This window comes from Mucilaginibacter sp. P4_C11 (genome assembly GCF_056402115.1).
In genome coordinates, this window is sequence record NZ_JBFUIA010000012.1 from 1 (window position 1) to 57671 (window position 57671).

The 57671-nt window shown below is 42.5% G+C and carries 48 protein-coding genes (1 of these 48 running past the window's edge); 28 read left to right on the forward strand and 20 right to left on the reverse strand.

What is annotated here, in order from left to right; translation table 11 throughout:
* Window positions 1-104: transposase (locus tag AC1DU2_RS12650; RefSeq protein ID WP_477384900.1), on the forward strand; the 104-nt coding region annotated here is incomplete at its 5' end.
* 163 nt (window positions 105-267) lie between these two features.
* On the opposite strand, the gene AC1DU2_RS12655 is transcribed toward AC1DU2_RS12650, so the two are convergent.
* Window positions 268-600 carry a DUF3276 family protein gene (locus tag AC1DU2_RS12655; RefSeq protein WP_147057824.1) on the reverse strand — a complete coding sequence of 111 codons (333 nt, stop codon included), beginning with the start codon at window positions 598-600 and terminating at the stop codon, window positions 268-270.
* 166 nt (window positions 601-766) lie between these two features.
* The gene (locus AC1DU2_RS12660; protein WP_477384794.1) at window positions 767-2554 is read right to left on the reverse strand and encodes an ABC transporter ATP-binding protein; all 1788 of its coding nucleotides are present in this window, start codon (window positions 2552-2554) and stop codon (window positions 767-769) included.
* A 139-nt stretch (window positions 2555-2693) separates the two neighbouring features.
* Here AC1DU2_RS12660 and AC1DU2_RS12665 point away from each other — a divergent pair, with 139 nt between their 5' ends.
* Complete coding sequence (locus AC1DU2_RS12665; RefSeq protein WP_477357241.1) at window positions 2694-2918, forward strand: DUF6965 family protein; 225 nt, start codon at window positions 2694-2696, stop codon at window positions 2916-2918.
* Window positions 2919-2973: 55 nt separating this feature from the next.
* Here the strand turns inward: AC1DU2_RS12665 and AC1DU2_RS12670 are convergent, their stop codons facing one another.
* Window positions 2974-3468 (reverse strand): nuclear transport factor 2 family protein, encoded by a 495-nt coding sequence (locus AC1DU2_RS12670; protein WP_477384795.1) that lies wholly within the window; start codon window positions 3466-3468, stop codon window positions 2974-2976.
* Window positions 3469-4304: 836 nt separating this feature from the next.
* Between AC1DU2_RS12670 and AC1DU2_RS12675 the strand changes: the two genes are divergently transcribed.
* Window positions 4305-4523: a DUF5071 domain-containing protein gene (locus AC1DU2_RS12675; RefSeq protein ID WP_477357244.1), complete on the forward strand. Its 219-nt coding sequence runs from the start codon at window positions 4305-4307 to the stop codon at window positions 4521-4523.
* Between the two features lie 524 nt (window positions 4524-5047).
* On the opposite strand, the gene AC1DU2_RS12680 is transcribed toward AC1DU2_RS12675, so the two are convergent.
* The gene (locus AC1DU2_RS12680) at window positions 5048-7426 is read right to left on the reverse strand and encodes a carboxypeptidase regulatory-like domain-containing protein (RefSeq protein ID WP_477384796.1); all 2379 of its coding nucleotides are present in this window, start codon (window positions 7424-7426) and stop codon (window positions 5048-5050) included.
* A gap of 209 nt (window positions 7427-7635) precedes the next feature.
* Window positions 7636-7839, reverse strand: a complete 204-nt coding sequence (locus tag AC1DU2_RS12685; RefSeq protein WP_147058944.1) for a hypothetical protein — start codon at window positions 7837-7839, stop codon at window positions 7636-7638.
* A 289-nt stretch (window positions 7840-8128) separates the two neighbouring features.
* Here AC1DU2_RS12685 and AC1DU2_RS12690 point away from each other — a divergent pair, with 289 nt between their 5' ends.
* Entirely contained in the window at window positions 8129-8758 is a 630-nt protein-coding gene (locus AC1DU2_RS12690; protein WP_274208577.1) for a DUF47 domain-containing protein, read from the forward strand.
* Window positions 8759-8972: 214 nt separating this feature from the next.
* On the opposite strand, the gene AC1DU2_RS12695 is transcribed toward AC1DU2_RS12690, so the two are convergent.
* Window positions 8973-11444 carry a TonB-dependent receptor gene (locus AC1DU2_RS12695; protein WP_477384797.1) on the reverse strand — a complete coding sequence of 824 codons (2472 nt, stop codon included), beginning with the start codon at window positions 11442-11444 and terminating at the stop codon, window positions 8973-8975.
* Window positions 11445-11638: 194 nt separating this feature from the next.
* Window positions 11639-12052: an EamA family transporter gene (locus AC1DU2_RS12700; protein WP_477357661.1), complete on the reverse strand. Its 414-nt coding sequence runs from the start codon at window positions 12050-12052 to the stop codon at window positions 11639-11641.
* A gap of 237 nt (window positions 12053-12289) precedes the next feature.
* Between AC1DU2_RS12700 and AC1DU2_RS12705 the strand changes: the two genes are divergently transcribed.
* The 12 genes from AC1DU2_RS12705 to AC1DU2_RS12760 all read left to right on the forward strand — a co-directional run bounded on the left by AC1DU2_RS12705 (window position 12290) and on the right by AC1DU2_RS12760 (window position 26361).
* Window positions 12290-12967, forward strand: a complete 678-nt coding sequence (locus tag AC1DU2_RS12705; protein ID WP_477357664.1) for a response regulator transcription factor — start codon at window positions 12290-12292, stop codon at window positions 12965-12967.
* On the forward strand, window positions 12964-14211 hold the full coding sequence (locus tag AC1DU2_RS12710; RefSeq protein WP_477384798.1) for a sensor histidine kinase: 1248 nt from the start codon (window positions 12964-12966) through the stop codon (window positions 14209-14211). Before AC1DU2_RS12705 ends, AC1DU2_RS12710 begins: the two co-directional genes overlap by 4 nt.
* Before the next feature lie 81 nt (window positions 14212-14292).
* Entirely contained in the window at window positions 14293-15528 is a 1236-nt protein-coding gene (locus AC1DU2_RS12715) for a TolC family protein (protein WP_477384799.1), read from the forward strand.
* 1 nt (window position 15529) lies between these two features.
* On the forward strand, window positions 15530-16483 hold the full coding sequence (locus tag AC1DU2_RS12720) for an efflux RND transporter periplasmic adaptor subunit (RefSeq protein ID WP_477357673.1): 954 nt from the start codon (window positions 15530-15532) through the stop codon (window positions 16481-16483).
* Window positions 16483-19584, forward strand: a complete 3102-nt coding sequence (locus AC1DU2_RS12725; protein ID WP_477384800.1) for an efflux RND transporter permease subunit — start codon at window positions 16483-16485, stop codon at window positions 19582-19584. The genes AC1DU2_RS12720 and AC1DU2_RS12725 overlap by 1 nt, the downstream gene beginning before the upstream one ends.
* 56 nt (window positions 19585-19640) lie before the next feature.
* The gene (locus AC1DU2_RS12730; protein ID WP_477384801.1) at window positions 19641-20642 is read left to right on the forward strand and encodes a YncE family protein; all 1002 of its coding nucleotides are present in this window, start codon (window positions 19641-19643) and stop codon (window positions 20640-20642) included.
* Between the two features lie 120 nt (window positions 20643-20762).
* Window positions 20763-21773, forward strand: a complete 1011-nt coding sequence (locus AC1DU2_RS12735; protein WP_477384802.1) for a fatty acid desaturase — start codon at window positions 20763-20765, stop codon at window positions 21771-21773.
* 196 nt (window positions 21774-21969) lie between these two features.
* Window positions 21970-22803, forward strand: a complete 834-nt coding sequence (locus AC1DU2_RS12740; protein WP_477384803.1) for a sterol desaturase family protein — start codon at window positions 21970-21972, stop codon at window positions 22801-22803.
* Window positions 22804-22959: 156 nt separating this feature from the next.
* Window positions 22960-23865: a hypothetical protein gene (locus tag AC1DU2_RS12745; RefSeq protein ID WP_477384804.1), complete on the forward strand. Its 906-nt coding sequence runs from the start codon at window positions 22960-22962 to the stop codon at window positions 23863-23865.
* Between the two features lie 379 nt (window positions 23866-24244).
* Window positions 24245-24835, forward strand: coding sequence for a TetR/AcrR family transcriptional regulator (locus AC1DU2_RS12750; protein ID WP_477357690.1), 591 nt, complete (start codon window positions 24245-24247; stop codon window positions 24833-24835).
* Window positions 24836-24839: 4 nt separating this feature from the next.
* Entirely contained in the window at window positions 24840-25073 is a 234-nt protein-coding gene (locus AC1DU2_RS12755; RefSeq protein WP_477384805.1) for a hypothetical protein, read from the forward strand.
* A gap of 10 nt (window positions 25074-25083) precedes the next feature.
* Complete coding sequence (locus tag AC1DU2_RS12760; protein WP_477384806.1) at window positions 25084-26361, forward strand: MFS transporter; 1278 nt, start codon at window positions 25084-25086, stop codon at window positions 26359-26361.
* Between the two features lie 431 nt (window positions 26362-26792).
* On the opposite strand, the gene AC1DU2_RS12765 is transcribed toward AC1DU2_RS12760, so the two are convergent.
* Both AC1DU2_RS12765 and AC1DU2_RS12770 read right to left on the reverse strand, forming a co-directional pair.
* The gene (locus AC1DU2_RS12765) at window positions 26793-29021 is read right to left on the reverse strand and encodes a putative Ig domain-containing protein (RefSeq protein WP_477384807.1); all 2229 of its coding nucleotides are present in this window, start codon (window positions 29019-29021) and stop codon (window positions 26793-26795) included.
* A gap of 652 nt (window positions 29022-29673) precedes the next feature.
* Window positions 29674-31686, reverse strand: a complete 2013-nt coding sequence (locus tag AC1DU2_RS12770) for a glycoside hydrolase family 127 protein (protein ID WP_477357701.1) — start codon at window positions 31684-31686, stop codon at window positions 29674-29676.
* Window positions 31687-31965: 279 nt separating this feature from the next.
* Between AC1DU2_RS12770 and AC1DU2_RS12775 the strand changes: the two genes are divergently transcribed.
* The 6 genes from AC1DU2_RS12775 to AC1DU2_RS12800 all read left to right on the forward strand — a co-directional run bounded on the left by AC1DU2_RS12775 (window position 31966) and on the right by AC1DU2_RS12800 (window position 39530).
* The gene (locus AC1DU2_RS12775; protein WP_477384808.1) at window positions 31966-32400 is read left to right on the forward strand and encodes a hypothetical protein; all 435 of its coding nucleotides are present in this window, start codon (window positions 31966-31968) and stop codon (window positions 32398-32400) included.
* A gap of 962 nt (window positions 32401-33362) precedes the next feature.
* A complete protein-coding gene (locus AC1DU2_RS12780) occupies window positions 33363-33716 on the forward strand; it encodes a hypothetical protein (protein WP_477384809.1) in 354 nt (117 codons plus the stop codon).
* 599 nt (window positions 33717-34315) lie between these two features.
* The gene (locus tag AC1DU2_RS12785; RefSeq protein ID WP_477384810.1) at window positions 34316-36439 is read left to right on the forward strand and encodes an ATP-binding response regulator; all 2124 of its coding nucleotides are present in this window, start codon (window positions 34316-34318) and stop codon (window positions 36437-36439) included.
* Window positions 36440-36921: 482 nt separating this feature from the next.
* Window positions 36922-37806: a tetratricopeptide repeat protein gene (locus AC1DU2_RS12790; protein WP_477384811.1), complete on the forward strand. Its 885-nt coding sequence runs from the start codon at window positions 36922-36924 to the stop codon at window positions 37804-37806.
* A 272-nt stretch (window positions 37807-38078) separates the two neighbouring features.
* Window positions 38079-38762, forward strand: coding sequence for a DUF6624 domain-containing protein (locus AC1DU2_RS12795; RefSeq protein ID WP_477384812.1), 684 nt, complete (start codon window positions 38079-38081; stop codon window positions 38760-38762).
* A 147-nt stretch (window positions 38763-38909) separates the two neighbouring features.
* A complete protein-coding gene (locus tag AC1DU2_RS12800; RefSeq protein WP_477384813.1) occupies window positions 38910-39530 on the forward strand; it encodes an L-threonylcarbamoyladenylate synthase in 621 nt (206 codons plus the stop codon).
* A 283-nt stretch (window positions 39531-39813) separates the two neighbouring features.
* Here AC1DU2_RS12800 and trpA read toward each other — a convergent pair whose 3' ends face one another.
* Genes trpA through trpD form a run of 5 tightly spaced genes read right to left on the reverse strand, consistent with a single transcriptional unit; the run spans window position 39814 to window position 43878 of the window.
* Entirely contained in the window at window positions 39814-40584 is a 771-nt protein-coding gene (gene trpA, locus AC1DU2_RS12805; protein WP_477384814.1) for a tryptophan synthase subunit alpha, read from the reverse strand.
* Between the two features lie 39 nt (window positions 40585-40623).
* On the reverse strand, window positions 40624-41073 hold the full coding sequence (locus tag AC1DU2_RS12810; RefSeq protein WP_477384815.1) for a hypothetical protein: 450 nt from the start codon (window positions 41071-41073) through the stop codon (window positions 40624-40626).
* 3 nt (window positions 41074-41076) lie between these two features.
* Window positions 41077-42258, reverse strand: a complete 1182-nt coding sequence (gene trpB / locus AC1DU2_RS12815) for a tryptophan synthase subunit beta (protein WP_477384816.1) — start codon at window positions 42256-42258, stop codon at window positions 41077-41079.
* Window positions 42242-42886, reverse strand: a complete 645-nt coding sequence (locus tag AC1DU2_RS12820) for a phosphoribosylanthranilate isomerase (RefSeq protein ID WP_477384817.1) — start codon at window positions 42884-42886, stop codon at window positions 42242-42244. Before AC1DU2_RS12820 ends, trpB begins: the two co-directional genes overlap by 17 nt.
* A 2-nt stretch (window positions 42887-42888) precedes the next feature.
* A complete protein-coding gene (gene trpD, locus AC1DU2_RS12825) occupies window positions 42889-43878 on the reverse strand; it encodes an anthranilate phosphoribosyltransferase (protein WP_477384818.1) in 990 nt (329 codons plus the stop codon).
* Between the two features lie 455 nt (window positions 43879-44333).
* On the opposite strand from trpD, the gene AC1DU2_RS12830 reads away from it, so the two are divergent.
* On the forward strand, window positions 44334-45278 hold the full coding sequence (locus tag AC1DU2_RS12830) for an ion channel (protein WP_477357743.1): 945 nt from the start codon (window positions 44334-44336) through the stop codon (window positions 45276-45278).
* 150 nt (window positions 45279-45428) lie between these two features.
* Here the strand turns inward: AC1DU2_RS12830 and AC1DU2_RS12835 are convergent, their stop codons facing one another.
* From AC1DU2_RS12835 to recR, 3 genes are read right to left on the reverse strand one after another with little or no spacing between them, the layout of a single operon-like run.
* Window positions 45429-46244 (reverse strand): SDR family oxidoreductase, encoded by an 816-nt coding sequence (locus tag AC1DU2_RS12835; protein WP_477357746.1) that lies wholly within the window; start codon window positions 46242-46244, stop codon window positions 45429-45431.
* Window positions 46231-47064: a glycosyltransferase family 2 protein gene (locus tag AC1DU2_RS12840; protein WP_477384819.1), complete on the reverse strand. Its 834-nt coding sequence runs from the start codon at window positions 47062-47064 to the stop codon at window positions 46231-46233. The genes AC1DU2_RS12835 and AC1DU2_RS12840 overlap by 14 nt, the downstream gene beginning before the upstream one ends.
* Before the next feature lie 3 nt (window positions 47065-47067).
* Entirely contained in the window at window positions 47068-47685 is a 618-nt protein-coding gene (gene recR, locus AC1DU2_RS12845) for a recombination mediator RecR (protein ID WP_090649569.1), read from the reverse strand.
* Between the two features lie 303 nt (window positions 47686-47988).
* Here recR and AC1DU2_RS12850 point away from each other — a divergent pair, with 303 nt between their 5' ends.
* Both AC1DU2_RS12850 and AC1DU2_RS12855 read left to right on the forward strand, forming a co-directional pair.
* Window positions 47989-49491 carry a sodium:solute symporter gene (locus AC1DU2_RS12850; protein ID WP_477384820.1) on the forward strand — a complete coding sequence of 501 codons (1503 nt, stop codon included), beginning with the start codon at window positions 47989-47991 and terminating at the stop codon, window positions 49489-49491.
* Between the two features lie 148 nt (window positions 49492-49639).
* Window positions 49640-50347, forward strand: coding sequence for an LOG family protein (locus AC1DU2_RS12855; protein ID WP_090649563.1), 708 nt, complete (start codon window positions 49640-49642; stop codon window positions 50345-50347).
* A gap of 169 nt (window positions 50348-50516) precedes the next feature.
* On the opposite strand, the gene AC1DU2_RS12860 is transcribed toward AC1DU2_RS12855, so the two are convergent.
* Window positions 50517-52469, reverse strand: a complete 1953-nt coding sequence (locus tag AC1DU2_RS12860) for a redoxin domain-containing protein (RefSeq protein WP_477384821.1) — start codon at window positions 52467-52469, stop codon at window positions 50517-50519.
* Window positions 52470-52585: 116 nt separating this feature from the next.
* The gene (locus AC1DU2_RS12865) at window positions 52586-53770 is read right to left on the reverse strand and encodes an acetyltransferase domain-containing protein (RefSeq protein WP_477384822.1); all 1185 of its coding nucleotides are present in this window, start codon (window positions 53768-53770) and stop codon (window positions 52586-52588) included.
* Between the two features lie 194 nt (window positions 53771-53964).
* Here AC1DU2_RS12865 and AC1DU2_RS12870 point away from each other — a divergent pair, with 194 nt between their 5' ends.
* The 3 genes from AC1DU2_RS12870 to AC1DU2_RS12880 all read left to right on the forward strand — a co-directional run bounded on the left by AC1DU2_RS12870 (window position 53965) and on the right by AC1DU2_RS12880 (window position 57160).
* Entirely contained in the window at window positions 53965-55185 is a 1221-nt protein-coding gene (locus tag AC1DU2_RS12870) for a TCR/Tet family MFS transporter (protein WP_477357761.1), read from the forward strand.
* A gap of 127 nt (window positions 55186-55312) precedes the next feature.
* Window positions 55313-55831, forward strand: a complete 519-nt coding sequence (locus tag AC1DU2_RS12875; RefSeq protein WP_477384823.1) for a 3'-5' exoribonuclease domain-containing protein — start codon at window positions 55313-55315, stop codon at window positions 55829-55831.
* An 81-nt stretch (window positions 55832-55912) separates the two neighbouring features.
* On the forward strand, window positions 55913-57160 hold the full coding sequence (locus tag AC1DU2_RS12880; RefSeq protein WP_477357767.1) for a TCR/Tet family MFS transporter: 1248 nt from the start codon (window positions 55913-55915) through the stop codon (window positions 57158-57160).
* Between the two features lie 314 nt (window positions 57161-57474).
* On the opposite strand, the gene AC1DU2_RS12885 is transcribed toward AC1DU2_RS12880, so the two are convergent.
* Window positions 57475-57671, reverse strand: the final stretch of a protein-coding gene (locus tag AC1DU2_RS12885) for a DUF502 domain-containing protein (protein ID WP_477357770.1). Its footprint extends 397 nt past the window's final position; 197 of the gene's 594 nt are visible here — the last part of the coding sequence; its start codon lies off the right edge, out of view; it ends in the stop codon at window positions 57475-57477.

Consider the following 57671-nt stretch of genomic DNA (forward strand, 5'->3'; position numbering starts at 1 on the left):
ACCACCACGGGTTCCGACGCTTCATGCTCCGTGGGAAAGAAAAAGTAGCGATAGAATGGGGCTTACTTTCAATCGCACAAAACCTAAGAAAAAAAGCTGCCTAAAGGCCTTCTTTTCACTCGTTCTTAATCAATAATATTCGTTAGTTCGAAATCAACATCAAAAAACTACTTGAAATCGATTTATCCGCCGTAAAATAAAAAGACCGCATCATTTGATTTATGATACGGCCTCTTAATTATATCATTGTAGCCTGGTATTACGCTGTTAAATCTCAAATGAAAAATCCTCATCTGCCGATGCTTTGGCAACTTCCGGATTTTCGCCGTATTCATAGCGTTTTTCAACTACATCCTGGTTAGCCCTGATGTAATCAACTGTGTCTTTCAAACCTTCGGCAAATTTTTCAAAATCCTCTTTGTATAAAAAAATCTTGTGCTTAATAAACACACCATCCTCCAAACGCTTTTTGCTCTCTGTTATCGTAACATAGTAATCGTTTGAGCGGGTTGCTTTTACATCAAAAAAATACGTTCTCTTCCCGGCTCTCACCTTTTTAGAAAATACCTCTTCACGTTCTCTATTGTCAAAATCTCCCATAAATATCCCTGAAATTAGTTTTGGTTGGCATAAATATAAATAAAAATTCAAAGTGCAAGTATTTTATTCATTTTTATTGCAACTTTTAAAACAAAACAGCGTTTTTTTTGTGCGCAAGTTAAATTTATTATCGCTGCGAAACCTGGATATTAGTCGACCAGAGGAGTTAGGCGTTCTGTTCTTCTTCTAACAACTGCTTTTCATACAGTTCAAAATAGGTTCCTTTAAGCTGCATCAGGTATTCATGGTTGCCATGTTCCACAATTTCGCCATTATCCATCACCAGTATCTTATCGGCATTTTTTATGGTTGATATACGGTGCGCTATAATGATGCTGGTTTTACCCTGCATAACACGGCCAAGATTATTCAATATTTCCTCTTCGGTACGGGTATCAACAGCCGAAAGACAATCGTCAAATATCAATATCTGCGGGTGTTTAAATATGGCCCTGGCGATAGACACACGCTGTTTTTGCCCACCCGATAGGGTTACGCCACGTTCGCCAATTAAAGTGGAAAAGCCCTGCTCCAACTCGATAATGTTATTATAAACAGCGGCATCGCGGGCGGCTTGTTCTACCACCGGCAAATCAAGCACATCGGCACTAAAGGCTATATTATTGGCAATAGTATCGCTAAACAGGAAAACCTCCTGCGGCACAAAGCCAATTTGCGACCGATAGCCCTCCAGGTTAAGCTGTTGCAGGGGTATGTCGTCTGCCAAAACTTCGCCGCCGGTAGTATCGTACATGCGCATAACCAGGTTGGCAATGGTTGATTTGCCCGAGCCTGTGCGCCCAATAATGGCAACCATTTGCCCCGGATCAACTTTGAACGACACATTTTTTAAAGCCTGGATGCCGGTATCAGGATAAGTGAACGATACCTTATCAAATTCAAGTGCGCCTTTAATGGTATGTACCGGGGCTTTTGATGAAATGATCTCGGGCTGCTGATGCAAAAATTCATTGATCCGCTTTTGCGACGCGGCCGCCCGCTGCACCAGCGAAGTTACCCAACCCAGGGCAATCACCGGAAAATTGAGCATATTCAGGTATACAATAAACTCTGCTATATTGCCCGATGTAATGTTGCCTTTCATTACCTCTACCCCACCCACATACATGGTAATTACGTTACTCAGGCCAACCAGCAACAACATAATGGGGTAAAACATCGCCTGCACTTTGGCCAGTGCCATCGAGTGCATTTTATAATTTTCACTTTCGGCGGCAAACTTTTCCCGTACAAAAGCTTCTCTAACGTAGGATTTGATTACCCTGATACCCGAAAAATTCTCCTGCACAAAACTTGATAAACCCGACAGCCGTTCCTGGATCTGTTCGCTCCGGTAGTTAATTACGTTATTCACATAGTAAATGATCCCTGCTAATACAGGCAGCGGCAATACCGACCATACTGCCAGCCGCACATTTACAGTGAGCATAGCGTATATTACCATTACAAACAGCACCACAGTGTTGATGGTATACATAATGCCCGGCCCAAGGTACATACGCACCCGACTCACATCTTCGGTAACGCGGTTCATCAGGTCGCCGGTGTTGTGCCGGCGGTAGAAAGCCAGCGACAGGCGCTGATAGTGGCTATAAATTTCGTTCTTTAAATCATACTCGATATGCCTGGACATCAGGATGATGGTTTGGCGCATAAAAAAAAGGAATAAGCCCCTCAACAAGGCCAAGACCAGTACCAGCACGCCGAACAGCATCAGGCTGCTGCCAAAAATATCATATATCATGCCTTGGCGGTTAAAGCCGGCAAAAAGGTGGTAAGCGCCAATATTTTCGGTAACCAGGTCAAATGCTACACGGATAACCTGGGCCGGCAGTACACCAAAAATGTTGGATATAATTACAAACAACACGCCCGGGATTAGCCGCCAGCGGTATTTGTAAAAAAACTTATTGAGGTATGCGAGGTCTTTCATTTATGCTGACCAAAAGTATTAAAATTTGAGGGGATTGTTGGCGACCGAAAAGTAACATTGATGTAAGAAAACAACAGGTGAAAGGCGAAAGGTAAAAAAGGCATCACCGATTACCGGATTGCTTTTTTACCTTTGCGGCATGACAGAGCAGGAGTTGACAGCTTATTTTGAAACCGCAGATTTACCCCAAAGTTTAAGAATTGACCGGGCAACCACCCAACACGACGTTAAAGAAGCCGTGGCCCGCAACCTGGAAACCATGCGAACCGAAGTTAAACATAGCGGTGCCAGGCATCGCCTCATGCGCATCATCAACGCGCTTGAACATCCTTACGATGGGCCCGGAATTCCCCGCCCCTGGTAGCGTACACCGGTAGAGACAACGGCAGCTATTTGTTTCAAATACTGGCAGTTTTTTATCAATGCCCAACGCTTACCACGCGGCTCACTTTCCATTGGCCATCTTTTAACTGCCAAATGTGTACAAATTTCATAACGCCAATTACCGGCTTACCGTTTTCGGTATGCGTAAAACGGTGGGTTCCCATTTCAATAGCGCCGAAACCCGGCATAGGGTAAACCTCCAGGCTCTCGGGCAGCAGATCGCGACGCAGGTCGGCAGCTTGTTTGTTTTCAAAAATGCCTTTAAAGCCGGCGATGGTGGCATCATAACCGGTAACCCCTTTACCATCATTATAAAACTCCACATCGGCAGTAAATAAACCCTTCATCACATCCAATTGGCGGTTATTAAAGGCGTTAAACATTACACTATCCATGTGCGCTATGGTTTTAAACAGGGCTGCATCCTTTGGCTTAAAAACAGCGGTTTGGGCATTAACAGCAAAACCACTTGTAAGGGCAATAAACATTACCGAAAAACATATGCGGGAAAATAAACGGGGCGTTGTCATGATTAAAAGTATTAACTATACCGGATAGACGCACGTGGGCGGGCTGTAGTTACGGCTGAGCAAAAATATTTGCGGCGAAAGCCCGCACAGTTGAGGATTAAGTGTTTGGGTATTGGATTTTAGGGCTGCCGCTCCAACCTTGTAAACCGCAAAAAAATAATCGCCGTGTAAGTTATTGGCAGGCAACTCACGTAGGTTCAATTCATCCCGAAGTTTTTGTATTTTTAGCTTATGCCGATAGCGTATGTATCAAAGATGAACTTTCGCCGATTGTTTCACAAGCATGGACTATATCTGGCATGCGGACCACAAAGCTGGAGGCTTTGAAAAACACTTGTAGCGATGAGGAGGACAAAACTTATGTAGGCCTCAACCAGCCGTTGCCGGAAATCTTCAGTCGAACAATAAACAGTTAAACAACATGACAGACCAGCAATTCCAAATGGGAAGACTGATAATTAGCGTCCTTCTTCTAATGTTGAGTTCATGCACCGGAAAGAGTTCTCGCAGCACCGTCTATGTCAGCATTTACGCTAACAGCGATAAACGTGTTATTCTCACCTTCGACGGCAAGGTTATCTTTGACAGAAAAACTCCAACAAGTCAAAAGGTTGAGGTTGTTAGAGGTCCGATAATTATTGACAAGAAAGATATCGAAATCCACTATCTTGTTGACGAAAAGGATACTACAATTATGTATCGCCTGAAACCCAAAAATTACATCAACATTCTATACTCAGACTCAAGAAATGAGTTTCAGTTTGGAACAACTGACTCGGTAAGTTTTTTTAATTCACGAATAGATTAGCTTGTGGGTTATCCATAAAAAGGGCATCATGAAAAACTACATACCAAAACCAAAAAGCGACATCGAAGCTGTAAAAAAGTTAAAACTAATGCCATTTGAGGCAATACAAGCAGACGTTCCACAATTATTAGAAAGGATGCAAGATATGAATTGGGAAGTTGCCGGCGGAATAGCTGACTATTTTATCCCCTATATTGATTATATAACGCCCAATTTACTGAATATTTTGATGGGTAACGGTGATTAGTGGAAATATGAAATTTTAAATTCATTAATAGCCCGATCCTCAAATAGTCCCTCAGATGAATTAACGGTCGTAATTAATAGGATTGCTAACATTCCAACTAAAATAGAACAAGAAGAATATGTGGATACGATTGCAAAAGAAATAGTAGAGAAGTATTCATAGCAAGTATACTTTTCTACAACAGTCATTCACCTTGCAGCCAGTGTTTTCACCAAACCACCGCTTAAAATATACCCGTAAGCTATTTCAAAAATGAAGGTGGTAATTTTTTATGTGTATAGCGTTTTAATGATAGTGCCAATACTTTTTTCAATTTTAAATAAAACTTGAGTGGCATTAACCACAGGAAAAAAACCCCATCATGTGTACTTTCAGCATTCCTTAAAACAATTGATAATCAGCATTGTTATACCCAAAGAATAACCACATTGCAGTTAGGAATTGACCTTAAGGTTTACATAGCCAGAAGGTTAAACAATTGTTGTGGTTTTTTTGACCCTTGCCGCAAGGCAAGGGTTTTTTATTTATTCAACTTTATAAGTATAAACGCTGCGACCCACATTGCCGTTATCATCTACGCCTTCAATAATTACACGATAGTTGCCTTTGCCATCGGCATTGTAAAAATCAAATGAGGCGCTCCCATCTTTATCGGTAACAACGTCGGGGTTCCAATAAATGGTGACACGATCATCTGATTTATTGGCCTGCTTAACCGACCCGCCGTAAGCAGGCGAGTAAAACGTGCGGGCTTTGTAAAAACCTTTGGGAGCGTAAGTAATAAGCCCGGGCGATAGTTTTTTATTTACAACCTGGCTTTTACTCTTTTTTGTTGTTATTATTAACACCCCGTTTGATCCCTGGAAACCGTAAAGTGCGGCGTCGACATTTTTTAACATTTTAACGCTCTCTACATCAGACACATTTAAATCGGTAATGGATCCGCCTTGCATTCCATCTATAATTACCAGCATGGGGCCTGCTTCTGAAATCCCTACCCTTTCGCGCAAATAAGGCACGCCGTTGGTTAATGAAACTCCGGGCAGGCGCCCCTCCAGGCTACGCCCCAATCCGGATTGATCGGCAAAATCGGTAATAGTATTGGTGTGCGACTCTAAGTATTTATCTTTTACAATCACTTCCTTTAATAGTTTTCCGCTTGCATCGGCCATATAAACAGATGCCGGGCCAGGTTTGTCATCATTTTTTTCAATATCGCTGCCACCCATTAATTTGTTTTTTTCAGCCATCAGAACCAACTCCTTAGGCTGATCCATAATGATCTGCGTATTGTTTTTTCCCTCGGCGGTTTTTGCCTGGATTACAAAAGGAGTATTATCTGTGTAGGCCAGGTTGGGGAAGCTGAACCTGCCATTGGCATCGGTAACCTGCGTTAACATACTGCCTCCATTTTTTGCAAGCAACGTTACATTCCCATTAGCAACCGGCGTGCCGTTATTAGCTTTAACAGTGCCTGATATATCCAGTCCTCTTTCAACAGTATAGGCCGATGCCGTAGTCTCATCGTTGCCAAGCAATTGTTTCCACTCAAACCTGCGGTACCCCTGGGTAAGCATCAGCACATCCAAATCGGCGCGGGTATCATTGGTAACGCGGTTAAAATAATAATTGGGCTGCTCAACAAAACCTTTTAAATCAGATGTGAGCAGCAGGTTGGTTAAAATAGTAGTTTCGGCGCTTTCATCTATGGGTATTTTTGTGGCATCAACCACTGATGCAGAAAAATAACCAACAACCGGTTTATCGTCCTTTTTGGCATTCAGCGTAAGATGTACCTTTTCCCGGGTTGTGTATGATGATTTATTTACCGCCGTTTGCAAATTCATAAGATCATCGTTCTGAATAAATGAAAGCCGCTCGTTCATCGGTTCGCCGGTTTGCGAAAATAGTGTCACCCGTACGATACCCGTCTGAAAGTCTTTTTTACCCAGGTTAAGATCAAGCACCTGGCCATCTAAAGTTGTTTTTACCGATCGTACAGCCCCGCCGCCTGAATAAATGGCGATGCCAATTTCTTTGTTCTTATTGGCCAGGTAATAGGCCCGGTTGGCATTAATTTCAATTAATAGCTTATCGGGGTTGGTATTATTAACAAGCAGTGCCATACCCTTTTCGTCGGCCTTTGGCAAATCAACTGTGGCGTTGGTACCATCGCCATAGGTAAGTTTGGCTTTATAGGTTCTGCCTTCAACAGGGGTTATGTTAATAATACCCATCCCCAGGTGCCTGGTTTCAAATTTCGTTATTTCGGCATTCAGGTTATCTACAACCACGCCTTTAACACTGACCCCCATGCCGTTATGATCAATAGCCTTAAAAGCCAGTTTAGCCGGAATATCATTTACAAAGGTCCCTCCCTCCGGAAAAAACTGAATATCGTATTTATTGGCAATTTTAGTTTGCTGAGTTGATAGTGTACGCGTTGGCAATACCGGGCTATTAATTATAATTGGCTGGTCAAAAACGTTAGGGTCGGCGCTATTCATCATCCATTTGGTATAAGCCTTTATATGATAAAGGCCTTTTGGCAGGCTGTTTGGCAAAGCAAATTCGCCCCAGGCCAGCCCATTGTTAACCTGTAACGTTATATACTTCACCAAAGAGTCGTTGGGGTTCACCAGGTCGGCGTGCAATACGCCACTTAGTTTTGATAGCTGATGTTGCTCGCCAAATGTAAGATAGGCCTTAAAAAAGGCGGTATCACCGGCACTGTATGTCGTTCTGTCAAAGTGCAGGTAAACTTTTTCGGTAGCTTTTGTTGTCGATAAGGTTTGAAGGCGTGATACTATTCGGTCTAACGAAAGCGGTGCTTTTGCGTTTTGTGAAAACGCAGATGTACAAAAACATAAGGCGCAAAAAAGTGCAGGTACTATCTTTTTCATGCGGGAAGTGTTTAAAAAGAGGTGATTTAAATTGGTGATTAAATATACCTCAATTAACCGCACAAAACAAATAAAATAAGAGTCAAGAGCCAATAATCAAGATAAGCGCAAAATGCTCAAACCTAAATATTTTCTTCGCGGGCCAATGTTTTATTGAAATCGGATAATCTACGTGCCAATTTTTTTTTGATTCTTGCTTCTTGACTCTACTACTGTATTTCGGCATTTTCCTTTATCTCTTCCCAATATACAGTTTCCAGGTAAATACCATTTTGTATAGCCACACGGGCTTTAATATCCTGCAGTTGATTTTTGATCTCTGTGGCGTTGAGGTCGCTGCTTAGGGAGTGGTAATAAATTGCATAACCAGTTTTACTGTTTATGAATTTATAATGTTTATCAGCGGGTTTCATAACGGTTTACTTAATATTAATGTAATATGTATTATGGTGTTATTGTTTTAAAAAACAGTAAATGTTACATAGCATTTTTTACCGGTGAAATTTATTTAACGGCAAACTACAGCACCAATAATTTGATAACATTTAATTAACATTGGATTAACAATTCCGTGACCTATTGCTGCAAATTAATGGTTACATTTAGCCACGAAAATAAAAACAGCCAACATATACTAAACAGTTAGTATACACACTGTTAAATTGATTTTTACTTAAAAAGTATCATAAAAAATTTCAATAGATGTCGATATTCCCCAACTCAAACCAGGTTTTTTATGATTTATTTAACCGGGCGGTTGACAATGCCACTCAAATGGCAACCCTGCTTAATACCGCGGTGAACTCCACTGATACCTACGAGCAAAAATTTCAGTTTACACACATTGATAAGCTAAAAACAAAAAGTTACGAAATTACACACCAGGTATTTACCGAATCGGGGCGTACACTTATATCTCCTTTTCAGCGTAAAGATATGTGCGAACTTGCGGCGGCTATTGATGATGTGGCAGATAGCATAGCTATGGCATCGCGCAGGATAAACCTGTACGATGTGCCTAAAATAACCCCTCCTATTATCAACCTTGCTGATCTTATCCTGCAAACTACCCAGGCGCTTGAAAGTGCAGTTAAGGCTATGAATAACCTGGGTAATTCGGCGCATATTTTCGAAATTTGTAACAGCATTAAACAACTGGAATACCAGGCCGATACCGTTTACAATGAAGCATTTGCCGATTTACTGGCCAACGAAACCGACGCCATACAACTTATAAAATACACAGATGTATTTATGGCGATGGAAACAGCCACCGATAGCTGCGAAGATGCCACACTAATTATTGAAAGTATTTTGATAAAGAACGGCTAAAGGCTAAAGGCTAAAGGCTAAAGGCTAAAGGCTAAAGGCTAAAGGCTAAAGGCTAAAGGCTAAAGGCTAAAGGCTAAAGGCTAAAGGCTAAAGGCTAAAGGCTAAAGGCTAAAGGCTAAAGGCTAAAGGCTAAAGGCTAAAAAAAACGGCCCTTGATTTTAAAAAAAATCAAGGGCCGTTTTTTTGAAGAAGCTTTGGGCCTTAGGCTTTCAGCTTACTTCCCCTTATCAGCAGGCATATCATCTTGCTTGCCGCCGTTATCATCTTTCTCTCTTTCTTTCTTAAATTCAAGCTTGCCAAATTTATAGCTCAGGCTTATGCCGAATGATTGTACAGGTATGTACCTGATATTAGTTTGGTTAAAGCCGGCACCATATGTGGTGGAACTTTGGCTTACATATTTGGCAAACGGATTTGAAGCGGTAAGGCCAATGCTTGCCTTTTTGTTCATGAACATTTTACGCATGGCAAAGTTGTAAAACACAAATTTAGGCTGCGTTCCCTGGATGCTTCTTTGCGATGAATTATAGTTGCCAAAAAATTCGGCACTTAAATCATGACCAAAACTGTACTGTGCATTTAAATTTAAACGGTAAGTAAACCCGCTAACACTTGGGCTGCCCGGGTTATTGCTTGTACGTTCAGAAAATATCATGTTGGTGCGCAGGTTAAATGCTTTAGTAATAGGTACCGATGCGTAGATGTTAATACCCTCGCGCTCCTCGGAGCCAAGGTTATACCGTTTTGTTAATGATACATTGGTATACGTACTGCCATCAATTCTTAAAGTGTCATAAAAAGTAGTGAAGCGTTGCAGGTCATCTGTATTTTTGCGGTAAAACGCTGCTATATTGATGTTTGCACCGCCATCAAATGATTTGTTGTAACCCAATTCAAAGTTATCGCCACGCTCCGGTTTCAAGGTCGGATCGCCTGTGCTGATGTTGTGGGTATCGCTGATGTTAAGAAAAGGGTTCAGGTCGCCGTAATCAGGGCGCTCAATCCTGCGGGTATAGCTTAATTTAACTGATTGCGATTCGCTTATTTTGTGTGAGAACACCAATGATGGTACTAATATGTTGTAATTGGGGATATTGGTGTTCTTAAAGTCGGCAGTAGTTACCGTATATTCATCTCTTAACCCAGCCTTGATATCTAAAAAGTTATTGAATACCGAAGTAGTTAATGATAAATAATAAGCATAAATTTTACGATCATAGGTAAAACCATAGGTTTGGTTATAGTTGGGCACATTGGCGCCATTTAACAAAGTATCGGTAACTACATTGTTGTTAATGTGATTAAAATCAAGTTTACCACCTGTTTCAACGGTAAAATTTTTACTTAGCGGGTGTGTGTAATCAACCGAGATGTTGGTTTCCCTATCCTTACCCGGATTATTATTGGTAATACCGGTAGGTATGGTTCCGGCCTGTAAGTTCTGTAACAGTTGCGACGAACTAAAACTATTGTTACCAAAGCTTGATGAATACAATATATCAAGCTCCTGCCCTTCCTTCTCAAATGTTTTTTTGTAGGCCAGGCTCACATCTGTTGATGTACCGCTAAACTTACTGCTTGATGTGCGCAGGGTTTTAATATCAGAAAGTTCGATCCCGTTTGGGTCCACTTTATTTTCGTCCTGGTTGGTTAAGCCATTGCCATGGTTACCAAAATGGTTAAAACCTACAGATGCGGTAAGATCGTCGTGTTTGCTGATGTTCCAGGTAAAATTCAATCCCGATTGGTAACCGTTACGTTTAAAATTATTACTGCCTTGCTGAAAAAGAGTGGTAGTGTTTCCAAGTCCGTCTGTAGACGTACGGTTGCTGGTATTGGGTGCGTTGCTGTTTATCTGCGCATTACCGCTAAAAAACGCGTTTACGCCAAAATTCCCTTTACGCATGTTCAGGTTAAATGATCCGTTTTCGCGGCGGGTACCTGCCGATAGGTTTACGCTGCCGTTAATACCCTCAACCCGGCTATCCTTTAAAATAATATTAATGATACCACCTGTACCTGCGGCATCATATTTGGCACCGGGACTGGTAACCACCTCAATACTTTTGATTTGGCTGGCCGGAATACTGGCCAAAGCATCGGCCAGGCTGGCGCCAAATATGCTGGATGGTTTACCATTTATTAAAAACCGGATATTAGCATTACCCTGCAACTCTACATTACCATCAATATCAACAGTAATTTGTGGCACCTTTTTCAGGATATCTATAGCAACACCACCCTGTGCGCTCAGGTCGTTTTGGGGGTTGTATACCATTTTATCAATTTTATTTTGAACAGTGGGGGTAGTAGCTGTAATAGTTACATCTTTTAACTGGTGTGTATTTGGCGATAACAACACCTCGCCCAGGTTGGTGGTAGCGCCGGCCTTAACTATTACATGGTCAACCGTAGTACGCTGGTAGCCCAAAAAGTCGGCGGTAATCCGGTATTCGCCCGGCGGAATCTGGTCCACAGTAAAATTACCTTTCGGGTCGGTGCTGATGCCATTAAACGGGGCCGCTACACCTTGTTTATAAACAGATATGGTAGCATAGTCAACCGGTTGCTTTGTAGCGGCATCGGTAACTTTGCCGCTTATTTTGCCTTTGGGCGCAGGTGCTTGTGCCCAGGCGTTTATTGTAAACAGTACAAATAAAAGTAGTAGTATATATCTGGTCTTCATTATCTTGAAATCGCTCATTTGGGTGCGAATTTGAAGACAAACATTGGATAAATTCTGATTTGTTGTGTTATTGTTACAATAAGGTTAAAAATAGAATCAGGGAGTAAGAATCCGTAGGAAAGAGGCAAGAGGTTAGAATTAAGAGCCAAGGCAAAGCAATCTTATCTCTTGATTCTAACCTCTTGCCTTTCTTCTCAAAATATCAGCACCAAAGTACCTGCGATAATCAATAAGGCTCCTATCCCGTTCTTCAACGTCAAGGGCTCACCTAAAAATACCACTGCCAATACAATGGCCAGTGCCACGCTTAACTTATCAACCGGGGCTACCTGCGATACCTTGCCCAACTGTAAAGCCCTGAAATAGCAAATCCATGACAGACCGGTAGCGCAGCCCGACAGAATTAGGAACGTCCAGTTGGTTTTGGTTAAACCACTCATTCCCTGGTTACTGCCTTTAAACAACACAATAGCCCAGGCCAGTATCAAAATAACCACCGTACGAATGGCCGTTGCCAGGTCGGTATCTACTCCCTTAATGCCTATTTTGGCAAAAATTGCAGTTAACGCGGCAAACAATGCCGATAGTAGAGCGTAAATCCACCACATAGTTTTGGGTTTTAAGTTGTACGTTTTTGTAAATTATCAACAATTAAGTTGTACGTTGAAAGTTGTACGTTGTACGTTTTTGTAAATTATCAACAATTATTAAGCTAATTTGCTTGCTAAAGCTGTAGTAAATCTGGTCAAATCCAAAATGTATACAAATTGGACTACTACCTTTACATAGTTGCATATTATAATGAATACGCAACGTACAACTTAAAACGTACAACGTATAACATAATGAAGTTACTGATCATTGAAGACGAAGAGGGCCTGCGCGAGAGTATTGAAGAGTACTTTACCGAGGCTGGTAATATCTGCGAAACCGCCGCTACCTACCCCGCAGCCATTTCCAAAATTGAAATGTATACTTACGACTGCATTTTGCTTGATATTACCCTGCCTGGTGGCAATGGTATTAATATACTAAAACGGTTAAAAGACCATAACCATACCGACGGCGTGCTCATCATATCGGCCAAAAACTCTCTTGACGACCGCTTGCAGGGGTTAGATCTGGGTGCCGATGATTACCTGGTAAAGCCCTTTCACCTGTCGGAGCTTAAGGCAAGAGTATCGGCCATTATCAGGCGTAAAATGTATAACGGCAGTAACCTGCTTGTTTTTAACGAAATCAGCATCGATTTGCAGGCCAAAACGGTGAGCGTGCATGATAAGCCTCTTAAATTTACCCGTAAAGAGTTTGCCCTGCTTATTTATTTTATTGCCAACAAAGGCAAAGTAGTATCAAAAAATGCCATAGCCGAGCATCTTTGGGGCGATGGCATCGATTTAGCCGACAACTTCGATTTCATTTACTCGCACATAAAAAATATCCGCAAAAAGCTGGAAGAAGCCGGCGCCAACGATTATATACAGGCAGCTTATGGTATGGGCTATAAATTTGCCGGGCAATGAAACTCATTACCTTATATAACCGGGTAAATATTATTACCACCATAGTTGTGATGCTGATAACCGGCATTATATACTACCAGGCCATCAGCTGGATATTAATTGACCAGGCCGATAAATCTTTAAAGGTAGAGGAAGATGAGGTTTTTGATTACGTAAAACTCAACAAACAACTCCCCCAGGTTTTCGACTCTAAAGATCAGCAAATAAGCTTTACCCAGGCTACACCCAATTCAGTTACACGCGAATTTATTGACACCCTGTATAAAAAAGATAAGGACGAAGTTGAATCGGGCCGGGGGCTTATCAGCTCAATTACGGTTGATGGCAAATACTACAAAATCCTCATCGTTGAATCGAAGGTAGAAACTGAGGACCTGATCCAGATTATTTTTACTATTACTTTTGGATTGATTTTATTTTTATTACTGGTATTGCTTGTTGCCAACAGGCTTATTCTAAATCGCCTTTGGCAGCCGTTCCATGCTATTTTAAAGGAGATGAAGCTATTTAACATCACCGATAATAAAGAAATTACCCAAACCGAAACCCGCATTGATGAGTTTGCCGATTTAAACCAGGCAGCAACCGCCATGACCATCAGGGCAAAGCATGATTATAAGGAGCTTAAAACATTTACCGAAAATGCATCGCACGAGTTGCTTACCCCCATTGCAGTCATCAACTCCAAATTAGATACCTTAATACAATCCGAAAACTTTAACGACAGGCAAAGCAAATTACTCAACGACCTATACAGCGCAGTAGCCCGGTTGAGCCGGCTTAATCAATCGTTATTACTGTTGGTGAAAATAGAAAACCGCTTGCTTACCGATCAGCAAACCATCAACCTTAAACAATTAATTGATGAAATGCTGCTACAACTGGAAGATATCTTTGCGGATAAACAGATCACGGCAACCGCCCGGTTGGAGGATAAAGAAATTTCGGGAAGCAGGTACCTTATTGAAATTTTGCTGAATAACCTGATCATTAATGCCGTGCGGCACAATCACTCAGGTGGCGAAATTGTGATTAGCCTGACCACAGAAGCATTAACCATTAAAAATACCGGAGCAAATGAGCCGCTGGACGAAGATAAAATATTTACCCGTTTCCATAAGTCATCCCATTCCGATGGCAGCGGGCTTGGGCTTACCATCAGCAGGCAAATTTGCCAAAGTCTTGATTTTAACCTTAATTATCAATACCAAAACCCTCACCATATCTTCATCATCGTTTTTTAAATTTGATATTTTGCCATCCTAATTTTTTACAGATTTATGCTATACTTTAGCTATGTTTAAATTGAACTTATCCATCAGTTAATGAAGTGGTTTTTCGGCCTTCTATTATTTACAGTTATCTGTACTGCCGTAAAGGCACAAACATATACGCTCGATCATTATTTAGCGCTTGCAAAAAACAACAGTCCCTTACTTAAGGATTTAAAAAACCAGCTTGCCGCCGCGCAAATAGACAGCTTAAGGCTGCGCGCCGGGCTTAAGCCGCAGGTAAATGCCAACAGCAACGGATATTTTGCTCCGGTTATAGGCGGTTATGGTTACGCCGGTGCTATTACCAACGTGCAAACCTTTAGCGCGTTATTGGGAGTAAACAAACAGATTGTTGGCAAGCGCAACCTGAATGCCCAACTGGCCGGAATAGACCTGCAGCGCGACTCGGTTAATAACACAACCGTGCTGTCGGCACAGGATTTAAGCAGAACCATTACTGCCCAATACATAACCGCCTACGGTAGCCTGCAGCAGGTAAAATTTAATGCCGATGTGGTAAAGCTGCTTACCGAAGAAGAAGGCTTTTTAAAAAAACTTACCCGCAACAACGTTTACAAGCAAAGCGAGTACCTTGCATTTTTGGTTACTTTAAAACAACAGCAGCTACAGTTATCGCAGGCGCAAATACAATATAAAAATGATTACGCAACACTGAGCTACCTGGCCGGTGTGGCCGATACCAGTGCTGTAGAAATAGCCGAGCCGGTGATTCAAAAAACGGCAACCGCTGCTGAATCTGAAAGTATATTCTTCAGGCAATTTAAATCAGATAGTTTGCGGTTGCTTAACCAGCGAGATTTGATTGACATTAGCTACAGGCCAAAAGCCAACATTTTTGCCGATGGTGGCTTTAATACCGATTTTGGCGCACAGCCTTATAAAAATTTTGGTACCAGCGTTGGTTTCAGCATTACCATGCCTATTTATGATGGCGGGCAACGCAAACTCATGTACAAAAAGTTAAAGCTGCAACAAGAAACCCATGCTACCAATAAAGCTTTTTTTAAAACACAATATCAGCAGCAAATAGCGCAGCTTAACCAGCAAATAAACCAAAACGACCACCTCCTTAACCAGATAAAAGAGCAAATTAAATATGCTGAAAGCCTGATTAAGGTGGATACCCAATTGATGCAAACCGGCGACGTTAAAATTGCCGATTTGATACTGGCCGTTAATAGCTACTACACCATAACCAACTTACTTACACAAACTACCGTAACCAGGCTTCAGCTGGTAAACCAACTAAACTACTGGAATAAATAACATGAAAATACATCCTACCGCTTATTCCCTTTCAAAAAACATATTGATCATTGCAGCAGTAGCATTGGTTTATTTTTCCTGTAAAGGAAGCGCCCCCGAGGCCGATGCCGGCGAGGCTGCCGCACCTGTAACCGAAACACCCGTAAAAGTTACCACCATTGACCAAAGTTCACTCACCAATTATATTGAGTTGAACGCCACATCATCATTCCTTCAAAAAAACTATGTAAAGGCAAATGCCATAGGTTATATACAAAAAGTAAACGCTCAAATTGGGCATTATGTAAATAAGGGCGAAGTGCTGTTCACCATAAAAACCAAAGAAGCGCAAAGCATTGGCAACAGCATTAACATATTAGATACTACCTTCAAATTTTCGGGCGTTAACAAAATTAAAGCATCCGAGCATGGTTACATTACCCAATTGAACCACCAGCTGGGTGATTACGTGCAGGATGGCGAACAATTAGCTATCATAAGCGACAGGAGCAGCTTTGTATTTATCATGCAGTTGCCTTATGAACTTCGGGCGTCGGTATCTAACAACCAGGATGTACTGCTTACCCTGCCCGATGGCACTAAGCTGAACGGCAGCGTAGCCTCATTTATGCCCGCGGTTGATACCCTATCGCAAACACAGGGTGTAATTATCAAAGTAAATTCATCAAACCAGATTCCCGAAAACCTGGTAGCACGGGCGCGCATAGTAAAAACAGCCAAAACAAATACCATATCGTTGCCCAGCTCGGCCATTTTATCAAACGAAACTCAAACAGAGTTTTGGGTAATGAAATTGATCAACACCAATACGGCGGTTAAAACACCAGTAAAAAAAGGCATTGAAAGCGGCGACAGGGTCGAGATCCTGTCACCTAAGTTTTCGGGACAGGATAAGATTATCATAAGCGGTAACTACGGTTTGGCCGATACCGCTAAAGTTAAAATTGTACAGTAATGGCAAAAGTTGCAGAAACTAAAATTGATAAGGTCGAAAATTTTTTCATTTTTTACCGTAAGCCTTTACTGCTTGTATTATCTTTAATATTGATGGGGGGTATTTTTGCCTATACCAAACTGCAAACATCCCTTTTTCCTGAAATCACTTTTCCTAAAATAAAAGTAATTGCCGATGCCGGCTTACAGCCCGTTAATCAAATGATGATAACGGTTACCAAACCACTTGAAAATGCGATAAAGCAAGTGCCCGACTTACAAATTGTGCGCAGTACCACCAGCCGCGGCAGTGCCGAAATATCGGCCTATATGGACTGGAGCGCAGATATTGACCTGAGCAAGCAACAAATAGAATCGCAGATAGCTAAAATTCAAAACTCATTGCCGGCGGGGGTAAATATCTCTGTCGAAAAAATGAACCCTTCTATTTTACCGGTGAGCGGGTACACGCTGGAGAGCCATGACAAATCGCCTATTGAATTAAAACAACTGGCAACATTCACGGTTAAACCGTTTTTATCGCAAATTAACGGCGTATCAGAGATCAGGGTAATAGGCGGTAAAACCAAAGAATACTGGCTGGTGCTTAACCGCGAAAGGATGACAGCCCTGTCGCTAACGCCAGATATGATCAGTAATTCGCTGGGGCAAACCAACTTCATCAAATCCGAAGGTTACCTGTCCGACTATAAAATGCTTTACCTCACTGTAACCGATGCAACCGTAACAGGTAAAGATCAACTGGAAAACATGGTGATCAGCAATAACGGCAAAAGGGTTATCCAGGTTAAAGATATCGCATCGGTACAAATAAGCGAGGGCATTGAATATACCAAGATAAATGCCAACGGGCACGATGGTGTGTTGATAGCCGTAATAAAACAACCGGGCGCCAATCTGATAACGTTATCAACAGACATGGCGGCCAAAGTTGTTGCGCTGCAAAAAATACTACCAAAGGATGTAACCATAAAACCCTACTACGTACAGGCCGATTTTGTGAACGATTCGGTTAAAAGCGTTACCGATAGTGTTTGGATAGGCCTGTTACTGGCCATTGTTGTTGCTATCATCTTCCTGCGGTCATTAAAAGCCAGCGCCACCATCCTCATAACCATCCCCGTTACACTGGGGCTTACACTTATTGTGTTGTATGTAATTGGCTATACCTTTAACATCATGACGCTTGGCGCCATAGCCGCTGCCATAGGTTTAATTATTGACGATGCCATTGTGGTGGTTGAACAAATTCACCGCACACACGAAGAACACCCCGACGAACCCACCAGCAAGCTACTGAAAAAGGCCATCGACTACCTGTTTCCGGCTATGCTGGGCTCGTCTATCAGCACTATCGTAATTTTCATCCCGTTTTTGCTCATGACCGGTGTAGCCGGCGCCTATTTTAAAGTAATGACCAATACCATGATCATTACACTCATCTGCTCGTTTTTTGTAACCTGGATAGGGCTGCCCGTTATTTACCTGTTTTTAACCCGCAACCATCATGGCCATGCCGCCAACGCCAAAGAAGAAACGCACGAAGTAAAAAGACAGGGTTGGGTATCGTTTTTTATCCTGAAGCCGTTTATAGGTATTGCCATAATGATTGGTTTTATCGTTGTAATTGTTTTAGTACCTTCAAAGCTGCAAACCGGTTTTTTGCCCGATATGGATGAAGGCAGTATCGTGCTTGACTATAGCTCGCCCCCGGGCACCTCGCTGGAAGAAACCGACCGGATGCTGCGCGAGATTGAAAAGATCATTACCAAACATCCTGACGTTGCCGCATATTCGCGCCGTACCGGAACGCAAATGGGCTTTTTTATAACAGAGCCAAATACCGGCGATTACCTGATACAGCTAAAAAAGACACACGAAAAGACCACTGAAGAGGTAACCAGCGATATCAGGGCCGAAATTGAAAAAACGCAGCCCGCCCTCCGTGTTGATTTTGGCCAGGTAATTACAGATATGCTGGGCGATTTAATGAGTTCGACCCAGCCCATTGAAATTAAGGTATTTGGCGATGATCAGCACGTATTGCAAAACCTGTCCAAACAAATAGCGGCCGAGGTGAGCTTGGTTAAAGGCACTGCCGACGTTTTTGACGGTATTGTAATTGCAGGCCCGTCGGTAAGTATCATCCCCGATTATAAAAAACTGGCGCAATACAATATTACTCCTGCATCACTGCAATTCCAGGCGCAAACCGCATTGGACGGCAATGTGGTAGGTAATATATACGAGCCTCTGCAGCTATCACCCATCCGGATGGTTTACCCGGGCAACAGATCGTTAAATATCAACGCAATCAAAAATCTCAACGTATTTTTGGCCAATGGTAAATTAACCCCTATCAGCCAATTGGCCACCGTTAATATAAGTGCCGGCGATGCCGAAATTAACCGCCAGGATCTGCAATCAATGGGCGTGATTACCGCCAGGTTGGAGAACAGCGATTTAGGATCGGTAATTCCGGCGATTCAAAAAAACATCAGTTCAAAAATAAACCTGCCTAAAGGCTATCATGTTGAATACGGCGGTGCGTATGCCGAGCAACAGCAATCGTTTAAAGAATTACTGATTATCCTGGTAACTTCAAGTTTATTGGTTTTTGGGGTAATATTATTTTTGTTTAAAGAGTTCAGGATCGCCATTCTAATTTTGATAATGGCTGTGTTAGGAATTTCGGGAAGCTTTCTGGCATTGTTTATTACTAATACACCATTAAATGTGGGCAGTTATACCGGCCTCATTATGATAGTGGGCATCATTGGCGAAAATGCCATATTCACCTTTTTGCAGTTTAAAGAAAGTGCCCGTACAAAAAGCGTCGACGAGGCTATCATTTATTCCATATCAACCCGTTTAAGACCCAAATTAATGACTGCTTTAGGAGCTATTATAGCGCTTACGCCTTTGGCGCTGGGCATTGGCGCCGGAGCGCAGCTGCATCAGCCCTTAGCTATTGCTGTTATAGGTGGATTTTTAGCTGCCCTGCCATTATTACTCATTGTTTTACCAAGTATGATGCGTATTATTTACCGCAAAGGCTATAATTTCCCTACCGGCGAAACACAGGAAGTACATACCAGTTAAACCAATATTTCTACAGATTCGACGTCTAATTTCATAGCAAAAAACAAATCTATAAAATGAAAAAGCAAATTTTGATTTTTGCCCTGGCAGCAATTGGTTTAGCACCATTTACCCTAAAAGCCCAAACCTACGTGGCCGACAAAACCATTTCCCTGACCGGCGATGGCGGGTACGATTACCTGGCACTTGATAAAGTAAACAACCGCCTATATGTGTCGCATGGCACACAAGTAAACGTTATTGACCTGGCTACCGATAAAGAAGTGGGAGCTATCAATGATATGAAAGGCGTGCACGGTATTGCCATTGTAAACAAACTAAACCGCGGCTTTATAACGGATGGCCGGGCCAATGCGGTAGTGGCTTTTGATATTAAAACCCTGAAAACAATTACTACCATCCCACTTACCGATGCCAAAGGGCCGGATGCCATTATGTATGATGCTTATTCGGACCGCATTTTTAGTTTCAACGGCGAAAGCAACAACTCGTCGGTTATCGACCCAAAAACTTTAAAACAGGTTGGCACAGTGGCCCTGGGTGGCGGCCCCGAATTTGCGGTGCCCGATGGCAAAGGCAAAATATATAACAACCTGGAAGATAAAAACAGTCTGAATATTATTGACAGCAAAACCCTTAAAGTGCTCAAAAACTACCCGCTGGCACCATGCGGCGGCCCTACCGGCCTTGCTTTAGATGCCGCCAATCAGCGCGTATTTACTGTCTGCCGCGAAAATAAGGGAATGAGCGTTGTTGATATCAATACCGGGAAAGTAACAGCCACCATACCAATTGGCGCAGGTGTTGATGCCGTGGCTTATGATGCCGAAACTAAGCTTATATTTTGCTCCAATGGCGATGGTACAACCACCATTATCAAACAAAAATCGGCTGATGAATACAGCGTTATTCAAACGCTAAAAACTGCAGTGCGTGCTAAAACTTTAGCACTGGATACTAAAACTCACAAAATTTACTTAAGCGTGGCCGAATTTGAGCCCGGCACACGCAAAGCACTGCCCGGAACATTTAAAGTACTGGTTTACAAGCTACAGTAAGCTTATTTCGAATATAAAAAGATCATGAAATGTTTGTGAATTTTAGATATCTAACTTTTATTTTGACTGCGAAATGATATTTTTAAAACGTTATTCCTATATTTAACGTTTACATATTATATGATTAAAAGAACTGATTTTGTTTATTCTTCCGAGTCTGAACCACATCGTATCCGCACAAAAAAAATTTTAAAGCAGTTTCCGCAATTGCGCAAGCTGATAGGTAAAAACCCCAATACCATATTTGCTATTGTTGGTTTGGTAGCGTTCCAGGTAGTTTTAGCCTGGTTTCTGCGCGATCAATCATGGTGGTGGGTATTTGGCGCGGCCTACCTGTTGGGCGCCTTTGCCGATCATGCATTGTTTGTGATGATTCACGAATGTACCCACCAACTGCTGTTTAAAAACCGCAACGCCAACCGCTGGGCATCCATGTTTGCCAATTTGCCGCAAATATTGCCAAGCGCAATCTCGTTCGAAAAATACCATATCAAACACCACTCTTTTCAGGGTGTGCATGAACTGGATGCCGATTTGCCCAACAAATGGGAAGCAAAACTCATCAGCAATTCATTTTTTGGCAAAGCGCTTTGGTTACTGTTTTTCCCGGTTTTCCAGCTTTTCCGTTTATCGCGGTTAAGAGAGATACATCCTATTGATGGCTGGATAATTACCAACTTTTTATTGCAGGTTATTTTTACAACAGCTATAGCTTATTTTATGGGCTGGCATTCGGTAGCGTTTTTACTGCTTAGCTTCTCGTTTTCGGTAGGCCTGCACCCGCTTGGTGCACGCTGGATACAAGAGCACTACTTAACACACAGTGTTGAGCAGGAAACTTACAGCTACTATGGTAATTTTAATGCGGTGGCCTTCAATGTTGGCTTCCATAATGAACACCACGATTTTCCTTCTATCCCCTGGAATAAATTACCCGAGATCAAGAAAACCGCCCCTGAATTTTATGATACGTTGTACTATCATACCTCATGGACAAAACTATTTTTCCGGTTCCTTTTTGATCGCGAAATTTCACTTTTTAACCGCATATTGCGTAAGGACCGCGGCCGGGTTGCACTCACCGATGTATCCAAACCCGATGTGGAAATGGAAATGATAAAAGAACACTAAAACAAGAAAGGGCATTTTACAATGCCCTTTCTTGTTTTTACACACTCCACTGGAAGCTAATAGCTTACGAGTTAAAAACAATCAGAATTATGCTCATTTTTTTTGACAGAAAAATGAATATTTAATGAAGAATTAACATAGGATTAAGGTAATTGTAACAAAGTTATTATCTTTAAGTCTCTATTTTAATTTGACTATGCACAAACTGAGCTCATTTTTTTCTCAGCACGAAGACCTTACACAAGTACTTTTATACGCCGGTGTAATTACGGGCCTGTGGTTTGCCGTAATGCTGGCCTCTTTTGACGGAATAAAGATCAAATGGAAACATACCTCGGTTAATACCTTGTTTATATTTACCGCCCTGCCTATCCAACTGTTATTAACCACCTTTGTAGTTTTAATATCTGGTTGGGCCACCGCCCACCATTGGGGGCTTATCAATTTCATCCCTTTTCACACCAATCCCTGGGTATATTACATCGTGATGTTTATGATGATGGATTTTTGCGAATATGTGTACCATGTTACCATGCACAAGATAGAGCCCCTATGGAAATTTCACCTGGTGCACCATAGCGATCTTAAGGTAGATGTATCTACCACCATTAGGGAGCATCCCTGCGAAACATGTATCCGCACCTGCTTTTTAATGCTTTGGGTATTTATTTGCGGCCCGGCTATTGGCGTTTTAATATTAAGGCAAACCTTTCAGTCGTTTTCAAACATCGTTGCCCATACCGAGTTCCAGTTACCTTCAAAGCTCAACAAAATTGTTGGCCTGCTATTTATTACCCCCAACCTGCACCATGTACACCACCACTACCAGCTGCCTTACACCGACCGTAACTATGGTGATGTGCTAAGCATTTGGGACAGGCTGTTTGGAACCTATGCCAACGTGGACAGGAAAGATATTGTTTTTGGTATTGACACCCATATGGACGAAAACCTGAACGGTAGATTTTTAAATGTAATAAAGCTCCCGTTTCAAAAGTTTGACCATCCACAAAGGCGTAAACAAGCCTAAATTAGGGAGCAAAGTCCATTTCGTCAGAAATTGCATCTCGGCACCAAAGTTTACAAGTTTTGGCCTCATTTTTGCACACATTATTAAAAATTGCATTTAAATAATGAAAACTTCATACTAATATGATTTATTTGCGTTATTATTTGCAACAGTAACATGAGCCGAAGAAAGAAATTACAGATCCTGATACCTTTTGTAATGCTGCTGTTTTTAGGCGCGTATGCCAAACACCGTTTGTTGGATAAAAAACCAATAAGCGGCACGCTAAACAGCAAATTAATGGACGAAACATCTGGAATAGCGGCCTCATCTATTAACCCCGATGTTTATTATGTGCATAATGATAGCGGCGATACCAGCCGCTTTTTTTCGATAAGCCCCGAGGGCAAATTAAAGGCTACCATTTATTTTAAAGGCGACAAAAATAAACATTTAGGTGTTCAGGATTGTGAGGATATTGCTGTTGGCCCCGGTCCGCAAAACGGCAAAAGTTATGTTTACCTTGGCGATATTGGTGATAACGCTCAAAGCCGGAAAGTGATTACCATTTACCGTTTTTTGGAAAATACCTTATGGGCGCAGGATACCACAACACATGCTGTACCTGTGGCTGTTAATTTGAAGTATCCGGATGGCCCGAAAGATGCTGAAACTTTAATGATTGACCCGGTTGAAAAGCTTTTATACATTGTAACCAAGCGCAGCGATACCGTAGCGGTTTATACAGCGCCATTGAGTTATAAAGCCAACGATACGCTTACCTTAACCAGGCACACCAAACTGTTCTTCCCCGGTTTCAGACCGTTTAAATGGATCACGGCTGGGGATATTTCCAAAGACGGCCAGCAAATTCTGTTAAAAAGCTACGAAAAGGTTTACTATTGGCAACGCCAGCCCAATGAGCATGTATGGGATACCATGGCCAGGAAACCCAATGAGTTGCCTTACACCGTTGAAAAACAAGGTGAAGCCATAGGCTTTACTCCCGACGGCAAAGGATACTATACTACCAGCGAAGGAGTATTCTCGCCCATTTATTATTACGATAGCCCGAAGAAGTAATTGCGCCCTCGTATGCCGGCGAGTCGACTCACCCCGACGACCCCGATACATCGGGGCGTCTTCCCCTCTCTCCGACTGCATTGCATAGAGGGGCTAAAAAAGGAAAGCAAAAGGAGTTTCACCCTCTTTGCGGCTTCAGCCGAAGAGAGGGTCGGCCAGCGTAGCGTAGCCGGGGTGAGTCGTGACCAGCGTTCAATCGAAGTTCGTGTAAGCTCCCCCAACATCTCAGCTAGACTGTAAAATTCCGAAAAAATTCCGAAGAGAACCCCGCCCCCATTTCACATAAATTTCCCTACACACTCCACCACAACTGCCATCACAATCTCATAAATAAATATTCTTTATAAATGAATGAATATTTATTTATCTTTGTTTCATCATGAGATTAAGAGATACAGACAAGGTACAGTTAGTAAAACAGAAAGCTATCGAATTAATAATAAAAGATGGGCTGGAAGGATTTAGCATGAATAAGCTGGCCAGGGCCTGTCAAATTTCGGTGGCCACGCTTTACATATACTATAAAGACCGTGACGATCTGATTATTAACATCGCCGTGGAAGAATTACGGTTAATGGAAGAGACAATTGTAAAAGATTTTGATCCCGGGATGACTTTTGAGCAGGGCCTGCGCAGGCAATGGGAAAACCGTTACCGCTACGCGGCAGAAAAGCCAGGTATCAACTTGTTTTTTGATCAGCTGCGTAGTTCCAGCTACCAGGAACAATTCCTGTCGGGTTACATGGCCGACTTTAAGGTGATAATGGGTAGCTTTATGCAAAACATCATTGAGCGCGGCGAGATAGACGCGATGCCTTTTGAAATATACTGGTCGATAGCGTTTGCCCCTTTTTATAACCTGATCCGTTTTGATAAAGAAGGCAAAAGTCTGAGCGGTATGCCCTTTAAACTAACAGACGAGATACTCTGGAAAACCTTCGACCTGGTGATAAAAGCCCTAAAAAAATAAGCGTATGGATACTACAGAAGATTTTAAACACATACTGTTATTTAAAACTAACATTAACAGCGATAGCGAAAAGCAATTTTTACATGGCTTGTTTGACGGCAACCCCGATATAAAATGCTGGAACATTGATATGGACGACAGCGACTGCGTGTTGCGGGTAGTATCAGCAACACTAACGCACGCGCAAATAATTGAAATAATAACCCTTCGCGGCTATCAATGCTACGAATTAACCTGACCAAAAAACGATGAACAATCAACAATCCTTAGCCTTTACAGGCTACCAAAAATTGGTAATATTTTTACTGGCTATCACCCAGTTTACCGTGATACTCGATTTTATGGTGATGTCGCCGCTTGGCGATATGCTCATGAAATCGCTTAACCTAAAACCTTCAGCTTTTGGCATTGCCGTATCGGCCTATGCCTTTAGTGCTGGAATTTCCGGTTTACTAACCGCCGGCTTCGCCGATAAGTTCGACCGTAAAAAGTTATTGCTGTTTTTCTATATCGGCTTTATTGCCGGTACCATTTTTTGCGGCATGGCCCAGTCATACGTGGTGCTGGTGGCGGCTCGTATTATTACCGGGCTGTTTGGCGGGGTAATCGGCTCCATATCAATGGCCATAGTTACCGACTTGTTTTCACTACAGCAACGCGGACGCGTTATGGGTTTTATACAAATGGGCTTTGGCGGCAGCCAGGTTTTAGGCGTACCTATAGGCCTTTATTTAGCCAACGCCTGGAGTTGGGAAGCACCATTTTGGATGGTAGCCGCATTAAGCATCTGTATTGCCACGCTAATAGCCGTCAAACTGCAGCCTATCGTAAAACATCTATCGGTACAAACAGATAGATCGGCATATAAACACCTGCTGCATACCGTTGGCAAAGCCAATTACCGGGTAGGCTTTGCAGCAACTGCTCTGTTATCAATTGGTGGTTTTATGATGATGCCTTTCGGCAGCGCCTTTGCCGTTAACAACCTTGGGCTAACCAACCAGCAGCTGCCTTTACTGTTTATGGTTTCGGGCGTAAGTTCACTGATCATCATGCCCCTTATAGGTAAGCTAAGCGATAAGATAGATAAGTTTAAAATATTTGCAACCGCATCTATATGGATGATGCTGATGTGCGTGGTATATACCAACCTGGGGGTAACACCATTAATATTGGTGATGATATTAAATATTTTAATGATGATGGGCATCATGAGCCGCATGATACCATCATCGGCACTCACCAGCGCCGTTCCCGAGATGGCCGACCGTGGCGCGTTCATGAGCATTAACGCATCGCTGCAACAAATAGCAGGCGGTGTTGCCGCCGCGGTTGCTGGTATCATAGTTACGCAGCAAAGCAAAGGCAGCCCGCTGCAGCATTACAATACCGTAGGCTATGTGATAGTTGGCATTTCGGTTTTAGGCATCTTTTTAATGTGGCGCGTAAATAACCTCATCAAACAAAAAGCGGATAGCAATAAGATAGTGCTACCGGAGGACGCGGTAATTCACGAGGCTATATAAAAGAATCAAGAGATTAGAGTCAGGAATCAAGACAAACGCATCTAAATAGTTAACTGCGAACCTGTTATTTAATAATAGCTTACGGAATAAGCATATGGCGCGAGGAAGATATGAGCATTAAACGATACCTTGCTTTATTGCCCGATCCTGGTTAAATGATTAAGGTACCGAAGTGACTTGTATTGGCCAACACCAGGCACAAATATTTGGATGCGCCTAAATTACGTAATCAGTTTAGTGTTAACCATGATAAAATACAAAATATTGATTATCAAATACTTATAAATACTTTTCCTGAAATGTGTTAAGTTATGTTAACCCAATTAGATGCGTTTGCCTGAGTCGAGAATCAAGAAAAAACAAAGGCTTAAAAAAAAGACTTACACGGTTTAACCCATGTAAGTCTTTTTTATATGATAACATTTTCGCGCTTATTTTTCTACCCGTACCAGCAGTACACCGTGCGGCGCTACTTTAGCAGTTAGAGCATTGCCGGTAACCACAATATACTTTTGCTGCCAGGCGTCCCTGAATTTGGTATAGCCAGCTATAGCCGGGTCGGTTTTATCAAGGCTGATGGTTTGGTATTTATCGGATGTATTAAACAGGCCTATTGCCTTGCCGCCATCCTTCAACTCTTTTACCCAAACCTGGTAATCATCTTTTTTGATATACTGGCTGGCACCTTTGCCCAAAGCATCCTGGTCAATGGCCAGCACTTCATCGTTGGTAAGCAGGCTCAATGTAAAGGCATCCAGGTGCCCCATATCGCAACCAATTAACAAAGGCGATGCTAACAGGCTCCATAAACTGATGTGCGTGTACTGCTCATCAAATGTAAGCCTGGTATTATGCAGGCTTGGCCCCCATCCTACTTTGCCAACAACAAGCATATCGGGGTCGTTAAAATGGCCAGGCTGGGCATGTGGTGCTGCCGGGCCCTGGTTAAATCCAATGGTGGCCATACTTTGCCAGGTATCCTGGATATCGCCTGTTGTGCGCCAGCTATTGCCGTTTACATCAGCACCCCACTCCCATACATTGCCCCAGCCATACTGGCAAAGGCTGTACATGATATCGCGGTTTGCTTTACCCAATGCGGCCTGCATTACCTGGTAAGGTTTCTTCAATCCATCAAGATCTGGTTTAGGTGCAATATCCGAGTATGAGCACCAATCGTATTTTAAATAGTCGATACCCCAACCGGCGTAGGTTTGGGCATCCTGGTCTTCATGCTGCCAGCTGCCTAAAAAGCCGCCGCAGGTACGCGGGCCCGGCGACGAGTAAATACCTATGCGCAAGCCTAAACCATGCACAAAATCGGCGAGGCCTTTCATATCGGGAAATTTGCTGTTAGTTACAATTTTGCCGTCGGCAGCGCGGTTTTCTGCCTCCCATCCATCATCAATATTGATGTAAGCCCAACCGTGCGCGCTCAGTTTATCGATCATGGCTTTGGCAGATATGCGTACCTTTTCGTCGTTAACACTCAGGCCCCAGGCATTCCAGCTGTTCCAGCCTAAAGCAGGGGTTAAACCAATATTATCTCCAATGCTAATGGTGAATTGTTTTGTTTTGGCGCCAAGGCTATTGCTTACCGTAAAAGTTACCGGGTAATTGCCCTTTTGAGCTACCGAACCACTGATTACCCCAGTTGCGGCATCAACTTTTAAACCTTCGGGAAGCCCTGCAACTTTGTACAGTAATGGTCTTTTACCCGTAGCCGGTATCAGGTAAAGGAACGGGTGGCCCGGCCGCGCCCCAAATACATCGGCACCATTAATTTTTACTTTAGCCGTTGGATAAGGCGTTAAAATGTAAGGCGTAGTTTCTGTTTGCACTATCGATTTGCCCGATTTGGTATCGGTAAAAGTATAGCTGATGGTATATGATCTTTTTGCCAGGCGCGCTATCGAAAACGAGTAGGTAAACGGCTTGCCGCTGGTAAAATTGGCCGGATTTGTTTTTTCGTAAAGCACGGCACCGTTTTCCGGGTCGGTTACTTTAAATGCAAGGGTGCCGCTGTACTGGTACGCATTTGTAGTGTGTAATTTAACACTTTTGCTCAGGCTGTTGTTATCGCCGTATACAAAATCAGCTTCGGTATTTACAGCCACATGATCCATTACATCGGCCATGGTGATGTTGAATGTGCTGCCGTAGCCGCTGGTTACCAAACCGCCATCGCCGCCGGTATCAAATATGCGCACCGCAAGCACGTTTTCTTTATCCCATAAAATAGCAGGGTTGTTTGCTGCTATAGTATACGAGCGACCACCGTAATGGCCATCTTTTATAGTACCGCCGTAACCACCGTATTTGGCTACCAGTTTACCGTTAAGGTAAACTTCATCGTTATCATCAACAGTGCCTAAATTTAAGCGCAGGCTATCTTTCAGGTACGATTTATCTTTTAATGACGACGGAATAACCACTTTGGTACGGTACCAGCCGAAGCCATCGTAATTTGGGTGCCCTTGGCGTTCCCAGTTGTCGTTAAGGTTGGCGGCCTGCCAATGCTGGTCGTTATAAGTTGGCGATGCCCATTGGGCCGAATCGCCGACTGTAAATTTCCAGCCTTTGCTGATGGAAACTTCCTGTGCCGATGCAGCCAGGGAGCCCGCGGCAAGACATAACATGGTAAAAATCTTTCTTATCATAATTAATGCTTTAATGGTACCATTAAAAGTCGCCACAAATTAAAGGCGGCTTGCAATTGGTTCAGAATGGTTTACTGGTTTGTTTATACTTTTTAAAGGTATAAACATTTCAAGAAAATAGAAATGTATGTGTAACATTTATTAAAAAGGGGGGATAGTATAAAATCGTCATTGCGAGTAACCATCAGGTAAAACCTGAAAAAAATCGTTATAACGTGTTGGCTTAACATATAAAAGGCCTGTCACCCTGAGCCTGTCGAAGGGTCGCGCGCAGAGGCCTTTGCCCGCTATGCTTCGACGGGCTCAGCATGACAGCCCTTTTCTAATAATCATTCCACATCTCGCAATAAGAAGTATTTTTAAATATACACTGAAGGTCAGTGACTTACAAACGCTTCATTATAAGCTATTGATTATCAGCGTTGTTTTTTTAATGTAGAGACGCAATACTTTGCGTCTCCCCCAGGACATTCAAAATTTACAGGCTCAATTTGCATGTGTGATTTGCATGCGGGAGACGCAAAATGTTGCGTCTCTACAAAAGCCCCGTTTACAATTATGTCATTACTGTTTTTTCAAGCATAGGCTGGTGGATACTCGCAATGACGGTAGTTTTAGGACATCAATTTAACAATAACAGCCTGCCCAGCTTTTACTTACTCAACAAATCCACATACTTCACCTGTTCCGGAAACCAAACGGTCATTTCGCCCTTACCACGGTTGGCCCATGAGTAGTATGGAATAGCCGTTAACGTGCTGGTAACGGTGCTTACATTCTGGTTTGCTTCATCAACGTTAACACTTTTTACATCGGCCTTTAATGTCATTACGCCATTTAGCAAGTCGGCATTATAGCTTGGGGTAAAAACAACATCTTTAGGGATAATAAAACTGCTTGGCTTGCCGGCATTATCCTTCCACTCGGCGCAATACATGATAGGGCCGCGCTGGATGGCTATTTTGCCGTTATCGTCGGCCAGTTTTTCGTTGGCTATTACGCGCTGTACATCCATGGGCAGGGTAAGCTCTACCCTATCGTTCTTTTTCCATTTTTTGCTGATCACCGCATAGCCATGATCCATTTGGTAATCAACAGCTTTACCGTTTACTTTTATTTCTATTTTTTGTGCCGATGGTTTCTCGTAACTGTACAAATCAGACGGGATAGCCTTATCCTGTGCCCAGCCCGGAATACGTATTTTGAGGTTCATATCCATAGCCGATGCCGGATCGATGCTGAATACCAAACCGCCATCCCATGGGTAATTATTTTGCTGGGTAATTTTAAGCGCCTTTTCGGCAACCTTTAAATTTGCCGATCCGCTGATGAACAGGTTTACATACACATCCTTGCCATTTTGGGCGTACATATAACCGGGGATAGAAGGAATTAACCGTACGATGTTGGTTGGGCAGCAGGAGCAGGTAAACCAGCCCGAGCGCTCACGTTCAATATCCGGATGCGTAAAGCTATCGCGGATTTGCATGGCATTGGTATAAAAGAAAGATTTCCCATCGAGCCCAACACCCGAAATTAAGCCGTTATACAGGGTTTTCTCCAACAGGTCGATATATTTTGAATCGCCGTGCAATAAAAACATTCTTTGGTTCCAGAAAACATTGCCGATAGCCGCGCAGGTTTCGTTATAGGCGGTGGTGTTTGGCAGTTCGTAGTTGCCGCCAAAACGTTCACCATCGCCAACAGCGCCTATGCTGCCCTGTACATAAATCTTTTTGCTCACCATATTATCCCAAATCTTATCAATAGCGGCGATGTACTCTTTATCGCCGGTGAGGGCCGCTACATCTGTCATGCCCGAATACAGGTACATTGCCCGTACGGCGTGGCCTTCGGCTTCGTCCTGGTTGGTAACGGGGGTATCATCCTGCCAGTAAACACCGTTCTCGAAAGGATTCTTGCTTTTTTTGTTGTACTCTTTGTGGCCACGGGCATCAATAAAAAACTTAGCCAGGTCAAGATATTCTTTTTTGCCGCTGATGCGGTACAGGCGCACCAGGCCCATCTCAACTATTTCATGGCCAGGTGCAACCGTACGTTTACCGGGACCAAAAGTGCGTACCAGTAAATCGGCGTTTTTAAGGGCGATATTTAAAAAATTGCGCTTGCCGGTAGCCATAAAATGAGCGGCGGCAGCTTCGTACATATGGCCACAATTGTAAAGCTCGTGGCTCATATTCTGCTCGTTCACCCAGCGCTCGGGGCCGGCCCACGCTTGCGGATGTATTGGGTCGATAGTGCGGGCGGTGTATAGGTAGCCATCCGGTTCCTGCGCCTTGCCTACTATGGTAATTATTGAATCGAGGTAATGATCAAGCTGCTTATCTGGATGTACCGCTAACGAATATGATGCGCCTTCGATTGTTTTATAAATATCGGTATCATCAAAGGGGTAAGTAGTACAAAATTTGCCCGAATGGGCTGCCGCCATCTGGAAGTTTTTTACCCTGCCGGTACTTTCGCAACGGGTAAACGATGCCGGAATAGTGGCCGTGCGGTTGGTTTCAATCCGCGAATTCCAGAAATGATCGGCCAGTTTTACACTGGTAAACGGAACCGGCTGAATAGGATAATCCTGCTGTTTTTGTGCAAAGGCCGAAAAGCTGCAGCATACAGCTAATAATAAACAGATGTTTTTACGCATAACGGGTTAATATAATTGGCGATAACAATATAAAGATACTACATTTCAAATGTACATTAATTGTTGTTTTAACACTAATTAATTTTAACTGCTAATAGCAGGAAATTATCCGCTGCACTATTTACAATATAAGCCCTTCTTAAAATCACTTTAAGCGAAATTCAACCAAATAGATAAATTTATATAATTAAAAATCAGTTATTTACATTTTATATAGTACCATGCATTGCATAATACTATATAAAAACATATCTTTATTTTAAACTTAATCATCAGTATATGAAAACAGCATTCCATTTAAAAAAAGCGGTTATTATCATCTTTTTGCTGGTAGCCGGTACCACAGCAGGTTTTGCGCAGTGCGACCAAACCGTAACCTTAACATCATCAAAAACAAGTAAGGTTGATGGCCAGGGTAACACCGACAGCAGGGATGAAAACACCATTGTTACAATTACTAAAACAGATGTAACCATTGTTCCCGGTGGCGACGATCACAAGATGTCGGGAACAATCAGCTCAAAAACCTGCGATTGGAAAACGCCTTTCAAAGAAGGCAAAACCGTTATTAAAGCGAAACTTAGTGATGATAATGGTCATGACAGAACCGCAACCATAACTATCACCGGCGTAGCAGGCAAAGTTACGCTTACGTTTGAAGCCGAGGAAAAGCCGGGAATGAAGATCTTTGTGATAGCGGATAAATTTGAGTAAGCTTTATTGTTTTTGCGTGAGGCGGATGGGGATCTGCCTCATGCCTTGTTTCTCATACGCTTTGCGGCTTGATATGAGTTCCAAAGAAATTAAGAATTCCAAGGTTTTATATGTGCCGAACCTACGGTTCTCATTTACCTCCTGCTTATTTTACACCGGGTTGAAACCCGGCGCTACAATATTGGCCGAGGCTACGCCTCTACTTATTGGTTTGGAGTATTTCTTAGTTCCTGGCCAATTACCCCACTAATGATCATATATTATTGCTACAATATAGGCGGGCGCTATGCCTCTATTTAGCGATTTAGAGTATTTCTTAGTTCCTGACCAATGCCCCCTCGCTAAGGATCATATATTATTGCCGCAATATAGGCCGCCGCTATGTCTCTATTTCCTTGATTTAAAGGATTTCTTAGATCCTGCCCAATTCTCCCCATAAGGATCATATTATTATCGCCACTACAAGCCGGGGCTATGCCTCTATTTTCTTTACTTAAAGTATATCCCCCCCTACCCATACAATTGCAGCTAAGGGCCATAAGCCCGAAACATATTGTAGCCCCGGGTTACAACCCGGGGTAATTTAAAACAATCGCGAAAGTGCTGTAGGCACGGCCCATGTCGCTACACAAAATCTGTCAATAAAATTATTGTCAAAATATCTTGTCAATAAAACTATTGACAAAACGCCTTTATGATAAACCCTCGGAGAGATGGCATTTTAATTTCAGCATCTGTTATACTGAACTATTCCACGCAGGGCGACTGCTTACGTGGTCTCATTTACAATCCTTTCGCACAAAATCGTTAAGAAAAATAAGCTAATCACTTTGCGCCTCTGCGATCTTTGCGCGAAAAACTTCTAACTATAACATAGTTTCTACCCATTATTAAACTTAACCTATTGTTTATGATAAATTTTAATAGCAACAGTACTTTTAGCTACAGAAAAACAACACGTTATGAAAAGAAAATTCTTAACAACTGTATTGCTGTGCTGCTGCTTTTTTGCCTGTTTAGCTGCCATTGCCGATTTTAGCGGAAGCTGGGGCGGAATTTTAACCATGGAGAATGGTGACCAATATCCCTTAACCTACAATTTTAAAATTGATGGTGATAAACTAACCGGCACTGTACAAACCCCTAAAGGCGAACTCCCCGTTGACGATGGTAAAATTAACGGCGATAAATTCACGTTTACAGTTACCCTTGGCGATATCGAAATACCACATAGTGGTAAATTTTACGGCGATTCTATCGGCGTCGACATTGCGGCTAATGGGGTTAAGGCACATACTACGCTGAAAAGGAAGTAGCGTTAAGTTATATTGCAGGCGTTGTTATAAGTTATACAATTCGGCTAAATCCTGCAGGGGAAATGACGTTTATCGCATGGCGGCTACGACTCACCCCGACGACCCCGATAAATATCGGGGCGTCTGCCCCTCGACTGCGTCGCATAGAGGGGCGAAAAAAAGAAAAGAAAAAATGGAGTTCACCCTCTATGCGGCGTAAGCCGGAGAGAGGGTCGGCCAGCGCAACGTAGCCGGGGTGAGTCGTGACCGGCGTTCAAAACCAAATATCTGTGTAAACCCAAACACATGATAAGTAGCTTGTCGAATCATAGCGGGCAAAGACCTCCCCGCACGACCCTTCGACAGGCTAAGGGTGACAGGCATAGGCGTTTCGAAAATAGACATGTAATGGGTACTTTGTTTCAGCATCCCACGTGCTAAGCATATATCATGTGATCCACCTGCCCATGGGCTCCCGAAACAATCGAGATGACTATCATTTTTCAACACCTCATTATATGCTTCCCGGCTATTAAAAACATCATCAATTAAATGCGCTTAATTTTTGATAATTTTGCCCACCTGACTATACTTTGTGTAGTTGTGCCAAACGCAATTTTATGCCAACAACGTATACCAAAACTTTAGCCCGAAAAATTCTTTTTGCGTTCCTTGCCTTCGCCATCATTTTTTCAGTTACAGCGCTTATTGTCCGCACGTCAATTACTAAAAAGTTAGAGAACATTTCTAAACTGGCCAACAACATGGGCCAGGAGAATCACCATCCCGAGCATATATTGTTATTACTGCACCAGGCCGAAGACGATTTCCAGGCGTCGTTACTCAACACCAACAGTAAAAATAGCGACGATTATAAAACAAAGCTAACCTCGGCATTTAACGAACTGGACACTTTGCTTAAAGCACATGCCGATACAAGCAGCCTTAACATCATCCAAAGCAATAAAATAAAGTCGTGGTATCAAAAAAAGTTAACCCTATCTAACCAGCTCTTCGGGCTTAAGCATAATTTCGATTCGCTGCTTACTGTTTATGCTGCATTTAATATAGAAGCCGGCAAGTATGCACAGGAGCTTTCCGGCAACGTCAATAAATCATTTAAAATCCAAACAGATACCGTTAAAAAAATAACGCCGTCAGCAAAAAGGAGCCTTTTTAAACGAATTAAAGATGCCATTAACAATAAAGACGATAAGGCGATATCGGCAATTGAAATCAACCACCGCAACAATTTAAAGGAGGTTAATGCATCTACACAAAAGCTATTAACCAAGGACCAGAAAGCTTATGCCAACAGCCTGAAGCAATTGCAACAACAAAACCTGAAGCTGATAACGATGCAGCGCGAGCTGATTGGCCTGAATTCGCATATCAGTAATGAGCTGGAACGCATTATTAATGATATAAAGGAATTAAATTACAACGCGACGAGCGAGTTCAGGGATATATTGTTTAAAAACTACCAGGAAACCACGGGGTTGTTAAATAATTTCTCGCTTATTGCTTTATTCCTGGTGCTTGTGTTTGCTACGCTGCTCATTTTATTCATCATTCAGCTTAACCGGGCCGAGCTGCAGTTACACAAAGAAATTGAACAATCGGTTACCATTGCCCAGCAAAAAATGGACCTGCTTTTGCATATGAGCCACGAGGTACGTAACCCGCTTACCGCCATCAGGGGCTTCCTGTACATTTTTGGTAAAACCAACCTTACCCAAAAACAAGCCGACATGCTCGATTCTATCAAGCACTCATCGGATATGCTGCTGCGCACCCTGAACGATACGCTGGATGCGGCAAAAATGGAAAACAGCGAGTTTAAAATCAGTACGGAATCTTTTAATCCCGATGATGCGTTAAAAACAGTTGTGGAAAGCATGGAGTTTGGTGCAACTAAAAAGGGGTTAACGTTAGATTACCATTTTAAAGGCGACAAAGACGCTATTTTACTGGGCGATAGCCTTCGGCTTAAACAAATTATGGTTAACCTGCTAAGCAACGCTATTAAATTTACCAAAGAAGGCGGCATCAGGGTAATAGCCGAATTGGTGAGTCCGGAAAATAAGCTGATGGTTGATGTCAGGGACACCGGGGACGGGATTAGTCCGGATCAGCAGGCAAACTTGTTTTCAAAATACTATCAAACCAGTTCATCAAATGGAAAAGCAGGCACCGGCCTGGGCTTATTTATTTGCAAACAGCTGGTAAAGCTGCAGGACGGGCATATTACCGTAAGCAGCAAGCCCGGGGCAGGCACTACCTTTAGTTTTACTATTCCGTATGAAAAAAGCAATACCGCGGCAGTTGTTAAACCCGACACGCTTGACCCTGCGTTACTGTTGAATGGTATTACCATTTTGGCGGTTGACGACAATGAGCTTGATTTAATGTCGTTAAAAATGATACTGGCCCGATGGAATATCAATTTTTTACAGGCAGGCAACGCAAAACAAGCATTAGAGATAATTGCCAAAAACGATGTAAACGTTGTGCTTGCAGCTTTGCCAGCACCTGAAACAGATGTTGCCGAATTATTGACCGCCATACAAAAATCAAACACCTCCGGTAAGTTACCTGTAATTGCTATAAGCGGCGTAACGGCAGCTGCAGAAAAATACTTAGATATGGGGTTTGCCGATGTTATCGAAAAATCTGTTGTAGATACAAAATTGGTGGATACAGTGGTTAAGGTATTAAAACCGAACCCGGTAAATTTAAATTGAACATACAGTAGTGTGGTTAACCAGGCTGTCCGAAGTTTCCGACGAACAGAGGGTAATGCCAAAATCAAATTTTTAAAATAACAATATGAACCAAACCTCATCCTTTCTTGTTAGCTTATTAATAAGCCTGCTATGGATTTTACCGGTAATTCATTTTTATTTAATTATTAGGTTCATAATAGTCAGCCGCAGATATCGGGAGGTAATGTCTTTTCCAACGCATTTAAAATGGCTCATTATAGTGTGCTTAATTCCAATATTAGGATATGTGTTTTTCAACTACTCGACATCCAGGATGATTAAATCACAATCATAGTATCTCGTCTTTATATCCATAAAAAAACTGCGGTTCGAAGTCTCCGACTTCGGACGCTTGTGTCTGTAGTTTGCAACTACAGTAACCTTTTCCTTTAACAGTCAATATTTTATTTGTGATTGTTGTTTGATTCCATTAATATAGCCTATCTCAAACCTTATAACAAATGGAAAATAGATTTTTTACTAAAACAGAATTTCATAACAAATTTGGCAAAGAAATGTCATCCGCGGTGAGTGTATTTGAACAGCGGAAAAAAAGCGGAATGCAGGACAATGCCTTAGCAACATATGATTTCAATTTCATTTCAGATACCAAAGGTAAGCTTGATGCCTTGGCCTCATTTTTAACAAATAATTATGGATATAAAATTGGTGATATCATAAAAAGGGACGACTGTTGGGAAATATCAGGCGAGGCAACTGAATTTCCGGTTGATGAAAATAACCTGATGTATTGGGCACTCGACTTGTATTGCAAAGGCTATGAATTTGATTGTAAATTGAATGGGTACGGGGCCATGGGCGATCCGAAAAACCAGGTATTTCCTAAAATTGATACCAGCCAGGCAGATCATTATTTCAATCTTGCAATGGAAGCCTATAACAAAAGAAATCTCGGAATGGCGATAATCCATTTTTCTACGGCGATTAAAATAAATCCTGACGACCCTAACTCGTGGTATTCAAGGGCGGTGATAAAAGATGAATTGCACACGTGGAAAGCTGCAAGGCGTGATTATGACAAAGCTATCGAAATAGCACCTGATTTTATAGATGCTATAGTAAACAGGGCCGCAAACAAAGATGAAGCCGGGGAACATCAGGAAGCCATCAACGATTATTCAAAAGCTATTGAATTGGATCCCGAAAACGAGATGGCTTATTTTAACCGGGGAAATTCAAAATTGAACATAAAGGATGTTAAAGGGGCTTGTAAGGACTGGCATAAAGCAAAGGAACTTGGTGCACCCTACGCACAAGCCAGAATTGATGTTAATTGCGATAAAACAAGCCTACTGAAAAAAGCTAAAGAATTGTTTAACTGGTAACCCACTGGTAATTACCCGCTGTCAGATTCTGCGACTTCGGACGATTATGCCTGTAGTTTGCGACTACAGTAACCTTTTATATATTTATTCCCAAAGATATCAATATTCAAAAAATCTACTGTAGTCTGGAGAATTCGAACAGCAACATTTTATGTTCAAAAAAACACCCACCGTAGTCTGACGACTTCGAAAAGCAAGATTTCCGCTAAAAATAATCTCTATATCTATTTCTTTTATGCGTCATAATTTAGAGGTTTTGAATAAATTGGGCAATGATTGATACCATTCTTTTTAAGCTCACTATTTTTTTGATATTAGGTTGTATGGCGAATGTAAGTGATAAACCACAAAGCACTATGAATCTTCCGCTTAAACGAAAATTGGACAGCATTATGGTACTGGATCAAAAATATAGAGAGGATCTCGTTTTGCTTATGAGTTCTGGGAATGAAGATTATTTGTCGAAAAAGTACCATGTATCAAAGAATATTTTAAAACAGACACTTTGGAAAAAACAAAACACCATTGACTCTGCCAATATTATTTATATCGCCGCAGTAATTAGAAAATACGGTTATCCTGGCAAATCTCTTGTAGGGTCACCAAGTAACGAAAGTGCTTATTATGTCATTCAACATTCTTCAAAGATTGGGAAATACATAAGAACTATCGAAACAGCTGCTAAAAAAAACGAATTACCGTTTCATTTATTCGCAATGATGGAAGATCGTTTTTTAATGGATACTAATAAAGAACAAATCTATGGCACCCAAGCTACATTTATTACATTAAACGGCGATGCTGTTAAGTATGTAATTTGGCCTATCAAAGACCCTTTACATGTAAATGAGCTTAGAAAAAACGCTGGCTTTGAATTAACGGTAGAACAAAACGCCGAACGCTTAGGGGTTAGCTTTAAAGTTATTGGGCTATCTGAAATTCAAAAAACGAAATAGTGCTTCGAAGTCTCTTCGAACAGCAAAAGTTAAATAACCCTGATTTTAATTAAGGCGAATTCGCCTTAATTAAAAGTGGCGCTGGTTGCAACTCTTTTATTACCATACATTTTTTAAACTACTTCAGCGTATATTTGTCTATTAAATATGCTCATTAAAATATATCCCGAAAATCCGAATCCTAAAGCGATAGAGCAGGTTGTTGAAGTGCTGCGCAAAGGCGGATTGATTATTTATCCTACAGATACCATTTACGGGCTTGGTTGCGATATCACCAACCATAAAGCTATTGAAGCCATTTGTAAAATCAGGAACATTAAACCCGAAAAGGCTAATTTTTCCTTCATCTGCTATGATTTAAGCCACATCTCTGATTATATCAAACCGATAGATAACGCAACGTTCCGTGTGCTTAAAAAGGCGTTGCCCGGCCCGTTTACCTTTATATTTAACGCCAGCCATAAAGTGCCCAAGCTGTTAAGCAGCAACAAAAAAACGGTTGGTATCCGCGTTCCGGACAACGATATTGCCCGCGAAATTGTACGCGTATTGGGCAACCCCATCCTATCCACCTCTATCCGCGACGATGATGATATCGTCGAATATTCTACCGACCCGGAACTGATCCACGAAAAATATGAGAGCCTTGTTGATATCGTAATTGATGGCGGCTACGGCGATAACGTAGCATCAACCGTAGTTGACTGTACCAACGGCGAGTTTGAAGTAATTCGTGAGGGTAAGGGAGATTTGGAGATGTATTTGTAGGCCCCAAGCAAGCTATCCCTGGAACGCTAAGGTCAACCCATATTTTTTAACAAAACAAAAATGTCATTTCGATAGAGTCTGAGGGGGAAAAAGGCAGGCGCGAAAAAGAAATCCTGAACGATTTGCATCACGACCAACTTATCGGAATGCATGGTGTTGAAGATTTCTCCTCACCTCCTGCGCACAAGTCCCTTTCTGGCTCGCTCGAAATGACATTCTAACTTATTAATAGACGAGGTCCAAAAGATGTGGGTGTACGGTAGCTCGAAAAGCGCATTATTTCTTACGGCCTTATTCCCTCAATAAACCCAGGTATCTTCTCCATATAACCTTCCTCGGCCAGCAACTTCACAAACTTACTGCCTACAATAGCGCCGTTTGCGTAAGCACATGCCTGCTTAAAGGTATTATTATCCGAGATACCGAAACCTATGATAGTTGGATTTTTAAGTTCCATTGCTTTAATGCGTTTGTAATAATCTTCGATACTATTGGTTAGCTGCAAGCTGCCGCCAGTGATGGAAGATGACGAAAGCAGGTATATAAAACTGTTGCTCAGTTCGTCAATTTTACGAATGCGATCTTCGGATGTTTGCGGGGTAACCAGGAATATATTGCTCAAGTTGTTATCTGTAAAATAATTGGCGTATTTGGCCTCGTACTCGTACATGGGTAAATCGGGCACTATTACGCCATCTACACCTAATTCAACTGCCTTTTTGCAAAAACGTTCGATACCGTATTGTACTATGGGGTTAAAATAACCCATTAATAAAATAGGGATAGTAACGCGCTTACGTAGTTCGGTCAGTTCTTCAAACAGCACGTTAAGGGTCATGCCATTTTCCAAAGCCTGTTCAGAACTGTGCTGAATTGTTGGTCCATCGGCCACGGGATCCGAGTACGGGAAACCAATTTCAAGAAAATCGGCGCCGGCTTTTTCCAAGGCTTCGGCAATATCAACGGTAGTGTTTAACGCGGGATAGCCCGCGGTAAAGTATATAGATAACAAATTATCCTTTTTGGTAGCGAAAAGCTCGTTTAGGCGGTTCATATTTTAACCCTGTTTAGTAATTATTTTTCAACTCTTAATTTATCCGTAAAGCTCCCTGGCCATAAATTCAATCTGTACCAGGTTAGGCACGTCTTTAAAAAATGAATCAGAGGTCAATTTTGTAAATCCTATTTTAAATGTGTCATTCAGCGGCAGCAGATCTACAGTAAAGCCACCGCTTGCTGTCGGAACGCTGCTATCGTGTCCCTCAAGTAAGCTTCCAACAAATTGAAAACGACCAAGAAACATATGACCGGTTTCTTCTGTCCCAAAATCAGAAACATCACAATTTTTGTTAATATCCACCCCCAGCGCTTCAAATAACTCCCTTATCTCGGCAGGAAAAACCCGATGGCTTATACTATCAAAATATTTGCAGTTTTCGCATCCACAACTTTGCGTTCCCGTTGTTTCAACTTGCTTATATAGCTGTTCGTTTTGTTCTCTATCGGTCTCTATAAGCCAATCGTGATATTTAATTACAGCCACAGCTTAATAGTTGAAGTGCTTAATATAAGTATCCAAATCCTTATCGCCCCGGCCCGAGATACAGATAACAACGTTATCATCGGCTTTGAATGTCATCTTTTCCAGTTGTGCCAGTGCGTGGGCTGTTTCAATGGCCGGGATAATACCTTCCATTTGCGAGCATAATAAGCCTGCCTGTAAGGCCTCATCATCGGTAATGCTGGTATATTGGGCGCGATTTATTTTGTACAGGTGCGCATGCTGCGGACCAATACCCGGGTAATCCAGCCCTGCCGATATTGAGTATGGTTCAATCACCTGCCCATCCTGTGTTTGCATGAGTATAGTACGGCTGCCATGCAGCACACCTTCCTTTCCCAAAAATGTGGTTGCTGCCGAGTGGCCGCTGTTAACACCTTTACCTGCCGCTTCAACGGCAACCAGCTTCACGTCTTCATCATCCAAAAAATGGTAAAACATGCCCATGGCGTTACTGCCGCCACCTACACAAGCCATTACGTATTGAGGTAGCTCGTTACCGGTTTGCTCCAATAACTGTTTTTTAGTCTCCTCGGAAATCACCGACTGGAACCTGGCCACCATATCCGGAAAAGGGTACGGCCCAACCACCGATCCGATGATGTAATGAGTATCAACGGGGTTGCCTATCCAATCGCGCAGGGCCTCATTGGTGGCATCCTTCAATGTTTTACTGCCCGATGTAGCCGGCCTTACCGTAGCACCCAGCATCTTCATACGGGATACATTGGGGGCCTGGCGTTCCATGTCAACCGCGCCCATGTAAACCACGCATTCAATACCCATCAAGGCACAAACAGTAGCTGTGGCAACACCGTGTTGCCCGGCGCCGGTTTCGGCAATAATACGTTTTTTACCTAAGCGCTTAGCCAGCAGAATTTGCCCGATAGCGTTGTTGATCTTGTGCGATCCGGTATGGTTCAGGTCCTCGCGTTTAAAAAATATGTTGGCCCCATACTTTTCCGAATATCTTTTAGCATGATATAGCGGCGAAGGCCTGCCCACATAGTTTTTCAGCAAGTCGTCAAATTCGGCTTTAAAACCGGGATCATTAATAATGTCGATATATTGAAGTCGTAACTCCTCAACATTTGGATAAAGCATTTCGGGGATATAGGCGCCGCCAAAATCGCCATAATAACCTTGCTCGTTAACTCCGTATTTCATTTGTAATAGTTTGCTTGTTGATGATATCAAATGCTTGTTTTAGTTTGCCGGTATCTTTAACACCCGGCGCCGTTTCAAAACGGCTATTTAAATCTACCCCGTAAAATTGCGGGTGGTTAATCTTTTTAATTTCTTCCAGGTTATCAAGGCTGATGCCGCCCGACAAAAAGAAGGGGACATCCAGTTTATAATTTTCCAGCATCCCCCAGTCAAAAGTTTTACCCGAGCCCCCATAGGCGGCAGTTTTTGTATCGAACAGGAAATAGTCTACTTTGTTTACGTAATTATCCAGCTGGCTAAAGTCGAAATTCTCATCCAATCCAAATGCTTTAAACACGGTAACCCTGTCCCGAAAACTGTGACTAAATTCCGGCGATTCGTTGCCATGTAGTTGTATTACATCAAAATTGTAGGCGTGTATTAAAGAGTTGATTATTTGTGCGCTTTCATTCACAAAAATTGCTGTTTTTTTGATGTTTATTTGTAGTTTTTTGAAAGTTTCTGCAGATAATTGACCAATATATCGCGGTGAAAGCCCGTAGCAAATAAAGCCCAGGTAATCGGGGTTTAAAGCGGCAACCGCTTCAATATTTTCTGGATCTTTTAAACCACAAACTTTTATTTTCATGTTTAGTTTTGCAATAGCAGGTTAAAACTATTCAGCGCTTTTTTGCTTAGCAGGGCTTCCTCGGCCTCGTAAAAGCAATCGGCAAAAGTTTTTTCGGGGTTAATAGTCCTGATAGCCAGTGCCGCGTTGGATAGCACCACATTGTTTTGCGCGTTGGTACCATCACCATTAAGCACGCTGCTAAATATTGCTGCAGAGGCACTTACGGTATCGCCACCGGCAATTTCTGATGGATCAAGCTTTTCAAAACCCAGTGCTTCAACGCTATTTATCTTTTCTCCCTCGGCCGAGAAGGTTTTGAAATCGCAGGTAAGGGAAACCTCATCATAACCCTCCAAAGCATTCACTATGGTATATTTAGTGGCCGATTTTTGGTAAAGATAAGCATATACCCTTGCCAACTCCAGGTTAAAAACACCAACCAGCTGGTTTTCAGGCTTCGCCGGGTTAACCAGCGGACCAAGCATGTTAAAAAAAGTTTTCACCCCCAGTTCCCTGCGGATAGGCGCTACCGTTTTCATGGCCGGGTGAAACAGTGGTGCATGTAAAAAGCAGATGTTGGCTTTGTCAATTCCGCGTTTTAGTTTGTCGGCATCGTTGGTAAACTGGTACCCCAAATACTCCATCACGTTTGACGAGCCGCAACCCGATGATACACCATAGTTACCGTGTTTGGCTACCTTATAACCCGCTCCCGCTACTACAAAAGATGCAAGAGTAGATATATTAAAGGTATCCTTACCATCGCCACCGGTTCCGCACAAATCTATCAGTTCGCCGGTTTGCAAATCAATGGGCAGGCAAAGCTCCAGCATGGCATCGCGAAAGCCTTCCAGTTCATCAACGGTAATACTGCGCATACAATAAGCCGTCATAAACGCAGCCATTTGCGAGTTGTTATACTTACCCTGAGCTATGTTTATCAAAATCCCTTTTGATTGCTCCCGGCTAAAGGTTTTGTGTTCGAATAGATGATTAAGTATCTGTTTCATGCCCCCTGGCCCCCTAAAGGGGGTACTTTTTAATTGTTAACTCAACTCCCCCCGACTTTTTCCCTCCCCCTTCAGGGGGCCGGGGGCTAATAAAAAAAGGGTTACCGTATGGCAACCCTTCCTTTGAATATATTTTTTTAAACAAACACGGAATTGCCTTACGATATCTCGTTAAGCCACCACCAATTGTTGTTTAATGCGTTCATTTTCATTTATGCCACAAATATGGAAATAGTTTTTATAAAAACAAACAGATAAATTTGAATTATTGAATTATTGAATTATTGAATTATTGAATTATTGAATTACTGAATTATTGAATTATTGAATAAAAAATTAAATGAATATTTGTAATGAACTATCAGCAACCAATATATTGTTTTACGGAATTATGAAAATAGCACCTTTGCAGCTCAAATCAATAATTCAATAACTCAGTAATTCAATAATTAAACATGGCTATACATCAAGAAAAAATAAACCCCGAAGATGACCTTGGCTTTGGCACACAGCCTGTGGTAAAAAGCCAGCCGGTTATTAATAAAGATGGATCTATCAACGTAAGGCGTACCGGCTTGCCGCGTTTTTCTACAGCCAACAATTATCACTCGCTTATTACCATGAGCTGGCGCAAGTTTTGGGTTATTGTTTTTAGCGGGTATTTTACGGCCAACATCATATTTGCATGCATCTACATTTCATTGGGTCCTGACGTGCTTGATGGCCGCAGTGGCAATACTGTATTCGACCGTTTTATGGATGCGTTCTTTTTTTCGGCCCAAACTATTTCGACCGTGGGTTATGGACACATCAGTCCGAAGGGAATGGCCGCAAACAGTGTGGCCGCTTTAGAATCGATGATGGGCTTATTGGCCTTTGCCTTAGCTACTGGCTTATTATACGGGCGGTTTTCCAGGCCGTCGGCTAAAATATTGTATAGCGATAATGTGTTGGTTGCTCCTTACCGTGATAAGGGCTGGGGGCTCATGTTCAGGCTGGCCAATTTAAGGCGTAACATATTGATAGACCTCGAGATTGAGGTGGTATTTGGCTATAACGAAGAAGTGAACGGCAAGGTGATCCGCAAGTTTTTTCAACTGGAACTGGAACGAAAGTTTGTGAGCATTTTGACAGTAAACTGGACGGTGGTGCATCCACTTGATGAAAACAGCCCATTAAAAGACATGACCCAGGAGGAACTGGAAGCTAAACAGGCCAGTTTATCCGTCATCCTTAAAACCTTTGATGATACCTTTTCACAAACTGTACATTCCCGAACATCCTATATCTATTCGGACGTGGTTTGGGGCGCCAAATTTGTACCTGTATTTCATCGTGATGAAGACGGACAGGCTATTTTGGATATGAGTAAGATAAGTGAATATCAATTGGTTCATTAGTTCACCATTTGTTCATTAGTTCATTGGTCTTATCGCTTTGTTGTCTGAACCGGAATTTTCAGAATTCGCTGGATTAACAGAATTTGAAAAGCAAAATTCAATAAATTCTTTAATTCGATGAATTCCGGTTCAGAAAAATGAACCAATGAACTACTTAAGCAGCGGATTCTTCTCCCTGGCAAATACATTATAAACCATCTTATCTAAAAAGGCTGGCAGTAGCTTACTAAGCAATACTGTAAGTTTGCCCTGCAGGGTTAAAACCAGGGTGCGCGAGCGATTTTCAATGCCATTTACAATTACCCTGGCTACCTGGTCGGCTGTCATCATTTTATCTTCTTCCAGGGTGCTTTCGCGCTGTTCTACTCCTTCTTTATTAAGCGCGGTATTGCGGATGTTTGATGCGGTAAAGCCGGGACAAGCGGTTAATACATGTACACCGGTTTTCAGGTTTTCGACCCGCAAGGCATCCAAAAAACCATTCATGGCAAACTTTGAAGCAGAATATCCCGCGCGGCCGGGCAAGCCTTTATAGCCCGCTATGGATGATACGCCTACTATGCTGCCTTTGGTTTTGGTAATTTCGGGCAGTGCGTATTTGGTACAATACACCGCGCCCCAAAAGTTAACATCCATTAATGATTTAAGTACCTTTAAATCAACATCTTTAAACAACGCCCGCATAGATATGCCTGCATTATTTATCAACACATCGATTTTACCAAAGGTGATGAGGGTTTGTTTAATTAATTGAGCACAATCATCCTCGATAGTTACATCGCATTGTACAGCCAGGGCTTTGGTTTGGTAGCGCCTTTCAATATCCTGGGTTATTACGCAAAGGGTTACATACTGTCGGGCTGCCAAAACCACGGTTGCGCCGCGTTTGGCACATTCGATAGCTAACGATTTTCCGATGCCGGATGACGCCCCGGTAATTACTATAACTTTATCATTTAACTTCATAAGTTGAAGGGAATAGCTGCGGCAAACCCTCCACTTTAATTTCGGGCACCTTAAATAAATATTTGGCGGCGAAGATAATCATCGCACCATAAAATTCCTTAAGATAATCCCAGCTAAATTTCACATTATTACGGCTATTGAAGTTGATGATATACGTTTTGGGAAAGTAATAATTTTTAAACCCGGCAAGCCTGATACGGTAACTGAGGTCGATATCATATCCATAGGTATGAAAACGCTCATCAAACAGCCCGGCTTTATCAATAGCTTCTTTACGCATCAGCATAAAAGCGCCGTTAAGCACATCGGTTTCTGAAGTTTGAAACTCCTCCACCCAATCTTTACGCTGTACATCGGTAAGGCGCGATTTTGAAAAATATTTGGCCAGACCTGTCAGTTTAAAAAACACGGCCCAGGGTTCGGTAAACCCATGTTTTGATTCGGCAAGGAAACGGCCGTCAGGCGTTATCATCCGTACACCCATCCCTCCGGCATCCAAATGCATATCCATAAATTCCAGCGCCTTCTCAAAAGTCTTTTTGCCTGTAATTGTATCCGCACTGACTACTAAAACATACTCTCCGGTAGTCTCTTTAATTCCTTGGTTATAAGCTATCGCCAGCCCCTGGTTGCTGGTGTTGGCAATTACTTTAACATCAGGAAACTCACCGCTTAGCATCTCTACAGATTTGTCTGCCGAGGCATTATCCACCACAAAAACCTCGTAATTAATGCCCACAGCGGCCCTTATTACCGAATTAAGCGCTATCCTGAGCATATCACAGGTATTGTAATTTACAATGATGACAGAGAGTTTCATACCTTACTTTGACAATGAATTTTCATACGGAACACGTGTAGCGATAGACCGCCCGAGGGTGATCTCATCTACGTACTCCAATTCACCTCCAAAGGCTATGCCACGGGCTATGGTTGATATGGTAATGTGGAAAGATTTTATGCGCTTGTTTAAATAAAACAAAGTGGTATCGCCCTCCATGGTGGCGCTAAGGGCAAAAATGATCTCTTTGGCTTCGTTTTCCTTCAGGCGTTCAACCAGGGTATCAACCTGCAAATCCGATGGCCCTACCCCATCCATTGGCGATATTAAGCCACCTAATACGTGATATACGCCATTGTATTGGTTGGTATTTTCAATAGCCATTACGTCGCGGGTATCCTCAACCACGCAAATAAGGCTGCGGTCGCGTTTGTGCGACGAGCAAATCTCGCACACGGCATGATCGGATATGTTGTGACAAACCGAGCAAAACATAATCTCGTTACGCAGCTTGCTCACGGTGGTGCTAAATCGTTCAACATCCTGTTTATCCTGGTTTAGCAAATGCAGCACCAACCTGAGCGCGGTTTTTTGACCCACCCCAGGTAATTTGGCAAATTCTGCTACAGCATTTTCCAGTAATTTGGACGAAAAATTCATAGTGCGAAGTTAAGGAATAAGTCGGGAAGTTGGGAAAGTCGGAAAGTCCGAAAGTCGGGAAATCGGGAAGATTAAAGTTTGTATTTTGATAATTTCTTCTGCTTTATGCAATTTACTTTCCGACTTCAGGGCCTTTTTCCCACTTTCGGACTTCCCGTCTTCCGGACTTTCGGACTAAAGTTTGTGAATAGTTAATTTGTTCTGTACTTTGCAACTCACTTTCGGACTTTACGGATCTTTCCGGCTTTCGGATCTACTTCCGGACTTTCGGACTAACCGACTTTCCGGACTAACAAAACATCTATGTCGCCAGGAGTACTATTATCATTTATCATCGGTTATTTTTTAGTGTTGCTGGTTATTTCCTGGCTTACATCCCGCAAAGCATCAGATAATGATACCTTTTTTGTGGCCAACCGCAACTCTAAATGGTATTTGGTTGCCTTCGGGATGATTGGCACCGCCCTTAGCGGGGTTACTTTTATTTCGGTACCGGGCAAAGTTGGCGCTCCCTCCGGCGATCAGTTTTCTTACTTTCAATTTGTGCTGGGCAACGCGGCCGGCTTTCTCATCATCGCAACCGTATTGCTACCGCTTTATTACCGGTTAAAACTCACCTCAATATACAGTTATATTGAAGGGGCTTTGGGCACCTGGAGCTATAAAACTGCCGCCGGGATATTCCTCATCAGCAGGGTTATCGGCTCATCCTTCAGGTTGTACCTGGTGGTTATTGTTTTACAGAAATTTATTTTTGATAGTTACCATATTCCTTTTGCAGTTACGGTGCTCATTTGTTTAGTGCTTATCTGGTCGTACACATTTAAAGGGGGATTAAAAACTATTATCATTACCGATAGCCTGCAAACTTTTTTCCTCGTGTTATCGGTATTTCTATCGATATACTTCATTTGCAGCAGCCTGCACCTGAATATTTTTGAGGCTGCCGATGCTATTAAAAACAGCAGTTATGCCAAAATATTTTTCTTTAACGATTTCCTGAGCAGCAAATTCCATTTTACAAAAGCCTTTTTAGGTGGCATATTCATAACCATCGGTATGGTGGGGCTTGACCAGGACCTGATGCAAAAAAACCTGAGCTTAAAAAACATTAAAGAGGCCCAGAAAAACATGTTCAGCTTTACAGGGGTATTTGTAATTATCAATATATTCTTTTTAAGCGTAGGCGCTTTGCTTTGGATGTACGCCAGCAAATACGGCATCCATGTGAATAAAACCGACTACCTGTACCCTACCATCGCCCTGCAACATTTGGGTATTATACCGGCTATGGTTTTCATGCTGGGGCTTACAGCGGCAACCTTTGCTACCACCGATTCGGCACTTACCGCGCTTACTACCTCTTTTTGCGTAGATTTTTTAGGATTTAACAAAAGCACCGATCTTAACAGCAAAAAAAAGGTAGGCACACGCCATATGGTGCATATTGCCTTTTCGGGGCTGATGTTTTTAACCATTGTGATATTTAACGCTATTAACAACGATGCGGTGGTGAGCGCCATATTTACTGTTGCATCGTACACGTACGGGCCGTTACTGGGGCTTTACTCCTTTGGTTTATTTGTAAGTAACAGGCAGGTGAGGGATAAGCTGGTACCCTTTATTTGTGTGGCATCGCCTGCTATATGCTACTTTTTAAATGCCGAATCAAAATCGCTTTTGGGCGGATATGTTTTTAGCAATGAGCTCATCATTGTTAACGGATTAATTACCTTTGTCGGCTTGTTGCTGAGTTCGAGTCCGAAAGACAGGAAGACTGGAAGTCCGAAAGTTGTGGCAGGGTAAAAGAGAATCAACAACAAAACATAATTAACAACTTTAATGTACTAATAACACATCCAGAATTTCGCACTTTCCCGACTTTCGGACTAAACAATAACTACTTCCGGACTTCCCGACTTTCGGACTTCCGGACTAATAAAAAACAAAGGATATGACCGGAGACGATAAAATAAGACAAGCATTTGAAAACAAAAACTGGCAGGAAATAAAGGTTACAGACTCCTGGCAGATATTTAAAATAATGGCCGAATTTGTTGACGGCTTTGAAAAACTGGCCAAAATTGGCCCATGTGTATCCATATTCGGATCGGCACGTACCCACAATGATAACAAGTATTACCAATTGGCCGAAGAAGCTGCCCGCCTGCTTACCGAGCATGGTTATGGCGTAATATCGGGCGGCGGACCAGGTATCATGGAGGCAGCCAACAAAGGCGCTTACGAAGCAGGTGGCAAATCGGTAGGTTTAAATATCGAACTGCCGTTTGAGCAGTTCCACAATAAATATATCGACAGGGATAAGATCATGGAGTTTGATTACTTTTTTATCCGCAAGGTAATGTTTATGAAATACTCGCAAGGCTTCATCATTTTGCCGGGTGGCTTTGGTACCATGGATGAGTCCTTTGAGGCCATGACGTTAATCCAAACCGGTAAAATTGCGCGCTTCCCTATTATTTTTGTGGGTGTTGATTACTGGAAAGGCTTGTTTAGCTGGATAGAAGAAAAAATGTTAGCCGATCAGCACAACATCAACCCCGATGACCTGATGCTTTACCGCGTAGTTGATACCGCCGAAGAAGCAGTTGACCATATTACCCGTTTCTACAACAAATATGTGTTGAAGCCGAATTTTTAAAGATGTTTTATTCGCAAAAAAAATGCCGCCTTGGTTCAGTGCGGCATTTTTTTTTCAGTTACCCTCGCCGTCATTGCGACGTAGTTCAGAATATTTGTTTAACCATATCCGTTGAACGTCATAACGTTTTCTTTCAGATTTTACCCGATGATTATTCTATGGAAAGGAATTATTTCATGCTCTCCTTAGGAGCTACACCTGCAGCAGCGGCAGGCTCCTTAGCCATATCAATCATGGCGGTAACTTCATCAACCAATCCGTCGGCCGAGCCATCAAAGCCTACAACTTTAAAGCGGATATTACCGTTTTTGTCGATGATAAACTTGGTAGGGATACCATCAACACCAAATTGCGTTACCACCTTTGATTGGCGACCGTCGGCACCTTTTTCGTCCATCAGCACATAAAAACTGTACTTTTTATCGGCGATAAACTTCTTTACACCGTCGGCATAGTTATCGCCGTTTTCCCAGGTATCAACAAATAAAAATTTCACATCTGCATCGTCCTTAAAATTGTTTACAGCAGTTTGCATACCAGGGAACGATGCTTTACAAGGGCCGCACCAGGTTGCCCAAAAATCAACAATAACCACTTTGCCTTTCAGGCTGGCCAGTGATACGGTGTTGCCTTCAAAATCTTTTAAAGCAAAGGGCAATGCGGGTTGGTTAATCATTTGCTTGGCCAGTTCAGCGCGTTTTTTATTCCTGGCAAAATTGATGAGGGAAGCAAGATATTCATCGTACCCTGCCTGGCTGCCTTTCAACTTCATATAATCGGTTTTCAACTCATTTTTTAAAACATCTGATCCTTTGCCGGCTTTTAAAGCGCCTTCAATTACTTGTTGCGATTCGGCATATTTACCAAGGGCATTCAGTATCAACACGTAATGTTCGTTTATTTCAGGATCGTTGTAGGTATTGGTTGCGTACACAGCTTTTTGATATTTTAAAGCCTCATCATACTTCTTTTCTTTATATAAAATAAAAGCATAGGTATCGGCATACATATCATAAGATTCCTGGCTACGTTTAGCCACTGTTTTTGCCGAGGTATAAGCCCCAGAAACCGGGTTTTTAGCACTTTCGGCCATGATATCCAATGATTGCCTGGATAAGTTATCCGCTTCTTCCAGTTTGTTACCGGCCTTGGCCCACTCGTAGGCCGTATTATTAAACTCTGCTGCTAAAACAGTTTTGTTTTTTACCAGGGCGGCATATTTCTTAAAGGCCACCATATCACCTTTTTTGAGATAACCAGAAGCCAACTGGGTCCTGACGTAATCAAGCGCCTGAATTTTATCTTCTGGCTTGGGTGGATATTTGGCGATATAGGCATTGTAAGCCGAATCCTTTTTCTCAAGGTCGGCTATTTTGTAAACCTCTACAGCGGCATCATTTTTTGCCGTTGTACCTTCGGGGAATCGTTTTTTGATCACCGCCACCATCGAATCGGCTGATGCCGACTGCTTTGTCCAGTTGAGTATGTTTGTTGCCAGCACCAGGTCTTTCTCGTCATTGCTTTTCTCCAGCGTTTTTATTTTAGCGTTTACCAAAGCGACAGTTTGCGAGTCTTTTTTCTTAGCCAGTATAGAATAGTATTGGATATTAAAAAGACGCTCGCCTTTAGGATACACCTCATCTTCTTTTTTAAACAATTCAAGGGCCTTGTCGTTATCGGCTTTTATACCGCCAAATCGTACGCCAACGCCGCTGCTTAAAACAAACGCCTCCGCTTCATAAGCACCTTGTATAGGCTTCCCGTTTTGATAAACAAAAAACAGGTACCCTTTATCGGCATTATTATCAATGGCCTCGCCGCTGTACAGCTTTACAAAAAAGGCTTTTGCAGGTGCGGGCACAGTAAAATCGCCGGTTAACAAAGCGCCGCTGGCTTTTAGGGTTACATCGGCAACGGGGTTATCTTTGCCATCAATAAAATAAACTTCGGCTACGATATCCTTCTTCCCGTCAACGGCGGTCCCGGCAGGGTTATAGGTTAATTTTATTTTTTCGGCGGCAGCCGGAAACTGAGCCGACAAAGTAAGATGATTGTTTTGCGCATAAATGTTTTGCAGCGCCAGCATAGCAGGCAAAACCAGCAGCAGTTTGCGATATTTCATAGGTAAATTATTTTACCCCTAAAATAATACTATTATTTACCAAAAAAGAAAGCGGTTAACATTTATTAACTATAAATAACATTCATTATAGTACCAAATTACGCTTATGGTATTTGCTACAAATAACTCAGCCACCATTTTTCTTTATGCGCCTGTTTATAGGCATCGTACCGCTTACACAACGGGTACAAGCCTATAACAATAACTATCCAAACCAGGTAAGCAACCGGCAGCGAAAACCCGTAGCCTTTAAGCGATGTAGTAAACCAAATAGGCTGATCAAGTACCCAGATTTTCCAGTTCTGACCAGGCGTAACGGCGGATGCAACAAGGGCTATGAGGTGAATAATGTAGATATGGATAATATAGTAAAACATGGGTACCCTGCCGTACACAGATACTACCCTGACAACAGCATTCTGCAGCTTTTCTGTAAAGGCCAGGAACAGCAAAGCCGAGCCCACTGTCAATAAAATATACAGCAACGAAGGCGGGTATTTATTTACTTTGATAAACGACAGGAAGGTAAAAAATGCATCCTTCTGCACGGTCCATTTAACAGGATCGCCGTATACGTTAAGATACCTGATTACTACAAATAATACCAGGGAAGCAGCGCCAATGATAAATAAAGTTTTCCTGCGTTTTTCCACGCCGTGCTCCGGGGTAAACAATTGCCCCAGGCAATAACCCAATGGCATAATTGCCACCAGCGGAACTATAGGATAACCTACTAAAAGTATTTCATGCCCCCAGAAAAACGGACGCTGGTCATGAAGGAAGGCCCAGCCAAAACCGGCTATATTATTACCGGCCACGTGCACGCCATCCAATAAATTATGCCCGAATATAACTACGAGGCTAAGAACAAGAATAGCGGTTTTAGGCAGATGGATTAATGCGGCAAGTACAATCATACTTATCCCCAGGGCCCATATGGTAATAAACAGCAACATCGGGAAAGCGATATTAAAGTTCCAGCCGAAGTTAACTACCACCAACTCCAGGAATACCAGCCAAAGGCCACGTTTTACCAGGAAAACAGACAGCTCATTTTTGGTTTTCTTGCGACTCATTAAAAATGCCGAGGTGCCTGCCAGTAGCATGAAAATGGGCGCGCAAAAATGGGTTATCCAACGGGTAAAAAACAATATGCCAAATGTTTTATCCAAGTCAAGCGGATCAAATAAAAACGAGCCTTTATACAGGTAATCGCGCACATGGTCAAGCGCCATAATAATCATGATGGTGCCACGAAGAAAATCAATCGACGTTATCCTGTTTTTAATTGTAGTTGTCATTTCAATTGTTAAGTGTTCAGGCCGATCTGTTGGGTTATCGGGCTTTAGGTTTCCAGTAATGGATATTTAAGCTGCAAATTGCCTATTTTTTTTAAATTTTCGGAATAAAAAACAATGAGGCGACGATTTTAGACATTCAAATGATTTTTAAAGTTAATATCCGCCGATAACATTTTATGATTATTTTGCGGTTTATGGATAAACCTGTCAAACTTAAGCCACAGGCCGCATTGGGCTTTATTTTTGTTACCATGCTGATAGATGTTATCGGCTTTGGTATCATTATACCCGTAATGCCTAAACTGATAGAGAAATTAATACACGGCACCGTTAGCCAGGCGTCTTTATATTCCGGGCTTATGCTGCTGGCCTATTCGGTAATGCAATTCCTGTTTTCGCCGGTGATTGGCAACCTGAGCGATAAATATGGCCGCCGGCCGGTATTGTTATCATCCCTGTTGGGATTCGGCATCGATTATCTTTTTCTTGCGTTTGCACCATCAATAGGCTGGCTGTTTGTGGGCCGTACCATAGCTGGTATAACGGGCGCAAGTTTTACAACCGCCTCTGCCTATATCGCAGATATCAGCACCCCCGAAAAACGCGCACAAAACTTTGGGATGATAGGGGTTGCTTTTGGCATCGGCTTTATTATTGGCCCGGTACTGGGCGGTATTTTAGGAAAATGGAATGTTCATTATCCATTTTTTGCGGCAGCCGGCTTAGCTTTATTAAATGCGGCTTATGGCTTCTTTATCTTACCAGAATCGCTATCGTTAGACCACCGCCGTCCCTTTGATTGGAAACGCGCCAATCCGTTGGGATCGCTATTACAGCTAAAAAAATACCCATCGGTAATAGGTCTCGCCGCCTCGCTGTTCCTGGTGTATTTTGCGGCACAATCTGTACAAAGCGTGTGGACATTTTATACCATCCTGAAATTTAACTGGAGCGAAGATATAGTAGGCTATTCATTAGGTTTTATTGGCTTGATGATAGCTATGGTTCAGGGCGGTTTAATACGGGTAACATTACCCAAGCTGGGTTTGGAGCGCAGTATATGGATGGGCCTTTTGCTGTACAGCACAGGGCTGATATTATTTGCAATTGCCACCCATACCTGGATGATGTTTGTATTTATGATACCATACGCACTGGGCGGTATTGCCGGGCCTGCCTTACAAGGCTTAATGAGCAACCAGGTGCCAGCCAATGAGCAGGGCGAACTGCAAGGCGGCCTAACCAGCCTCATGAGCTTAAGCTCGATATTTGGCCCATGGATAATGACCACCTTGTTTTACTATTTTACCAACTTTAAAAATCACCTGTATTTACCGGGGGCTCCGTTTATTTTGGGCGCTATACTAATGCTATTGGCCGCCCTGCTGGCTATCAGGAGTTTTAAAAAGAAGTAAAAATAAACTGACGATATCATTTTGCGGCCTCAAATTTCAACTCGCTATTGTAAGTGTCCCTTATTATTGCTAAATTAAAGCTTGACACGCCTTAAAAGGCAAACAATAACATTATTAGTAAACAACAATGGCTTATATTATGGTAGATATAGAAAGTGACGGCCCAATTCCGGGCGACTTTTCTATGATCTCTTTCGGCGCTGTACTTGTACAGGATGGCCTCGACAAAACTTTTTACGGACAATTAAAACCGATATCTGAAAATTATATTCCCGAAGCGCTGGCTGTTTCGGGTCATACGCGCGAAGAAGTTTTATCATTTAATGACCCGGCCACGGTTATGGCTAATTTTGCAACCTGGATAAAAACTTTTTGTAAAGATCAACCTATTTTCATCAGCGACAATAACGGGTTCGATTGGATGTTCATCTGCTGGTATTTCCATCACTTTACGGGTAAAAATCCATTTGGATTCAGTTCGCAAAACCTGGGCAGCCTGTATAAAGGTATGGTAAAAGATATGTTTAAAAACTTTAAACACCTGCGCAAAACGGCCCACACCCATCACCCGGTTGACGATGCCAAAGGAAACGCCGAAGCATTACTCACCCTAAAACGCGAACACGAATTAAAGATTAAATTATAGATAACATAATAGGATAGGTTATATATTCGCCAAAATTGATATCTTCAAAACTTTTACAGCGAATAAACCTTTATCAAATTAATGACTAAAAAACCTCAGAAGAAGCAGTCGGCAGCGCTCGGCTTTATATTTGTTACGCTGTTTATTGATGTGCTTGGTTTAGCGGTTACTATCCCGGTAATGCCCAAACTGCTCGAAAACCTGGGCCATGTTGATGTAAGTACCGCCGCGCAGTATAGTGGTTACTTAACTTTTACCTATGCCTCTATGCAATTCCTTTTCTCGTCGGTTGTAGGTAACCTGAGCGACAGGTATGGCCGGCGTCCCATCCTGCTTAGTTCATTACTTGGTTTTGGGATAGATTATATTTTCATGGCCTTTGCCCCTACCATAGCCTGGCTTTTTGTTGGCCGCGTAATAGCTGGCATCACCGGCGCCAGCACCAGTACAGCCACGGCCTACATTGCCGATGTGAGTACCGGCAAAAACCGGGCGGCAAATTTTGGATTGGTAGGCGCAGCATCGGGTGTGGGGTTTATTGTAGGGCTGGCTATGGGTAGTTTCCTGGGCGAGATCAGCGTGAGGTTGCCATTTATGGCCGCCGCCGCCTTTGCACTGGTTAATGCAGCGTACGGCTATTTTGTACTCCCCGAATCATTAGCGCCTGAAAACCGCCGTAAATTTGAATGGAGAAAATCAAACCCCATAAGTTCATTACGCAGCCTTAACCGCTACCCTGCCCTGGCCGGCCTGGTTGGTGCCTTTGCCCTGGTTTATGTAGCCCAAAAGGCCGTGGAATATGTTTTAGCTTTCTTCTTGATTGAGAAATTTCAATGGACTCAGATTAGCATCGGGTACCTTGGGGTATTTATTGGCGTTGTGCTGGTTGCCATACAGGGCGGCCTTATCAGGTATACCATCCCTAAGTTTGGGCAGGAAAAAAATATTGTAGCAGGCCTGTTGTTTTACGCGCTTGGCCTGGTGCTAATTGCCTTTGCCAGCCACGGTTGGATGGTATATGTTTACATGGTACCTTACTGCCTGGGCGGAATTTCGGGTCCGGCCTTACAAGGGTTAATTACCGGGACAGTATCTGCAAAAGAACAGGGCGAGCTGCAAGGCTCGTTAACCAGTTTAACCAGCGTAGCTGTTATCATAGGCCCGCTGCTGATGAGTTCGGTTTTTCACTTGTTCACCCATAAAGATACCACGGCTTATTTCCCGGGCGCACCTTATATATTGGGTGCTGTATTAATGCTCACCAGTGCTTTCCTGGCTGTAAAGAGTTTTAAAAAGGTACCCGTTCCTAAAAAGGTAAAAGCAGTTTAGTGTTAAGCCAAGAGTACTTGGTCGTACGCTCTAACAGGGCAAAAGCACCTAAATTGGGTTAACATAACTTAACACATTTCGGGCAATATTTTTGTAAATACCTAACAATCAATTATTTAATATTTATACATGGTTAACACTAAACTGAGGTGTTATGCGATTTAGGCGCATACCAATATTTGTTCCAGGTGTTGGTCATAAGAAATATTTAGATGGGTTTGCCCCGTAAGTTCAAAGTTTGAATTTGTCATTCTTTGACTAAACACTCCGGCTTTCGGCTAAAGTCTACTCTGCATTTCAGGATAGACACAACATTAATGATCTAAGCCGCTTACACCGCCCGATATTACAAACTTCATCATATCGGCAGCGCTTTTATCAATGGGTTTTACTTTACCGGCATCTATAATAATAACCTGGCCGGCAAACGAGTATGAGTAAGGGAAATATACGGCAACTTCGCCGGGCAGTCCTAAAACAGCAAGATCTTTTTGAACGAGAAACCCAATTT

Excerpts from the sequence above, each read along its gene's own strand:
- AC1DU2_RS12660 (WP_477384794.1), bottom strand. The coding sequence starts at position 2,554 with ATGAAAGACCTCGCATACCTCAATAAGTTTTTTTACAAATACCGCTGG.
- recR (WP_090649569.1), bottom strand. The coding sequence starts at position 47,685 with ATGAATTTTTCGTCCAAATTACTGGAAAATGCTGTAGCAGAATTTGCC.
- AC1DU2_RS12690 (WP_274208577.1), top strand. The coding sequence starts at position 8,129 with ATGTCGATATTCCCCAACTCAAACCAGGTTTTTTATGATTTATTTAAC.
- AC1DU2_RS12760 (WP_477384806.1), top strand. The coding sequence starts at position 25,084 with ATGAACAATCAACAATCCTTAGCCTTTACAGGCTACCAAAAATTGGTA.
- AC1DU2_RS12655 (WP_147057824.1), bottom strand. The coding sequence starts at position 600 with ATGGGAGATTTTGACAATAGAGAACGTGAAGAGGTATTTTCTAAAAAG.
- AC1DU2_RS12770 (WP_477357701.1), bottom strand. The coding sequence starts at position 31,686 with ATGCGTAAAAACATCTGTTTATTATTAGCTGTATGCTGCAGCTTTTCG.
- AC1DU2_RS12745 (WP_477384804.1), top strand. The coding sequence starts at position 22,960 with ATGAGCCGAAGAAAGAAATTACAGATCCTGATACCTTTTGTAATGCTG.
- AC1DU2_RS12710 (WP_477384798.1), top strand. The coding sequence starts at position 12,964 with ATGAAACTCATTACCTTATATAACCGGGTAAATATTATTACCACCATA.
- AC1DU2_RS12685 (WP_147058944.1), bottom strand. The coding sequence starts at position 7,839 with ATGAAACCCGCTGATAAACATTATAAATTCATAAACAGTAAAACTGGT.
- AC1DU2_RS12700 (WP_477357661.1), bottom strand. The coding sequence starts at position 12,052 with ATGTGGTGGATTTACGCTCTACTATCGGCATTGTTTGCCGCGTTAACT.
- AC1DU2_RS12865 (WP_477384822.1), bottom strand. The coding sequence starts at position 53,770 with ATGACAACTACAATTAAAAACAGGATAACGTCGATTGATTTTCTTCGT.
- AC1DU2_RS12725 (WP_477384800.1), top strand. The coding sequence starts at position 16,483 with ATGGCAAAAGTTGCAGAAACTAAAATTGATAAGGTCGAAAATTTTTTC.
- AC1DU2_RS12680 (WP_477384796.1), bottom strand. The coding sequence starts at position 7,426 with ATGAAAAAGATAGTACCTGCACTTTTTTGCGCCTTATGTTTTTGTACA.
- AC1DU2_RS12730 (WP_477384801.1), top strand. The coding sequence starts at position 19,641 with ATGAAAAAGCAAATTTTGATTTTTGCCCTGGCAGCAATTGGTTTAGCA.
- AC1DU2_RS12855 (WP_090649563.1), top strand. The coding sequence starts at position 49,640 with ATGACCGGAGACGATAAAATAAGACAAGCATTTGAAAACAAAAACTGG.
- AC1DU2_RS12835 (WP_477357746.1), bottom strand. The coding sequence starts at position 46,244 with ATGAAGTTAAATGATAAAGTTATAGTAATTACCGGGGCGTCATCCGGC.
- AC1DU2_RS12755 (WP_477384805.1), top strand. The coding sequence starts at position 24,840 with ATGGATACTACAGAAGATTTTAAACACATACTGTTATTTAAAACTAAC.
- AC1DU2_RS12875 (WP_477384823.1), top strand. The coding sequence starts at position 55,313 with ATGGCTTATATTATGGTAGATATAGAAAGTGACGGCCCAATTCCGGGC.
- AC1DU2_RS12735 (WP_477384802.1), top strand. The coding sequence starts at position 20,763 with ATGATTAAAAGAACTGATTTTGTTTATTCTTCCGAGTCTGAACCACAT.
- AC1DU2_RS12720 (WP_477357673.1), top strand. The coding sequence starts at position 15,530 with ATGAAAATACATCCTACCGCTTATTCCCTTTCAAAAAACATATTGATC.
- AC1DU2_RS12840 (WP_477384819.1), bottom strand. The coding sequence starts at position 47,064 with ATGAAACTCTCTGTCATCATTGTAAATTACAATACCTGTGATATGCTC.
- AC1DU2_RS12880 (WP_477357767.1), top strand. The coding sequence starts at position 55,913 with ATGACTAAAAAACCTCAGAAGAAGCAGTCGGCAGCGCTCGGCTTTATA.
- AC1DU2_RS12715 (WP_477384799.1), top strand. The coding sequence starts at position 14,293 with ATGAAGTGGTTTTTCGGCCTTCTATTATTTACAGTTATCTGTACTGCC.
- trpD (WP_477384818.1), bottom strand. The coding sequence starts at position 43,878 with ATGAAACAGATACTTAATCATCTATTCGAACACAAAACCTTTAGCCGG.
- trpA (WP_477384814.1), bottom strand. The coding sequence starts at position 40,584 with ATGAACCGCCTAAACGAGCTTTTCGCTACCAAAAAGGATAATTTGTTA.
- AC1DU2_RS12665 (WP_477357241.1), top strand. The coding sequence starts at position 2,694 with ATGACAGAGCAGGAGTTGACAGCTTATTTTGAAACCGCAGATTTACCC.
- AC1DU2_RS12670 (WP_477384795.1), bottom strand. The coding sequence starts at position 3,468 with ATGACAACGCCCCGTTTATTTTCCCGCATATGTTTTTCGGTAATGTTT.
- AC1DU2_RS12795 (WP_477384812.1), top strand. The coding sequence starts at position 38,079 with ATGATTGATACCATTCTTTTTAAGCTCACTATTTTTTTGATATTAGGT.
- AC1DU2_RS12790 (WP_477384811.1), top strand. The coding sequence starts at position 36,922 with ATGGAAAATAGATTTTTTACTAAAACAGAATTTCATAACAAATTTGGC.
- AC1DU2_RS12780 (WP_477384809.1), top strand. The coding sequence starts at position 33,363 with ATGAAAAGAAAATTCTTAACAACTGTATTGCTGTGCTGCTGCTTTTTT.
- AC1DU2_RS12820 (WP_477384817.1), bottom strand. The coding sequence starts at position 42,886 with ATGAAAATAAAAGTTTGTGGTTTAAAAGATCCAGAAAATATTGAAGCG.
- AC1DU2_RS12750 (WP_477357690.1), top strand. The coding sequence starts at position 24,245 with ATGAGATTAAGAGATACAGACAAGGTACAGTTAGTAAAACAGAAAGCT.
- AC1DU2_RS12695 (WP_477384797.1), bottom strand. The coding sequence starts at position 11,444 with ATGAAGACCAGATATATACTACTACTTTTATTTGTACTGTTTACAATA.
- AC1DU2_RS12850 (WP_477384820.1), top strand. The coding sequence starts at position 47,989 with ATGTCGCCAGGAGTACTATTATCATTTATCATCGGTTATTTTTTAGTG.
- AC1DU2_RS12705 (WP_477357664.1), top strand. The coding sequence starts at position 12,290 with ATGAAGTTACTGATCATTGAAGACGAAGAGGGCCTGCGCGAGAGTATT.
- AC1DU2_RS12675 (WP_477357244.1), top strand. The coding sequence starts at position 4,305 with ATGAAAAACTACATACCAAAACCAAAAAGCGACATCGAAGCTGTAAAA.
- AC1DU2_RS12860 (WP_477384821.1), bottom strand. The coding sequence starts at position 52,469 with ATGAAATATCGCAAACTGCTGCTGGTTTTGCCTGCTATGCTGGCGCTG.
- trpB (WP_477384816.1), bottom strand. The coding sequence starts at position 42,258 with ATGAAATACGGAGTTAACGAGCAAGGTTATTATGGCGATTTTGGCGGC.
- AC1DU2_RS12870 (WP_477357761.1), top strand. The coding sequence starts at position 53,965 with ATGGATAAACCTGTCAAACTTAAGCCACAGGCCGCATTGGGCTTTATT.
- AC1DU2_RS12740 (WP_477384803.1), top strand. The coding sequence starts at position 21,970 with ATGCACAAACTGAGCTCATTTTTTTCTCAGCACGAAGACCTTACACAA.
- AC1DU2_RS12775 (WP_477384808.1), top strand. The coding sequence starts at position 31,966 with ATGAAAACAGCATTCCATTTAAAAAAAGCGGTTATTATCATCTTTTTG.
- AC1DU2_RS12785 (WP_477384810.1), top strand. The coding sequence starts at position 34,316 with ATGCCAACAACGTATACCAAAACTTTAGCCCGAAAAATTCTTTTTGCG.
- AC1DU2_RS12765 (WP_477384807.1), bottom strand. The coding sequence starts at position 29,021 with ATGATAAGAAAGATTTTTACCATGTTATGTCTTGCCGCGGGCTCCCTG.
- AC1DU2_RS12800 (WP_477384813.1), top strand. The coding sequence starts at position 38,910 with ATGCTCATTAAAATATATCCCGAAAATCCGAATCCTAAAGCGATAGAG.
- AC1DU2_RS12830 (WP_477357743.1), top strand. The coding sequence starts at position 44,334 with ATGGCTATACATCAAGAAAAAATAAACCCCGAAGATGACCTTGGCTTT.